Origin of the sequence: Jannaschia rubra, assembly GCF_001403735.1 — a bacterium.
GTDB lineage: Bacteria > Pseudomonadota > Alphaproteobacteria > Rhodobacterales > Rhodobacteraceae > Jannaschia > Jannaschia rubra.
In genome coordinates this window covers 1-54,900 of the sequence record NZ_CXPG01000025.1, presented here as the reverse complement: position 1 = coordinate 54,900, position 54,900 = coordinate 1, and the positions used below count along the sequence as shown (strand labels likewise).

Below are 54,900 nucleotides of genomic sequence, written 5' to 3'. Positions count from 1 at the left end.
CACCCTGCGCGAGGCGCATCACGCGATGGAGCTTCTGCACGAGAGCGGGCTGGTGACGTCGCTGGACCTCGTGGAGCTGAACCCGTTCCTGGACGAACGCGGCCGGACCGCGTCGCTGATGGTGGACCTGACCGCCTCCCTTCTGGGGCGGCGCGTCTTCGACCGGCCCACCCGCCGCAGCTACTCCTGAGAGGTCGCCCATGCCCCCCAAGCCGTCAGACCTGGCCTTCGTCCCCTTCGTCAGCGTCGAGAACATGATGAAGCTGGTCCACCGCATCGGGATCGAACCCATGCTGGAAGGCATCGCCGCCTATATCGAGGAGGATTTCCGCCGCTGGGACCTGTTCGACAAGACGCCCCGCATCGCCAGCCATTCGCGCGAGGGGGTGATCGAGCTGATGCCCACCTCGGACGGGGAGGTTTACGGGTTCAAATACGTCAACGGCCACCCGAAGAACACGGCCGAGGGGTTGCAGACCGTCACCGCCTTCGGCCTGCTCGCCACGGTGGACACGGGCTATCCGGTCCTGCTGTCGGAAATGACGGTGCTGACGGCGCTGCGGACGGCGGCGACCTCGGCCATGGTGGCGCGGCATCTGGCGCCCAAGGGGGCGCGGACCATGGCAATGATCGGCAACGGCGCGCAGTCGGAGTTCCAGGCGCTGGCGATGCGTGTCATATGCGGCATCGACCGGCTGCGGCTCTATGACATCGACCGGGCGGCCACGGACAAGGTGATGCGGAACCTTGCCGGCTACGGGTTCACGCTGGAACCCTGTGCCACGCCGGAGGAGGCGATCGAGGGCGCGCAGATCATCACCACCTGCACCGCCGACAAGCAGTTCGCCACCATCCTGACCGAGAACATGATCGGCACCGGGGTCCACATCAACGCCATCGGCGGCGACTGCCCCGGCAAGACCGAACTGCACCCCGGCATCCTGTCGCGCGCGGACGTCTTCGTCGAATACCCGCCCCAGACGCGGGTGGAGGGCGAGATCCAGCAGATGCCGGCGGATTTTCCCGTCATCGAGATGTGGCAGGTCATCACCGGCGCCGCGCCCGGCCGGACCGGCCCCGACCGGATCACCCTGTTCGACGGCGTGGGCTTCGCCATCGAGGATTTCTCGGCCCTGCGTTATGTGCGCGACCAATTGGACGAGACGGGCCTTTACCAGAACCTCGACATGATCGCCGACCCGGATGATCCCCGCGACCTGTTCGGAATGGTCGCGCGCGCGGGAGGGTAGTGGGTCAGGAACGGATCCGGCGTCGGTGACGACGCCGGTCCATGAAAGTGAAGTCCAGAAGTCGAGCGAGAACATGAGCCTCAAGAACGCGACGATAAAGGCGGGCATCGTTCTGATCCCGTCCTACACGGCGGCCTTTCTGACGGAGCAGATGGTCTATGTCGTGCCGATGCTCGCGGCCACGAGCTTCTTCGCCGGCACCGTCGACCTGAACCAGAAGACGACCCGGCGGAGAGTGGACGAAGACGAGGCCGATGAGGGTGGCGGCGAAGACATCGGCTCCGCGGCGGAAACCAACCAGATATAGGATGGGAACCCGACCGGTCTCGCTTCGCGAGGTGAGGGATCGAACCGATCCGGCGGAGACTTCTCGGCAGCCGCATCCCGGACCCATGATCAGCGCATCCCGGCGAAAACAGGCCGGAAACCTGCGCCCGGCGTGGAGTGTTTCCGCCGGGTGGCGGAGAGCTGCCCTTGGCGCGCGGTCCGGCGCGCAGGGAAAGGGGGCGATCCGGCGGCGGGGCGCGCGAAACGGGCCTCGGGCCGATGGGGGGAGGCGCGGCGGCGCGGTTTGCGATCCCTTGGCCGCGGGCATTGAGAACGCCCTTTTCATGGACCAATCGGAGAGATACGATGAAAACGATCCTGACCACGACCGCCGCCCTTCTCGCCCTGGCCGCCCCCGTCTGGGCGCAGGATGCGATGGATACGGACGGCGACGGCAACGTTTCGATGGAGGAGCTGCAGGCGGCCTATCCCGAAGCGACCGCCGAGAACTTCACTGCCATGGACGCGGATGCCGACGGCATGCTGAGCGCGGCCGAAGTCCAGGCGGCCCAGGAAGCCGGCATCCTGCCTGCCGCGGAGTGATCCGCCCCTGAGCGAACGACGCGGCGTCCGGAGGCTTTCCGGGCGCCGTATTCGTTCGGTCAGTCGCCGAACATCAACTCCACCGGCCAGAGCGAGATCGCGGGCACATAGGTGATGACCATGAGCGCCGCGAAGACCGTCAGCACGAACCACAAAAGCTGCGGGATGATGCGCTCCACCGGAAGGTCCGCGACCTGACAGGCGGCGAAGAGGTTGACGCCGAGCGGCGGCGTGATCATCCCGAGCGCCAGGTTCACCACGATGATGAGGCCGAAATGCACCGGGTCCACGCCGTAGGCCACGGCGATGGGCGTGAGGATGGGGGCGAGGACCAGGATCGCGGCAGAGGTCTCGATGAACATGCCCACGATAAGCAGCATCAGGTTGACCACCAACAGGAACGCGACGCGGCTTTCGAAGACGTCGCGGAACCAGGCCGCAATCTCGTTGGGTAGGCCCGACCGGGTGATGAGGAAGGAAAAGAGCGCGGCGGCCGAGATGATGATCATGATGGCCGAGGTGGAGATCACCGTCTTCGTCAGGATCGCCGGAAGGTCGCGCAGCCGCAGCTCGCGGTAGAAGCCCATGCCGACCACGAGGGCGGCCGCCACGGCCACGGCGCTGGCTTCGGTGGGCGTGAAGATGCCCGAATAGATGCCCCCCAGGATGACGAAGGGCACCAGCAGCGCGGGCAGGGCCGAGAGCGCCGCGCGCCCCACGGAATCGCGCCCGTCGCCGTCGTTCATGCCGATGCCCCGCACCCGGCAGATCACCAGCACCAGCGCCATGAGCGAGGCGGCCACCAGCAGGCCCGGACCGAGCCCCGCGATGAAGAGCTTGCCCACCGAGGTGTCGGTGGACACGCCGTAGAGGATGAGCGGGATCGACGGCGGGATCAGCACGCCGAGTTCGGCCGACGACGCCTGGATCGAGGCGGCGAGGGGGGTGGGGTAGCCGTGGCTCACCATCGCCGGAATGAGGATCGCGCCGATGGCGAAGGTCGTGGCCACCGAGGAGCCCGAGACCGACGCGAACAGCATGCAGGTCACGACGCAGGTGCAGGCAAGCCCGCCCTGCACCCCGCCCACCAGCGACTTGGCCAGCGCCACGAGCCGCCCCGAGATGCCGCCCGCGCCCATCAGGTTGCCCGCCAGGATGAACAGCGGGATCGCCATGAGCGGGAAGCTGTCGATGCCGGTGAACATCCGCTGCGCCACGAGGAGGAGGGGCAGGCGGCCCTGCGCCTCGATCCCGATGACGGAGGCGAGGCCGATGGCCACCGCGATGGGCACGCCCAGCACGAACAGGATGGCCAGCGACAGGCCGAGCGCGGCGTTCATGCGGCTGCCCCGATGCGCCAGCCTTCGGTCGCGCCCCGGATCATGGCGGCGACGATGGCGATGAGGATGAAGACCGAGCCCACGGGCAGCGCGGCATAGACCCAGGCGATCGACACCTCGAGCGCGGCGAGCTTCTGGTTCATGACGCGCCCGGTCATCAGCCAGCCCTGCCAGAGGAGGATCGAGAAGAACACGAGCGACGCCGTGTTCGCGGCGAGGAACAGCCCCAGCCCCAGGCGGCGGGGCAGGGCGTTCATGATAACGTCGACCGAGATCATCGCCCCGTGCCGGAACGCCACGGCCACGCCCAGGAACACCGACCAGACCATCGCCGAGCGGGTGATGACCTCCGACCAGGTGGAGGGGGCGTCGAAGACGAAGCGGGTGACGACCTGGAACAGCGCGAGGCCCGCGGCGATCACCAGAAAGGCGATGGAGAGCCGCAGGGCAAGGCCCGTCGTCAGGTCTTCGAGTTTCAGGAACAGTCGCATCGGGCCTCGGTATCTCGGGGGGTGGGCCGGCGGAGGGGTCGCCGCCGGCCCCGTTCGGGTCACTCGACCGCCTGGATCCGCTCGACCATCTCGGTGCCGTGCTCGTCGGTGTAGACCTTGTAGGCCTCCTGCGCGAGTTCGGCGAAGGGCGCCTTGTCGATGTCGGTGATGACCTCCATCCCGTTCTCGCGCAGGAGCGCCACGCCCTCGTCCTCCAGCCGGTTGACCTCGGCGCGGGTGGCGGCGGCGCTGGCCTTCGCGGCCTCGCGGAACCAGCCCTTCTCCTCGTCGCTCAGCCCGTCGAACAGGATGGGCGAGGCAAGGATCGCCACCGGCGAATAGACGTGCCCGGTGAGCGAGGCGTAGTCCTGCACCTCCCAGAACTTCGAGGCCGAGATCACCGTGATCGGGTTCTCCTGCCCGTCCACGACGCCCTGCTGCAGCGCGGTGAACAGCTCGGGGAAGGCCATGGGCGTGGGCGCGGCGCCCATGTCCTCGAAGGCTTCCATGTGGACGCGGTTTTCCATGGTCCGCAGCTTGAGGCCCTGAAGGTCCTCGGGCGTCTCGACGGGCCGCTGCGAATTGGTGACGTGGCGGAAGCCGTTCTCGGACCAGCCGAGACCCACGAGGTTGTTCTCGTCGATCCGGGCCAGAAGCTCCTGCCCGATCTCGCCGTCGAGCACCTTGCGCGCGTGGTCGTAGTCGCGGAACAGGAACGGCAGGTCGAGGGCGTAAACCTCGGGGACGAAGTTGCCCAGGGGCCCGGTCGAGGTGATGACCACGTCGAGCGAGCCGATCTGCAGCCCCTCGATCATGTCGCGCTCACCGCCCAGCTGGCCCGCCGGGGCCTGCTCTCCCGTCCACTCGCCGCCCGAAAGCTCCTCCAGCGTGTCGATGAAGGCCTGTGCGCCGAGGCCGTAGTGCGACGTCGGCGACAGCGAATGGCCGATGACGATGGACTGCTGCGCCTGGGCCGCGCCGGCTGCCAGCACGGCGGCGGCGGCAAGTCCGGTGATGATGTGGTTCATGGTGTCCTCCCTGTGGTTTCCCGCGGCGACGCCGGGCATCGCCGCTTCATGGAATGTCACAGGGCGGTCCAGTGCGCCAGAGTTTCGGGCGCAGGTCCGCGACCTGCGGGCGCCCGGCAGGGTCAGGGTCGGACCGCGGCCGTTCTTCGCCACCGCCGTCGCGCGCCCGGGACGGTGTGCATCCACATGCGGTCGCCTGATGACGGGGGCGGGGCACCGGCCGGGCGCGGTCCGGTCGGCGGCATCATCTGCCTAGCTGAACAGCATGCCGCCGTTGATGTCGACATTGACGCCCGTCATGAACCCCGCCTCCTCGCCGGCCAGGAAGGCGACCAGATGGGCGATGTCCTCGGGCGTGCCCTGGCGCTTTACCGGCGACGCGGCCTCGACGTTCCGGCGCGCTTCGGGCGCGGTGTGGACGTTGTGGAATTCGGTGTCGATCATGCCGGGGCAGAGCGCGTTGACGCGGATCTTCGGGCCCAGCTCCTTTGCGAGGCCGCGCGTCATGGTGATGACGGCCCCCTTCGACGTGGCATAGGCGACGGCGCCCGGGCCGCCGCCATCGCGGCCGGCCTGGCTCGCGATGTTGACGATGGCGCCCGAGTCCATATGCGGCAGGCATGCCTTGACCATCAGGAAGGTGCTGGTGAGGTTCAGGTCCATCACCGCGCGCCAATGGTCCAGCGACATCTCGGCGATGGTCTTGCGCGCGATCAGGCCGCCGGCGTTGTTCACCAGGATGTCGACGCGGCCGAAGGCCTCCACCGTCTTCTTCACCAGCGCCTCGGCGTCGCCGGGCAGGTTCAGGTCGCCCTGCATCGCGAAGGCCTTGCCGCCCTGTGCCTCGATCGCCCGTACCGTCTCGTCGGCCCCCGACGAGGAGGAGAAGTAGTTGATCGCGACGTTCGCGCCCTCCCCCGCCAGCTTCATCGCGCAGGCGCGGCCGATGTCGCGGCCGCCGCCGGTCACGATGGCTGTCTTGCCCTTGAATCTCATGGACTGTCCTTTCCGTCCTGTCGGTTACACCGCCCGCTGCGATCGGCCGGCGGGATCGGCCGACCTGTCGAGCGTCATGAAGTAGTCGAAGATCTCGGGGACGTTGCCGTCGCCCATGCCGGCGGCGACGGCGGCCTCGAGGTTGTGCGAGGTGCCTTCGGCGATCTCGGCCCGGGTGCCCAGATCCTCGACCATCCTGAGGAAATAGCCGAGGTCCTTGCTGGCGTTGCCGATCGAGAAGCCGAGATCGCTCACGCCATCCACCGCGTAGTTCTTGCAGAACCCCATGAAAGGCGAGTTCGACGGCCCCGCCGACATGATATCGTAGAGCTGCCGGCGGTCGACGCCGGCACGGTCGGCCACGGCGAAGGCCTGGCTCATGGTGCAGACCGTGGTCATGCCCATGAAGTTGTTGATGAGCTTGGTCGTATGACCGGCGCCGAGCGGCCCGAGGTAGAAGACGTTCTCTCCCTGCTGGTCGAGGACCGGCTTGACCTTGTCGAAGGTCTCCCGGTCGCCGGCGGCCATGATGTTGAGAAGCCCGTCCCTGGCGTGGGCCGGGGTGCGGCCGAGCGGCGCGTCGACCATGCCAGCCCCCCGGGCGGCGAGGTCGGCGCCGATCTTGCGCGTCGACGCCGGGACGGAGGTGCCGAAGTCGATCAGCACGGCGCCGTCCCGGATGCCGGCCAGCAGGCCGTCGTCGCCGTAGACGACCTTCTCGACGACCTCGGAGGTGGTGAGGCAGAGCATGACGATGTCGCTGGCCTCCGCCAGTTCCCGAGGGGTGGCGGCCGCCCGCGCGCCGCCCCGGTCGACGACCTTCGCCACCGCATCCTCGTCGAGGTCCATCACGACAAGGTCGAACCCCTTCGTCTGAAGGTTCTCGACCATGTTGCCGCCCATGAGGCCGAGGCCGATGAAACCGATCACGGGTTTGGTCATTCTGTGCACTCCCTTGAATTTGCGTGTGAATCGTCGGATCAGAGGAAATCTTCGCGGTGGGGCGTGAAGATATCCAGCAGCGTCCCGGCTTCGAGGCAGGTCGCGCCGTGCTCGATGTGGGGCTGCTTGTAGAGCGAGTCTCCGGCCGACACGATGTAGGTCTCGTCGCCGACGACGAACTCGAACCTGCCCGAAATCACGTAGGTGATCTGCTCATGGGGGTGGCTGTGGCGCGCCGCCACCGTGCCCGTCTCGAAGTGAACCTCGACGGCCATGAGATTGTCGTTGTGGGCGGCGACCTTCCTTTTCAGCCCGCCCCCGACATCCAGGACCGTGGTCTCCTCGGCGGGAAAATAATTCTTCGTGGTCATCGCATGCTCCGGGTGCGTATCTGGCGTTCGGGACGACGGATCAGCTTTTCGCCAGCTTCTTCATCACGATGCGGAAGCTGTTCTCGTCGGGATCGGTGAAATAGAGGTCGGCGTCGTAGCCCTGGTCGTCGAGGAAGTGGAAGATCCGCTTCGGATCGCTCAGCCGGTAGGGCACCAGGAGGGTCGCCACGCGGTGTCGCGTGGCCTTGGGATACCGCGCGGTCAGGCAGGTGCTGACGGGAAGGCCCTCGTATTCGGCGGGGTCGACGTCCGGATATCCGGTGTGCTGCGTCAGGTCGGGCTTGCCGGCCTCCGACCAGATGACCTGGCCGTAGAAGCCCGCCCTCTCGCCGGTGTAGCGGAAGGATGTCTTGCCGAGATCGAAGGGCGCGTTGGCGTGCAGCAACCAGTCGAGGCTGACCGGCGTGTCGGCATCGACGCTGTCGATGATGACGAAATAGCTGTTGCGCACGAAGTAGACCTCACGCGCCGCAAGCGTCACCTCGGGCGACAGCGAGCGGTAGGCGGGGGTCGCATCGCCCTTGATGTAGATGTGGTCGTCGCGTTCCTCGGCGGCCACGATCCGGCCGGTCGCGGCCATCGCCCTGGTCTTGTCCTTGTCGGCGTACTGGCCCTTGCCGTCGATCAGGATCGCGTTCTTCGATCGGGTCTGGCGGCGCCAGTTGCGGTGCATGGTCGAGTTGAAGGCGACGTAGTGCCCGGACTGGATCGCCAGATCCTCCCCGAAGGCGGCCATGCAGAAGGCGTTCTGGTCGCCGTGGCTGTGGCTGATCGAGCCGAACCGCGAGGACTTGAAGACGAACTGGATGTGCCGGTCGGGATCGTCCATCGCATGCTGCACGCCGACCCAGCCGATACCGCGGAAATGGCGCAGGCCGCCTTCGGGCGGCGTGGCCTCGACGATGGGGAAATCGGTGCGGAACGTCAGCTCGTCGAAGTTGGTGTCCCACCAGCCCCAGTTGTAGAACGCCCCTCCGGTGCCGGGGTTCAGGCGCAGGTTCTCGTCGCAGTACCACTGATAGGCGCCGTTGCCGGTGACGCCGGCGAACTGACGCATGTTCAGCCCGGTCTTGATGCCGGGCAGGTCGCCCTGCGTGCTGTCGTCGCCGAAGGTGGCGCGGCGGGTGTCGGGCGCCTTGCAGAATAGCGGGAAGTCGCCGGTGTTCTGGAAGAACGGACGCTGGTAGAGATCGAGCCCGGTATAGGACTTCAGCCAGTTCGTGGCCTCGATCAGATAGGCCATGCCCATCATCCAGTAGTTGGGCCCCTCCGCCCAGCCGCCGTCGCTGTCGCCCCAGGGCGAGTAGACGGTGAACAGGAACTCGATGCAGTAGTTCAGCCAGTCGCGGGCTTCCCCCTCCGCATCGTCGTCCAGAAGCGCGATGCAGGCAGGGATCAGCGTCAGCGACACCGAGCGGACGGCGTGGCTGTCGTAGGGAAAGAGGTGGATCCTGGCGTTCCGGATGGCGTGATCCGCGATGTCGCGGGTCCGCGCGAGGAGCGCGGCGCGGACCCTGTCGCGCTCCTCCTCGGTGAGCTCGTCCTGGAGCCAGTCATAGCCCCAGGTCAGCGCATTGGTGACGCGGTAGGCCCATTCGTCGGTATAGGCGCGGGAGGTGACGCCCATCGGATCCCAGGATGCGGCCGCGAGCAGCCAGGCCTTGGCGCGGTCCAGCATCGCCCGGTCGCCCGTCACCTTGCCGCCGATGGAGAGGTGCCGGACGGCGTACATCAGCTCCTGCAGGTCGATGTAGGTCTGCCGCCAGACCGGGGCGGTGCGCTTGTGGTCGGGATAGCCGGCCGGCTCCTCCATGACCTCGCGGTCCATCCAGGGCAGCACGGACTCGCGGTAGAACTTCGCCCAGGCATATCGCTCGGGATCGGCCTCGACCTCCTTGCGGAAGATGGCGAGCCGGTCGGGCGTCATCCACAGGCGGGGGTGGTCGTGGGTCGCGCTGGCGAAACGGGCGTCGCGCGCGGGCAGGGGGATCTCGGGCAGGCCCTCGGCCAGGGTGAAGCTGCGGGTCGTGCTCCACTCCGTGACGGGCGTGCCGCGGGCGTCGCAGACCGCGTAGGACCAGTGATGCGTCCCCGCGGGGAACGTCACGTCGGGGGTGAGGAAGTTCACCGGCACGGGCGCGAAGGTCCGGGTCTTCTTCGTCGGAAAGTCGGGGTCGGGCGAGACGCGAAGGATGTATGTCGCCTCGTCCTCGATCACCGGAAGCCAGGTGAACCGCGGCGGGTTCTCGACGGCGTCGGTCCCGTCGGCGGGCGCGTACTGGATGGTCAGGCGCCCGGCCTGGGGTTCGTCGAGCACGGAGAGAGTCTTGGCGAGCATCGCGGGGGCCCTTGTCTATGGTCGGATGTGAGCGGGAAGGGGAGCGCGGCCGCGGCGGGCCGCGCTCGGTGTCTCGGGGATCAGCCGTCGTACTGGCGCCGGTAGGCCGAGTTCATCACCTCGATGACCTCCTCGTAGCCCATGTCGTTCAATGCCTCGACATAGGCGTCCCAGTCTTCCCGGACGTCGCCGGAGCCCAGGATCCAGGCCTGCTGGCGTTCCAGCATGTATGTCCGCAGCGACGGCCAGTACCGGTCGTAGATCGCCTGTTCCTCCTTGTTGAAGGACACGCCGAGGAACTGCTCGACCAGAAGGTCGTGCTGGTCGTAGAGCTCGATGCCCTCGCGCGCGGGCTGGGATGTCCATTGCCATTCGTAGCGGTAGTCCTGCGGATAGCCGCGATAGATCTGCGCGCCCTCCAGATACATCTGGCTGTTGACCGGCGTGTCGGAGGTCAGCACCTCCTCCTTGTAGATCGGTTCGCCGTCGACCATGTCCCAGGATTTGCCCTCGACGCCGAAGTTGGCCAGCAGCGCGCCGTATTCCGAGAAGAAGAAGTCGAAGTACTTGACGGTCTCGACCGGATGCTCGTTGCTGAAGGTGATGGCCCAGCCGTCGGGCTTGATCGGTGTCCGGCGATGCTCCTCCATCCGGACGCCGCCCGCCGAGGCGGGGGGCAGGAACGGGATGAAGTTGAAACCCTCGATGTCATCGCCGAGCGCGTCGTTGTAGCCGGAGGTCGAGGCGAACCAGTCATGGGTCACGCCGCCCAGGTTCTCGCCCAGCAGGAAGTCGCGCGACGACGAGCCGCGGGTGAAGATCTCGGGGTCGATCAGGTCTTCCTTGTACCACTGCGCCACGTTGGCCAGCGCGTCGCGATAGGCCTCCTGCGCGTAGGGGTGCGCCACCTGGCCGTCGTCGGTGACGTAGAAGTCGTGGTAGGTGTCGGATCCGGACGACCGCGCATCCCACAGGGTGACGAGGCGGATCACCTCCTCCCAGTCGCGGGCGAAGAAGGGCACCTCGTCCTTCTGGCCGTTGCCGTTGGGATCCCGGTCGCGGAACGCCACCAGCACCTCATGGAGCTCCTCGACGTTCTGAGGCTGTTCCAGGCCCAGCTTGTCGAGCCAGTCCTGGCGGATGAACCATGCCCGGCCGTATTTGCCGTCGGGCAGGTAGGGGATGTAGTAGACGTTGCCGTCATGAGCCTGCAGCGCGTTCCAGAGTTCGGGCCGCGCGTCGAAGAACGCCTTGATGTTGGGCGCATGCTCCTCGATCAGGTCGCCCAGCGGCACGAAGGCGCCTTCCGGCCCGTACTGGTTGACCGGCTGCTTGATAAGGTTGCCGCCGACGATGTCGGGCAGGTCGCCCGTCGCGATCAGCAGGTTCATCGCCTCGTTGTTGTCGGTGGTGTTGCGGCCCGAGGTCTGGTCGACCAGATGGATGTTGGTCATCTCGCGGACCGCTTCCTCGACCGGGTAGAGCGTGCTGGTGTCGCCCCCCGGCCCGTAGCCCTGGGCGCGCGGCCAGTGCATGTGGATCGTCAGTTCCAGCGGCTCCTCGACGATCGGCAACTCCAGTTCCTGGGCGAAGGCCGGCGCCGTGATGGCCGTCGTCGCCAGAATGGCTAGGGACACTTTCAAAGTTCGCATGGCTACCTCCGTTGATGCGAATTCGCGGGTCATTCCTTCACCCCGCCCAGCAGGATCCCCTTGGAGAAATACTTCTGCAGGAAGGGATAGATGAGCAGGATCGGGATGATCGAGCAGACGATGATCGCCGCGGTGACCGTCTCGACGGAATAGGCCGAGGCGAGGAGCGACGTGGCGAATTCCTCGTCGTCGGAAAGCTCCACGATCACCTTGCGCAGGTAGACCTGCAGCGGGATCTTGTCCTCGTCCTGCAAGAGCACCATCGCCCAGAAGAAGCCGTTCCAGCGCGACACGATGCAGAACAGCGCGACCGTGGCGATCGCCGGCTTCGACAGCGGCACATAGACCTTCCAGAGCACCTGGAACTCGTTGGCGCCGTCCATGCGCGCGGCTTCCTCGAAGCTCCGGGGGATACTCTCGAAGAAGTTGCGCAACAGGATGATGTTGAAGCCGTTGACCGCAAAGCCGATCATGATGCCGAAATAGCTGTCGAGCAGCCCGAGATCCCGCATGTTCAGAAAGAACGGGATCAGGCCGGCGTTGAACCACATGGTGAAGGCGACCACGAGGTTCCAGAAGCGCCGCCCGTAGAGCTGCGGCTTGGACAGCGCGTAGGCGCCGGGGATGATGAACGCGAGGCTCATCAGCGTGCCGCCGATGGTGTAGATGAAGGTGTTCATGTACGACGACCAGAACAGCGGCTCGCTCAGCACCTGCCTGTAGGCCTCCAGCGTGAAGCCCACCGGCGTCAGGATCACGTTTCCGGCGCGGGCCTCGAAGCCGGTGCTCATGGACATCGACGCGATGTAGATGAACGGATAGAGCGTCGAGATCGTGAACAGTGCGATCAGCACCATGTTGACGATGACGAACAGCCGGTCGCCGCGCGAATAGAGGTTCATGTTCGCCATTGCGCGGTCCTCCTCACCACAGCGACGTGCGCGAGTAGCGCCTGGAAATCGTGTTGGCGGTCATCACGAGGACGAAGGCCACGACCGCGTTGAACAGGCCGGCGGCGGCGGCGAAGTCGTATTGCCCGCCCTGCAGGCCCTGACGGTAGATGTAGGTGTTGACCACGTCGGCCGTCTGATAGGTCGCCGGCTGGTAAAGCAGGATGATCATCTCGAACGACACTTCGAGGATGTTCCCGATCCGGATGATCAGCATGATTATGATCGTCGGCATGATCGACGGCACGGTGATCTTCCACACCATCTGCCAGCGACTGGCGCCGTCGACGACCGCGCTCTCGTAGAGCGTGGGCGACACCCCGGCGATGGCGGCAAGGTAGACGATCGACTGGAACCCCGCCTCCTGCCAGATCCCCGTGCCGACGAAGATCGGCCGGAACCATTCCGGCCTGGTCAGGAAATAGATGGAGTCCATGCCGAACCATCCCAGGATGGTGTTGACGATGCCGGCCGACGGCGAGAACGCGGTGATCACGATACCGGCGATGATGACCGACGAGATGAAGTGCGGCAGATAGACGATGGTCTGCGCCGTCTTCCGGAACGTCTGGTTCAGGATCTCGTTGAACATCAGCGCCAGCAGGATCGGCATGGGAAAGCCGAACAGCAGGCTGTAGAAGCTGATGATGACGGTGTTCTTCAGCGCCCGCAGGAACTGGTCGCTGCCGAACAGGGTCTGGAAATGCTCGAACCCGATCCACGGGCTGTCCGCCACGCCGCGGAAGATCGAGTAGTCCTTGAAGGCGATTTGCAGCCCGTACATCGGCTTGTAGAGAAAGACGACCAGCCACACGACCGTCGGGATCAGCATGACGTAAAGCTGCCATTCCTGCCGCAGGTGGCCACCGATCTTCCGGATGCGGCCGGGGCGGCGGTCGCGCTGCGCCTCCCGCGCCTCGATGACCAGCTCCTCGGTCTGGCCGACGGTCGGATCGTATTCGGTGCTCATTGTTCCAGCACCTGTCCGGGAAGCGCCTTCCCGGTTTCGGCATCGAAGACGCGCACCAGGTGCGGCTCGATCGTGAAGCCGGAGATGCCGTCGAGCAGCTTCTGGCCCACGGTGTCCGTCCGGATGACGAACGGCTCGCCCCGCAGCGTGGCGTGGATCAGCGCTTCGGACCCCAGGGTCTCGACCAGGTCGACATCCACGCCGACCCGTCCGGGCGCGTCCTCGTGGGCGACGGTCACGAACTCGGGGCGGATGCCGAGGATGACGTCCCGCCCCACGGCGTTCGTCAGCGACGCCAGCGGTGCCAGCGGCACCTTCTGGCCGCCGAATTCGGCCACGGGCCCCCGGTCGCCGGCGACGATCCGGGCCTTGACCATGTTCATCGGCGGCGAACCGAGGAAGCTCGCCACGAAGGTGTTGGCGGGGTTCAGGAACAGCTCCATCGGCGAGCCGATCTGTTCGATCCGGCCGTCGTGCATGACGACGATCCGGTCGGCGAGCGTCATCGCCTCCACCTGGTCGTGCGTCACGTAGATGCTGGTCGCGCCGAGCCGCTTGTGCAGGCGCTTGATCTCGGCGCGCATCTGGGTGCGGAGCTTGGCGTCGAGGTTCGACAGCGGCTCGTCGAACAGGAACACCTTGGGGCGGCGCACGATGGCGCGGCCCATGGCGACCCGCTGACGCTGGCCGCCGGAGAGGTCGGCGGGGCGTCGTTCCAGATAGTCCGTCAGGCCCAGGATGCCGCCGACCTCCTTCACGGAAGCTGCGATCCGGTCCTTGGGTTCCTTGCGGATGCGCAGGCCGAAGGCGATGTTCTCGGCCACGTTCAGATGCGGGTAGAGCGCATAGTTCTGGAACACCATGGCCACGTCGCGGTCCTTGGGGGCGACGCGGTTCATGTGCCGCCCGTCGATCGTCAGCGCCCCGTCGGAGATTTCCTCCAGCCCGGCGATCATGCGCAGGGTGGTGGACTTGCCGCAGCCGGACGGACCGACGAGGACGACGAACTCCCGCTCCCGCACCTCAAGGTCGATGCCGTGCACCACCTGCACCGCGCCGTATGCCTTCACGATACCTTCAAGACGAACTTCGGTCATCTTCCCTCCCTGCGACGCGCGGACCGTCACGAGCCATCCCCGCTGCGATCGCGATGCGATTCGCTCCAGGTCCTCTCCGGGATACTAGTAATCGATCTGGTAGACTAGTATAAGTTTGTTGAACGTGAGTCGCGTCCCGAAGGTTGGAACGATCGATGAAGAAACCCGCCGTCCCGATGGTCGCCGTCTTGCCGGGCATCGATCCCGCGTTACCGTCGGCATCGCGCGACCGTCGCGTGGCGCGGCCTGTCTCCGTCTCGACGCCCGGCGGTCGGCTGTGTCATGGGCGGACCGTGACGATGCGGACGGCGTTGCAAGGAACGGGTCGAAGGCCGCGATACGGTTGCACGGCGACCGTCAGGGAGGACGAACAATGGATCAGGTGACACAGCTTGGTCAGCGTCGGACGAGCGTTGACGACATCTTCGACTATCTGCAGGACGAGATCCTGTCGCTGCGCCTGCGTCCGGGAGACAAGATCTCGGAAGCCGAGATCGCCGCCCGTTTCGGCGTCTCGCGACAGCCGGTCCGCGATGCGTTCAGCCGCCTCGCCAACCTCGATCTTCTGCTGATCCGCCCGCAGCGGGCCACGGAAGTCAGGCGGTTCTCGGCGCGTGAGGTCAGGAAATCGCGGTTCGTCCGCGCCGCCGTCGAGAGGGAAGTGCTGCGCCGCGCGGCGGACCTTTGCGATGCCGAGGGCGCGGCGATGCTCGACGCGCGGCTGGCCGAACAGGCCCGGATCATCGCGGAGCGCGACTTCGACGCCTTCGTCGCGCTCGACTATGCCTTTCACAAGACCCTTTGCGATATCGCGGAAGCCGACTTCGTGTTCGACGTCATCCAGGCCGAAAAGGCCAAGGTCGACCGGCTGTGCATGCTGAGCCTGGCCAAGGAAGACCGGATGCCCGAACTCGTCAGGGATCACGAGGCGATCGCCGAAGCGGTCAAGGCCCGCGATCCCGATCGCGCCATCGAGATCGGGATGCTTCACCTCGGGCGGCTGGACGAGACGATCGAGCATATCACGACGACGAACGCCAACTACTTCGAACCCGAAGACGACTGAACCGACGACGGAGGCGGCCCCGAAGGTCGCCGTCGCAAGGGCCGCCGCACCGGCGCCGGGCCCGGTTTCCGCACGTCGCCCCATGAGGCCCGCTTCCCGATGTCCGTCCTTCCCGCCGACCCCACGACCTCGCCCGCCCGCGTCGTCTTCGACCTCGCCTGGCCGCTGACGCTGAAGGCGATCATGCTGCACGGCATCGTGGTGATCGATGCCTACCTCGTGTCGGGACTGGGCGAGCAGGCGATCGCGGTGCTGGGGCTGGCCGCGGCCATCGCGGGGCTGCTGCTCGGCGTCCTGCTGGCATTCTCCAACGCCACGCAGATCCGCATCGCGCAGGCCTCCGGCACCGGCGACGCGAGCTTTCTGAAATCGGCGCTGTTCTCGGGCCTCGCGATCAACGTCGCCGCCTGCGCCCTGGGGCTGGTCCTGCTGGCCTTCGCGGCGGGACCGATCATCGACGGCCTTGCCCACGACGCATGGATCGCCGATCAGGCGCGACGCTATCTTCTGGTTTTCGCCGTCGTGATCGCGGCGGAATCGGTCCATCAATGCCTGTCGGCCTATTTCAACGGGACCGGCGAGACCCGTCTGCCACTCTACAGCTATCTGCTAGGGGTGCCGGTCAACATCGGCGTCAGCATTTCCTTCATTCATGGCCTGCTGGGCGCGCCGGAGATGGGCGTGGTCGGCGCGGCCGTCGGCAGCGCCACGGCCGCGCTGCTTCAGGCGGCCTTCCTCGGGCTGTGCCTGTGGCGCAGGACGGCGTTCCACCGTGGCGTTCCGGGCTGGCGGAACGGCACCTTCCGCGCGTCGCTCCGGCGGCACCTGGCCTTCGCCTGGCCCATCGCCGCGACCTTCGTGAGCGCCACGGTAGCGTCAAACGTCTGCATGCTGCTCTACGCCAAACTCGACGTGAACGCCTTCGCGGCGATGACGCTGATCATGCCGTGGGTCCAGGTCGCCGGCACCGTCGGCATGTCCTGGGCGCAGGCCACCGGCATCATCGTGGCGCAGCTTCTGGGCAGCGACAGGCGGGGCGAAACGCTCGAACGCTTTCTAGGTGGCGCGTGGCGCGCGGCCTTCGTCGCGGCAGGGGTGGTGGCCGCGATCTATCTGACGATCATCGCGCTTTCGCCCTGGATCTATTCCGAACTGCACCCGACGACCCGCGCCACCCTGCTCAGCTTCTGGCCGGTCCTGCTGCTTTTGCCGTTCCCCAAGGGGTCGAACGCGATCTGTGGCAACACGCTGCGGGCCGCCGGCGAGACGGTCTATGTGATGCACGTCTTCGTCTGGTCGCAGTGGCTGTTCCGCGTTCCCGTCACCGCGCTGCTGGTGCTTTACCCCGGCGTGCCCGTCGTCTGGGTCTTCTCGCTCCTGCTGATCGAGGAACTGATCAAGTTTCCCGCCTTCCATTCCCGCCTTTTCCGCGGCGACTGGAAATTGGCCTCGGTGGAGACCTAGGCGAAAGGCGCCCGATGCAGAATGGCCCCTTCGGTCGGCGCTTTCCGTGTTTGACGAATCTGGCATACCAGAATACCAGAATGGGAAGCGATCCTGTTGCCCGACCGCCCGGGGGGGGGCGGTGCGACAGCGGTCGGAAAGGGAGTGGTGGGGATGTCGAGACCCGATCCAGGGCGTCCATATCCGGCCGGGTCATCGACCCGGACCATCGCGCACGACGTGGCGGCCGATCCGGCCTGCGGCCCCATGAAGAGGGTCCGCCACCTGTGACGACGATCTCAAAGGGAGGAAACCAGAGATGACATCGACCAGGACACTGACCGCGGCGCTGCTCGCCAGCGTCGCCATGGCCGGCGCGGCCTTCGCGGATTGCGAGGTCAACCTGCGCTCCGCCGACACGCACCCCGAAGGCTACCCTACCGTGGTCGCCGTGGAGCGGATGGGCGAGATGCTGACCGAACGCTCAAGCGGGCGCATCTGCGTGGAGGTCTTTCCCTCGGCGCAGCTCGGCGAGGAGAAGGACACGATCGAGCAGACCCAGTTCGGCGTGATCGACATGAACCGCGTCTCGCTCGGGCCGTTCAACAACATCGTGGAGGAGACGCAGGTCGTCTCGCTGCCCTACATCTTCCGGTCGGTCGAGCATATGCACGACGTCATGGACGGGCCGATCGGGCAGGAGATCCTCGACGCCTTCGAGGCGCACGACCTGGTGGGTCTCGCGTTCTACGATTCCGGTTCGCGCAGCTTCTACAACTCCGAGAAGCCGATCACCTCGATCGAGGATCTGGCGGGCATGAAGTTCCGCGTGATGCAGTCCGACATCTTCGTCGACATGGTCGACGCCCTCGGCGCCAACGCGACGCCGATGCCCTATGGCGAGGTCTATTCCTCCATCCAGACGGGCGTGATCGACGGGGCCGAGAACAACTGGCCCAGCTACGATTCCTCGGGGCATTTCGAGGTGGCGAAATACTACACCCTCGATCAGCACCTGATCGTGCCCGAAGTGCTGGTGATGGCGAAATCCTCCTTCGACGCGCTCTCGCCCGAGGATCAGGAGATGGTCCGCCAGGCCGCCAAGGACAGCGTGCCGGTCATGCGCGAGCTCTGGACCGAGCGGGAGGCGGAGTCGGAGCAGAAGGTCCGCGACGCGGGCGTCGAGATCGTCACCGACATCGACAAGACCCCCTTCATCGAGGCGATGGTCCCGGTCTATGAGAAATACGTGACCTCCGACAAGCTCAAGGACATGGTCGAGCGCATTCAGGCGACCGAGTGATGACACGCGGGGCCCGGCCTGCGGGGCCCCGCATTCTCCGGGGGGCGACGTGAACCGCACTGCACCACGCGGGCCGATGGCCCGGATCGCCCGCGCCACGGGTCTGCTCGCGCGCGGGGCCCTCTGGGTCGCGGGCATCGGGCTGGTGTCGATGACGGCGATGATCGCGTGTCAGGTGTTCTGGCGCTACGTCCTCAACGACAGCATCGTCTGGACGGAACCCGCGTCCGTGATGGTCATGGGCTGGTTCATCTTCCTCGGCGCCGCGGTCGGCATCCGCGAAGGCTATCACCTCAGCTTCGACGTGGTCCTCTATTTCCTGCCGGACCGCGTGGTGAAGGTGCTGCACACGGTGTCGGACCTGGCGGTGGGCGGCTTCGGCCTCGCGATGATCTGGTATGGCGCGTCGCTCGCATACCGGACGTCGGGCAACGTGTTGCCATCGCTGGGCATCTCGGGGGCTTTCGACTTCCTGCCGCTGGTGGCGGGCGGCGCCCTCGTCGCGCTGTTCTCGGCCGAGCGCATCGCGCGTCGGGCGGCCGGGCTTCAGACGGCCCGCTTCGGCGAGGAGGCGACGATCGACTGATGGAACTCTGGGTGCTTTTCGGAACCTTCACGTTCCTTCTGCTGATCGGCACGCCCGTCGCCTTCTGCCTGGGCGTCAGCAGCTTCGCGACCATCGTCTATCTGGGCCTGCCGCCCGTCGTCGTGTTCCAGCGGCTGAACTCGGGCGTGTCGGTCTTCGCGCTCATGGCGATCCCGTTCTTCATCTTCGCGGGCGACCTCATGGTGCGCGGCGACATCGCGCGCCGGCTGGTGGCGCTGGCCGGGGCTTTCGTCGGCCACCTGCGCGGCGGGCTGGGGCAGGTCAACGTGCTGGCGAGCGTCATGTTCGGCGGCGTGTCCGGTTCGGCGGCCGCGGATGCCAGCGCGGTCGGCGGCCTGATGGTGCCGCAGATGGTGGCGCGCGGCTACGACCGGGACTACGCCGTCAACGTCACCGTCGTCTCCTCGATCATAGCGCTCCTGCTGCCGCCGTCGCACAACATGATCATCTATTCCATCGCCGCGGGCGGCCGCATCTCCATCGCCGATCTGTTCACCGCCGGCATCCTGCCCGGCTTCCTGCTGGCCGCGGCGCTGATGGTGACCGCATGGCACGTCGCCCGGCGCCGGGGCTATCCGGTTCAGCCGTTCGAGGGGTTCCGCATCATCGGCACGATGTTCGTATCGGCGGCCCCCGGTCTGGTGCTGGTGGCGATCATCTTCGGGGGCGTGCGCTCGGGCGTGTTCACCGCGTCGGAATCCTCGAACATCGCGGTGGTCTATGCGCTGGTCGTGACGTTCTTCGTCTACCGCAGCCTTGCCTGGGACGACTTCGTCGCGGCCACCTTCGCCGCGGTGCGGACGACGGCCATGGTGCTGTTGGTGATCGGCTGCGCCGCGGCCTTCGGCTGGCTTCTGGCCTACACCAAGGTGCCGGCGTCGATGGTCGCGCTGCTGCAGGGCGTGTCGGACAATCCCATCGTGATCCTGCTGCTGCTCAACGTCGTCCTGCTGATCCTGGGCACGTTCATGGACATGTCGCCGCTCATCGTGATCACCACGCCGATCTTCCTGCCGGTCGCGATGGCCTTCGGGGTCGACCCGGTGCACTTCGGGGTGATCCTGATCCTCAACCTCGGCATCGGGCTCTGCACGCCGCCGGTGGGCGCGGTCCTGTTCGTGGGCTGCGCGGTCGGCCGGATCCCGATCTGGCAGGTCGTGCGCACGATCTGGCCCTTCTACTTCGCCGCGGTGGGCGTGCTGCTGGCGGTGACCTACGTTCCCGCCCTGTCGCTCTGGCTTCCGGCCCTGTTCCGATGAGGTATCCCGCGTCCCTTCCCGATGTCGAATCCGGCACCCCCATCGACGGGTTCACCCCCCGCCGCGACGATTTTCTCTGAACCGCAAGGATATGCCATGACCCGAACCGACACCCGCCATGCCATCGACCCCGAGAGCGCGAAGACCCTCGACACCACGGACCTGCGCCGTCACTTCCACGTGGGCGACCTGTTCGCGCCCGGAGAGATCCGGCTGATCTATACGCATTACGACCGCCTGATCCTGGGGTCGGCGGTGCCCGGCGACGGAACGCTGACGCTGGACCATGTGGCCGAGACGGGGACGCCCGGGTTTCTGGACCGCCGCGAGATGGGCGTGCTCAACATCGGCGACGCGGGCACCGTCACCGTGGACGGCGAGGCGCATGCGCTGGAGCGGGGCGAGGTGCTCTATGTCGGCATGGGCGCCGGGCCGGTCGAGTTCGGCGGAAAGGGGCGGTTCTACGTCCTGTCGGCGCCCGCGCACCGGACCTGCCCGACGAGGCTCGTCAAGCTGAAGGATGCGCGGCGGGTGGAGCTGGGGTCCCGCGAAACGGCGAACGAGCGCGTCATCATCCAGTTCCTGCACCCCGAGGTGGTCGAGACCTGCCAGCTTCTGATGGGCTACACGCAGTTCCAGCCCGGCTCGCTCTGGAACACGATGCCCGCGCATCTGCACGACCGGCGGATGGAGGCCTATCTCTATTTCGACCTGCCTGAGGACGCGCGGGTGTTCCACTTCATGGGCGAGCCCTCGGAGACGCGCCACATCGTCATGGCGAACGAGGAGGCGGTGATCTCGCCCCCCTGGTCGATCCACTGCGGCGCGGGTACGGCACCCTATACCTTCTGCTGGGCGATGGCCGGCGACAACGTCGATTTCGCCGACATGGACATGGTCGCCATGGAAGACCTGCGATGAACCCCTTTTCGCTGGAAGGCCGCACCGCGCTCGTGACGGGCGCGAACACCGGCATCGGGCAGGCCGTCGCGGTGGCCATGGGGCAGGCGGGGGCGCATGTGATCTGCGCCGGGCGATCGTCCTGCGCGGAAACGGCTGGGCGGATCGAGAGCGCGGAGGAGCTGGCGCTCGACTTCGCCGACCCGATGGCGGCGCGGGACGTGTTCGCGGATCGGGCCGTGGACGTGCTGGTCAACAACGCGGGCATCATCCGCCGCGCCGACAGCCTGGAGTTCACGGAGGCCGACTGGGACGCGGTGATCGACGTCAACCTCAAGGCGGTGTTCTTCACCTGCCAGGCCTTCGCGCGCGCCTGTCTGGAACGCGGGGCCGGGGGGCGGATCGTCAACATCGCCTCGCTCCTGTCGTTCCAGGGGGGCGTGCGAGTGCCGTCCTACACGGCGGCGAAACACGGGGTCGCGGGGGTGACGAAGATCCTTGCGAACGAATGGGCGGCGAGGGGCATCGGCGTCAACGCCATCGCGCCGGGGTACATCGAGACGAACAACACCGAAGCCCTGCGCGCCGACGAGGACCGCCACCGCGCCATCCTGGAGCGCATCCCGGCGGGCCGCTGGGGTCGGCCCGAGGACATCGCGCAGACGGCGGTGTTCCTGGCCGCTCCGGCGTCGGAGTACATCCACGGCACGGTGGTCACGGTGGACGGGGGCTGGATGGCGCGCTGAGGTGGGGGCCGTGATCGCTACACGATAGGTCGTATTATGTTCAACATCGGCCCGGCGGCTGGCGGTCCGGTCGCGATCGGGGATAGGCTGTCGCGGGATGCGGGCTGCGGAGGCGAGGCCATGGGTGTCAGCGGGTTCGGGGTGCATACCGCGATGTGGGCGATGGAGTGGACCCGGGATGCGGCGGAGTTCGCCATCCCGGAGGCGGTGAAGCACGACATCGACTTCCTCGAGATCACCATGCTCGACCCGCAGGGCTTCGACAGCGGACACACCCGCGCGCTGCTGGACCGGGCGGAGGTGGATTGCGTCACCTCGCTCGGCCTGCCGCTGGACCGGCTGCCGACGAACGACCCCGACGGCGCGCTCGACGTGCTGAAGCTCGCCATCGACACCTCGGCCGCGATCGGGGCGAAGGCCATCACCGGCGTCATCTACGGCGGCATCGGGCAGCGCACCGGCAAGCGCCCGACCGAAGCGGAATACGACGCGACGGCCCGCGTGGTCGAAAAGGCGGCGGCCCATGCCGCACGGCACGGCATGTTGTACGGGCTGGAGGCGGTGAACCGCTACGAGAACCACCTTCTCAACACCGCCGACCAGGCCGTTCGCCTGTGCGAGCGTGTGGGCGCCCCGAACCTGTTCGTGCATCTCGACACCTACCACATGAACATCGAGGAACGGGGCATCGCCAACGGCATCCTGCGCGCGCGCGCGCATCTGAAATACATCCATCTGTCGGCCTCGGACCGGGGCACGCCGGGCTGCGATACCGTCGCCTGGGACGAGGTCTTCGCCGCACTCGCGGCCATCGGGTTCCGGGGCGGCATGGCGATGGAGAGCTTCATCACCGTTCCCCCGCAGATCGCCGACGCCCTGTCGGTCTGGCGCGACGTCGCCCCATCGCGCGAGGAGGTGCTTAGCGACGGGCTGGGCTTCCTGCGGATGAAGGCGCGGCAGTACGGGCTGATCTGACGCAGCCTCAGGGCATGTCGAGGATGCCGCGCGCGGTCGCGGCGTCGGTGACCAGCGTGTCGACGAACCCCCGCCCCAGCAGCGCGCGCAGGACCGTGACCTTGTGCGCCCCGCCGCCCGCCAGCACCACGTCGGGAATGGCGTACAGGTCGTCCAGGCCGATGCCGATGACGCGCCGGTTGATCGCGTGGTCGATGGGCTCCCCGTGCGCGTCGATCACCGTGCCCAGGATGTCGCCCACGGCGCCCGCGGCGCGCAGGTCCTCCGCGGTGATGTCGCCGGGCAGGGCCGAGCGGATCAGCAGGTTGCGGTCCGAGATGTCGCTGGTGGCCAGCACCAGCACGTCGCAGGACCTGATGCCCTCCAGCACGGTGCGGAAGACGTCGATCTCGAGGATGGCGTCGCGCGACGCGGCGGAGCCGGCGAAGAGCGGCGCGGGGAAATAGCGGCGCCGCGCGCCCAGCAGATCGGCCAGCCGGGCCGTGATCTCGGCGCAGTTGGTCTCGGACCCTTCGACGAGGCCCACCATGGCCGATACCACCTCCACGTCGGGGCGGGCGAGCGGGGCCACATGGCGCATCGCGATGTTGAGCGTGCCCCCCCAGCCCATCCCGACCCGCCGCACCGCGGGGTCGCGCAGGATGTCGGTGAGCAGATGGCCGAGCGCCGCGCCCACCATCGTCTGCGTATCGGTGTCGCCCAGGGGTTCGGGCGTCACATGGGCGCGGCCGAGGCCGAAGCGTTCCGTCAGCCGCGCCTCCAGGTCGAAGCACTGGGAATGGCGGGTGTCGATCGAGATGCGGACGATGCCCAGCCGCTTGGCTTCCGCCAGGGCCTTGTTGATCCGCAACCGGGTCGAGCCCATCTGCGCGGCGATCTTCTCCTGCGTCAGCCCCTCGACGTAGTAGGCCCAGGAGACGCGGGCGAGGAAGCGGTGATCGGCCAGCGGATCGGATTTGCCGGGGCGGTCGCGCACGGCGTTACTTCACCGCGCCCATGGTCAGGCCCCGGACAAGCTGCTTCGACGCGATCAGCGCGAAGATCAGCACGGGAATGACGATCAGCGTCGAGGTCGCCATGATCTTGCCGTAGGGCAGGCTGTAGCCCTCCATGTAGCTGATCGCCATGGCCGGCGCCGTCTTGGCGTCGTTGCGTGTCAGCACGATGGCATAGAGGAGTTCGTTCCACGAGAAGATGAACGAGAAGATCGAGCTGACCGCCACAGCCGGCATCGCCAGCGGCAGGCAGATCGACCGGAAGATGCGCCAGTGCCCCGCCCCTTCCAGGATCGCGGCCTCGTCGAGGTCGTAGGGGATGGAGCGGAACTGATCGGTGCAGAGCCAGATGACGATGGGCAGGTTGAAGGTGAGGTAGATCAGGATCAGGACGAGCTTGGTGTCCAGAAGCCCGATCCACCGCACGATGAGGAAGAACGGCAGCGCCAGCACGATGGGCGACACCATGCGGTTGGTGATGAACCAGAACCACAGGTCGGACTTGCCCCGAAACTCGAACCGTGCGAGCGCATAGGCGGCAGGGCACCCGAGCAGCACGGCGAGCACCGTGGTCGACACCGCCACGATGAGGGAGTTGACCATGGTCCGGCCCACGCCGTCCTCGAACAGCACCTCGGCGTAGTTTCCCAGCGTCGGCGTGAAGATCCATTGCGGCGGCTGCGACAGCGCGACCAGCTGGGTCTTCAGGCTGGTCGTGACCATCCAGTAGAAGGGAAACACGCAGAACAGCAGGATCGCCGTCAGAAGGACGATCTGCGGCAGGATGCTGCGTGCGGAGGTGGAGCCCGTCGCGGCCATGTCACGGCCCCTCCCGATAGAAGATGCGGATGTAGATCTGGCTCAGCACCACCGTGATGGCCAGAAGGACGACGGCCTGCGCCGAGGCGACGCCCTGGTCGAACGAGCGGAAACCCGTCCGCTGGATCAGGAGCGAGATGAACTCCGTCGCGTTCCCCGGCCCGCCGCGCGTCAGGGTGAAGACCATGTCGAACAGCTTGAGCGTGTCGGCCGTCCGCAGGATCATGATCGCGACAAGGCCCGGCACCAGATAGGGCAGCTGGATATGGCGCAGCACGGTCCACCAGCTTTTCGTTTCCAGCCGGGCGGCCTCCTCGATCTCGTCGGGGACGGTGGTCAGCCCCGCCAGCAGGATCAGCGCGCAGAACGGCGTCCATTGCCAGACGTCCCAGAAGATCACCAGCACGAAGGCGTTGTCGGGGTCGCCGATCCAGTCGATGGGCGCGATGCCGACCCACCCCAGCATCTGGTTCACGACGCCGTACTTGATGTTGAACATCACCTGCCCCAGCAGGCCCACCACCGCATAGGTCGTGGCCATCGGCAGCACGAGGCCCAGCCGCGTGATCGTCTTGAGGAACGTGAGCCCCGGCCGGTGCAGCAGCAGCGCGATCATCAGCCCGAGCGCGATCTGGATGGGCAGCGCCGTGACCAGCAGGATGAAGGTCCGGCCCATCGCCGCCCAGAAGGTGTCGTCGGTCAGGACGTGGGCGTAGTTGGCGAACCAGATGAACTCCTGATCCTTGAGGTTGGTCAGGTTGAAATAGTGCAGCGAGGTATAGACCGCATAGACGAGCGGCACGATGCCCACGGCGGCCAGCACGAGGATGGCGGGCCCGATGAACCCCCAGAGCGTGCGCCGCGATACCGCCGATCCTGCCATGATGAAGCCCCTTCGCTGCGAGGCCGGGCGCGCGATGGCACGCGCCCGGCGTTATGTGGCGCCCGACCCTACTGGATCAGGGGCTTGTCGCCGTCGTAGTACCCGGCCTTGTCGAGGATCGCCTCCATCTCGGTGCCGATGCGCTCGGCGCCTTCCTCGACCGTGATCTCGCCCAGCATCATCTGCGTGCCGTACTGCTGCACGACCTCGCTGATTTCGGGCCATTCGGCGAAGCGGGGGCGGAACTCCGGAACGCCTTCCTGCCAGCTTTCCACGAGGGCGGGCACGAAGGGGAAGCTCTCGGCGATGCCCTCCTCCTCATAGACCGACTGCCGGGCAGGCACGCCGCCGAGGTCGAGATACTGGCGCGCGTTCTCCTTGGAGGTGATCCACTGGATGAACAGCCAGGCGGCGGCCTTCTCGTCGTCGTCGGCCTGTTCGGCCACGGCGAGGCTGAAGCCGCCGAGCGCGGGCTTGCGGCCCGCGGGTCCCGCGGGTTCGGGCGCGATGGCGAGGCATTCCCCGATGCGCGAGGTGTCGGGGTCCGCCAGCGTGGAATAGAACGACGACCATTCGGTGATGAAGGCCACGTCCCCCTGCGCCAGCGCGTTCACCGCCTCGGCATGGTCATAGGCGACGATGCCCTCGGGCATGTACTGCATCAGCTCCTGCCGGAAGTTCAGGCCGGCGAGCGATTCCTCCGACGACAGGTTCGACCGGAACTCCGCGTCGAGGAACGACCCGCCGAAGGGCCAGATCATCCGCGCGAAGCTGTCGGCCGACTGGGTCTCGTTGCGCTTGGATTGCAGCGCATAGGCATATTTGCCGTCCTTGGTCAGCGCGGGTCCGTAGTCGTCCATCACCGCCTCCCAGGTCTCGGGCGGGCCGTCGAAGCCCGCTTCCTCCAGCATGCAGGAATTGTAGAACAGAAGGCCCGAATAGTTGTCGAACGGCAGGCCGTAGACGGTGCCGTCCCAGCTTCCGAAGGCGTCGAGCACCAGCGGGAAGAAATCGTCGAGATCGAGATCGGGGTCGATGATGTCGGGGAACTGCTCCTCGATCGCCGCCATCGGCACGATCCAGTCGTTCTGCGCGAAGTTGCCGATCCAGACGAGGTCGATCAGCGCGACGTCCAGGTCGCCCTGGGCCACGAAATCGCGCACCTGTTCGCCGAGGGCGTTCTCATAGGGCAGATCGGTGATGTTGATCTCGATCCCGGTTTCCTCCTCGAAGGCGGGGATCATCTCCTTGGCGGCCTCGTATCCGGGGCGCAGCAGGAAGACCACGTCGACGGTGGTTCCCGCATAGGGCTCGGCGGCCTCGGCCAGCGACCAGCCGGACTGGTCCTGCGCCACGGCCGGCGACACGACGGTGAGCGCGGTCGTCAGGGCGAGCGCGCTTTTCAGACGGATGTTCATGATGTCCTCCCTTGGCGTTGCTGCTGCAACTGCCGAAGATTTTGTATTGACGCGGATACAGATGTAAAGACACTTCGTGAACCACCGCCCCGGACGGAGCCGAGAGGGAGAGAGAGCCTTGGCCGAAGTGACCCTGAGCAACGTCGACAAGTTCTATGGGGCGACGCAGGCCCTGTTCGACATCTCCCTGGACATCCGGGACGGCGAGTTCGCGGTCTTCGTGGGCCCGTCGGGATGCGGGAAATCGACCCTCCTGCGCTGCGTCGCGGGGCTCGAGGGGATCTCCTCGGGCAGCATCCGCATCGGAGACCGCGACGTCACCCATGCCGCGCCGTCGGACCGGGGCGTGTCGATGGTGTTCCAGTCCTATGCGCTCTATCCGCATATGACGGTGCGGCAGAACATGGACTTCGGCATGAAGATCAACGCCTTCGCGCCTGACGACCGCAAGCGTCGCATCGCCGAGGCGGCCGAGATCCTGCAACTCACCCCCCTTCTCGACCGCAAGCCCGGCCAGCTTTCCGGCGGCCAGCGGCAGCGGGTGGCCATCGGCCGGGCCATCGTGAAGGAACCGGAGGTCTTTCTCTTCGACGAGCCGCTGTCGAACCTCGACGCGAAGCTGCGCATCCAGATGCGGGTGGAGCTGGAGGGACTGCACCGGCAGCTCGGCACGACGATGATCTACGTCACCCACGACCAGGTCGAGGCGATGACCATGGCCGACCGCATCGTGGTGCTGAACCAGGGCCGCATCGAACAGGTGGGCTCGCCCATGGACCTGTATCACCGGCCGGGATCGGAGTTCGTGGCGGGCTTCATCGGCGCCCCAGGGATGAACCTTCTGGGGGTGGAGATGGCGGAGGGGATGCTGGGCTACGGCGCGCATCCGCTGGCTCCGGCCGCCACCGCTGCAAAGGTCAGGACGCTGGGCATCCGGCCCGAACACATCCACATCGGCGAAGGCGCCGGCGGCCCCGGCACCCTGCCGGTGGAGGTGAAGGTGCGCGAGCAGCTCGGCAGCGAAAGCTACCTCTATACCGTCTCGCCCCTGGGACATGAGATCGTCGTGCGGACCGACGGCGACACCTCCGTCACCGCGGGCGACCGCATCGTGCTGCGTTTGGCCCCCGACCATCTGCATCTCTTCGGCGAGGACGGGCAGCGCATCGAGACCGCGGGATGACGGCCGTCCCCCTGTCCGACCGCGCCCGCAGCTGCGCACAGGGCATCGTCGAGGCGGCGGGCGCGGTCGATCCGGCCGACCATGAGGCCGCCATCCGCGCCATCGCACGGGCCCGCCGCATCGCCTGCACGGGCGTCGGGCGCGAGGGGCTGATGATGCGGGCGCTGGCCATGCGTCTGTTCCACCTGGGCCGCGACGCGCATGTCGTGGGCGACATGACCGTGCCGCCCCTGGGGCCGGGCGATCTGCTGATGGTCAGCGCCGGGCCGGGCGATTTCGGCACCGTCCGCGCGCTGGTGCAGGTGGCGCGCGACGCGGGCGCGGCGACGCTGGCGCTGACAGCGCAGCCGGGTGGCGCGGTCGCGCGGATGTGCGACACCACCGTCGTCCTGCCCGCCCGCACGATGGCCGAGGCGGAGGCCGTGGACGCCTCCGCCCTGCCCATGGGGTCGGTCTACGAGGGGGCACTGTTTCTCTGGTCGGAACTCCTGGTGCTCGACCTCGCCCGGCACCTCGGTCAGGGCCCCGGCGACATGCGCGCGCGCCATACCAACCTGGAGTGATCCCGTGACCGACTGGCAGAGCCGTTTCTCGCTCGCGGGCCGCACCGCCCTCGTCACCGGCGCCTCGCGCGGGATCGGGTTCGAGATCGCGCGCCTGTTCGCCGAGGCCGGCGCGGATGTGGCCGGGGTGGCCCGGTCGGCCGCCGACCTCGCCCCCCTGCGCGGCGCGGTCGAAGGATCGGGCCGCCGCTTCGCCGCCGTCGCCGCCGACCTGTCGGACCCCGCCGGACCGGCCGCGGCCGCGCGGGCCGCGGAGGACGCGCTCGGCCGCATCGACATCCTCGTGAACTCCGCGGGCATCGCCCTCGTGGCCCCCGCGCTCGACCTCGACGCGCAGGCATGGGACCGGACGATGGCGCTGAACCTGCGCGCGCCGTTCCTTCTGTCGCAGGCGGTGGCACCCGGCATGATCGCGGCGGGGGGCGGCAAGATCGTGATGATCTCCTCCCAGACCGGGGTCGTCGCGATGAAGGACCACGCCGCCTATGCCGCCTCCAAGGGCGGGCTGAACGCGCTGACGAAGTCGCTCTGCGCCGAATGGGCGGGCCACAACATCCAGGTCAACGCCATCTGCCCCACCGTCGTCATGACGCCCATGGGGCGCGCGGTCTGGTCCGACCCGGCCCGCGCGGACCCCCTGCTGGCGGCCACGCCGCTCGGACGGTTCGGCGAACCGGTGGAGGTCGCGGACGCAGCGCTCTATCTTGCCTCCTCCGCCTCGGGGCTGGTCAATGGGGCCACGCTGATGCTCGACGGCGGTTTCACCAGCGTCTGAGACGCGACACGCAATCCGACGCCCCGAAAGGAGCAGCCCATGGAATCCCTCGTCCTCGAACGGCAGCACGAACTGTCCCTGCGCGATTTTCCCATCGAGGGGGAGGAGACGCTGGGCCCCCGCGACGTCCGCATCAAGCTGCACACCGTTGGCATCTGCGGGTCGGACGTGCACTACTACACCCACGGGCGCATCGGGCCCTTCGTCGTGAACGCGCCGATGATCCTCGGGCACGAGGCGTCGGGCACCGTGACCGAGATCGGGGCCGAGGTGACGACGCTCGCCGTGGGCGACCGCGTCTGCATGGAACCCGGCGTGCCCGACCCCAATTCCCGCGCCACGCGGATGGGGATGTACAACGTCGACCCCGCGGTGCGCTTCTGGGCCACGCCGCCCGTCCACGGCATCCTGCGCCCGTCCTGCGTGCACCCGGAGGCCTTCACCTTCCGCCTGCCCGACAACGTGTCCTTCGCCGAGGCCGCGATGGTCGAGCCGCTGGCCGTGGGCGTCCACGCCGCGACCAAGGCGCGCATCCGGCCGGGCGACCGGGCGCTGGTACTGGGCGCGGGGCCGATCGGGCTGGTGACGGCCCTCTCGGCGCTGGCGGGCGGCTGCGCCGAGGTCTTCGTGGCCGATCTCGACGCCGCCAAGCTCGAGATCGCGGCAGGGCTCAGCCCCGCGATCCGCACTATCGACGTGAGCCGCGACGATCCGGCCGGGACGGTGCTCAAGGCCACCGACGGCTGGGGCTGCGAAGTGGTGTTCGAGGCGACGGGGTCCGCCAAGGCCGCGGCGGGCGTCTTCGCCCCGCTCTGCCCCGGAGGCGTCGTCGTGATGATCGGCGGTCAGCCGGAGCCCATTTCCTATGACGCGGGCGCGGCCATGGTGCGCGAGGCGCGGGTCGAGAACATCTTCCGCTACGCCCACGTCTTCCCGCGCTGCGTCGCGATGCTCGCCTCGGGCGCGATCGACGTGAAGCCGCTCATCACCCGGACGTTCGACTTTTCCGAAAGCGTCCGCGCCTTCGAGGTGGCGGCCTCGGCACCGAAGGGCGACGTCAAGATGCAGATCGAACTGCCGCAATGACCGGGGCGGCGATCCGGGCGGTGATCTTCGACCTCGACGGCTGCCTCGTGGACAGCGAACCGCTGGTTCTGGGCGCCATCGCGGCCGAGATGCGCGCGCTCGGCATCGCCGACGCGACGGCGGAGGAGATCCGCGCGTCCTTCCTCGGCCGCTCCATGGACCGCATCCGCGCCCATGTTGCCGCCCGTCTGGGGCGCCCCTGCCCCGCCGAATTCGGGCAGCGGGTGGAGGAGCGGCTGGCCCGGAGCTATCCGACCGACCTCCGCCTCTCGGACGGCGCGCCGGCCCTTCTCGACCGGCTCGACGCGCTCGGGATGCGCTACGGCATCGCCACCGGCGGCTCCGTCCGGCGGCTGGAGATGACGCTGGAGGCGGTGGACCTGACCGCGCGGTTCGCGGGCACCGGCGTCAGCGCCGACGAGGTGGCGGAGGGCAAGCCCGCCCCCGATGTCTTCCTGCGCGCCGCCGAACGGCTGGGCGTGGCGCCCCGCCAGTGCCTCGTGATCGAGGATTCGCCCCATGGCATCGAGGGCGCGCGCCGCGCCGGGATGCCGGCCCTGGGCTATGTCGGCGGCAGCCACCTGCAGGGCATCCGCGACGACCATGCGGAGGTGCTGCGGCGCGCGGGGGCCGCCGAGGTGCATCGCGGGCTCGACACCATCGGCGTCTGGATCGACGCCCAACACATGCAGGGAGCTTCACGATGACCCAGGCGTTGCAGGGAAAGGTGGCCGCCGTGACCGGCGCGGCCTCAGGCATCGGGCTCGAATGCGCGCGGATCCTGCACGCGGCGGGTGCCAGCGTCGTGCTGATCGACCGGGACGAGGCGCGCCTGACCGCCGCCTGCCGCGAGATGGGCGACCGCGCGGCGCCCGTGGTCCTGGATCTGCTGGACCCGGCGCAGGCGTCCGACATCGACGCGCGCATCACGGCGGCGGCAGGGCCGGTGGACATCCTGCACGCCAACGCCGGCGCCTATGTGGGCGGCCCCGTGGCCGAGGGCGACCCGGACGTCTGGGACCGGGTGCTGACGCTGAACGTCAACGCGGCCTTCCGCTGCGTCCGCTCCGTCCTGCCCGGCATGATCGACCGCGGGACGGGCGACATCGTCTTCACTTCCTCCATCTCGGGCGTGGTTCCCGTGACGTGGGAGCCGATCTACGTGGCCTCCAAACACGCGGTGCAGGGGTTCTTGCACACCACGCGGCGTCAGGTCTCGGGCCACGGCATCCGCATGGGCGCGGTCCTGCCCGGCCCCGTGGTCACCGCGCTCATCGACGACTGGCCTGCAGCCAAGAAGCAGGAGGCGCTCGCCAACGGCTCGCTGATGGAGGCGCGAGAAGTGGCGGAATGCGTCCTTTTCATGCTGACCCGGCCGCGCAACGTCGTGGTGCGCGATCTTGTCATCCTTCCCAACACCGTCGATCTGTAAGGGCTTGCAATGGAACCGGACGACAGGATCGCGGACCATCTGATCGGGGTCGACGTGGGCACCGGCAGCGCCCGGGCGGGCGTCTTCGACGCCAAGGGCCAGCTGACCGGCACCGACGCCGCCCCCATCGACTTGCACCGCGCCCCGGACGGCCGGATCGAGCAGTCGAGCACCGACATCTGGGCCGCCGTCTGCCACGCCGTGCAGGGCGCGGTCGCGGCTTCCGGCGTGGGGTCGGAGCGGATCGGCGGCATGGGCTTCGACGCGACCTGCTCGCTCGTGGTGCTGGGGCCGGACGGCGCGCCCCTGGCGGTGGGCGACGCGGACCGGCCCGACCGCGACGTCATCGTCTGGATGGACCATCGCGCACTCGACCAGACGCGGCGGATCAACGCGGGGCGGCACCGGGTGCTCGACTACGTCGGCGGGCGCATGTCGCCCGAGATGCAGACGCCCAAGCTCCTCTGGCTGGCCGAGAACCGGCCCGACACCTTCGCGGCCGCGTGGCAGTTCTTCGACATGACCGACTGGCTGGGCTGGCGTGCCACCGGAAGCCTTGCGCGGTCGAGCTGCACCGTCACCTGCAAGTGGACCTATCTCGCGCATGAGGACCGCTGGGACGAAAGCTATTTCCACGCCATCGGGCTGGGCGCTTTGGCCCGTGAAGGCTTCGCCCGCATCGGGACCGAGATCGTGGCGCCCGGCACGGCGCTGGCGCGGGGCCTGACCGATGCCGCCGCCGCCGACCTCGGGCTGCGGCCCGGCACGCCCGTCGGCGCGGGGCTGATCGACGCCCATGCGGGCGGCGTCGGCACGGTGGGCGCACGGGGTGGAGGCGGGGCGGAGGCGAACCTTGCCTATGTCTTCGGCACCTCCTCCTGCACCATGACGACGACGGCGGAGCCGGTCTTCGTGCCCGGTGTCTGGGGGCCGTACCTGTCGGCCATGGTGCCGGGCAAATGGCTCAACGAAGGCGGGCAGTCGGCGGCCGGCGCGGCCATCGACCGTCTGCTGACCTTCCACCCCCATGCGCCCGATGCGACGGCCGAGGCGCGCGCGGCGGGCCTGTCCCTGCCCGCCTGGCTGGCCGGGCAATGCGCCGGGCGGGGCGGCGCGGCGGAGGCCCTGACGCTCGCCACAGGCCGCCACATCGTGCCCGAGGTGCTGGGAAACCGCGCGCCCCACGCCGACCCCGACACCCGGGCGGTGATCGCCGGCATCGGGATGCGCGACGGGCTGGACGACCTGCTGGCGCAGTATGTCGCGGGGCTCTGCGGCATCGGCTACGGGCTGCGCCAGATCCTCGGCGCGCAGGCGGATCGCGGCATCGACGTCGCCCGCGTCGTCCTCAGCGGGGGCGCCGGGCGGCATCCGCTGGTGCGGCAGCTGCTGGCCGATGCCGCGAATGTCGAGGTGGCGACGGCGGGAACGGAGGAGCCGGTGCTGCTCGGCTCCGCCATCCTGGGCGCGGTGGGCGGCGGGCTGTTCCCCGACATTTCCGCCGCGATGCAGGCGATGACGACCTTCGGGCGGGTGCATCCACCCACCGGCGGCGAGACCGCCCGGCGCCACGCGCGGCGGTTCGACATCTTCACCCGCCTGCAATCCGTTGCCCGCGAGGCGCATGGCGTCTGACCGCCGGGCCTTGCCGCGCGCGCCCCGATGCCCTATCTGACCAGATAGCTGGTCAGCAAAGGGGAGGCCGCCATGTGGGCCCTGCAGGATGCCAAGGCGCGGTTCAGCGCCGTCGTGGAGGCCGCGCTCGCCGGCAAGCCGCAGCGCGTGACGCGGCGCGGCAAGCCCGTGGTCGTCGTGGTCGATGCCGCCGAATGGGATCAGACGATGGAGCGCGCCCGCGCCGCGGGCCTGCGCGCGCATCTCGCCGCCCTGCCCCAGGGTGCCGACGACGACCCGTTCCCCCGCGCGACCGCCCTGCCCCGCGATCTCTAGGTGTATCTGATCGACACCGACGTGCTGTCGCTGCTGCGGCGTCCCGCGCGCGTGCCTGCCGTGGCGCGATGGCTCGACGGCGTGGCCGACGACCAGCTTTGGCTGAGCGCGGTGACGATGGGCGAGATCGCTCGCGGGATCGAGTTGCAACGCCCCCGCGACCCCCGCTTCGCCGCCGACCTGGAGGCCTGGCACGACACGCTGCAACGCGACTACGCCGCGCGCGTCCTGCCCTTCGGCCTGGCGGAGGCGGAGATCTGGGGCCGCCTGTCGGCGCGCATCGGCAACGGCTCGGCCGACCTGATGATCGCGGCGACGGCGCTCGCCCGCGACCTGACCGTGGTGACGCGCAACATCCGCCACCACGCACCCACGGGCGTCCGCACCCTCGACCCCGCGGCCCACGACCCATAGCCACCCGGCGATGATGGCTGCGGCGCAGGTCGCTGCGTGGTCGGCAAGCCCGACCTCGTTGCCATCGGCGTCAGGGTCGGGTCCATCCCGAGGTCGGGGCCGTCGCGAACGGAGGCTGTGACCGCGATGTCACCATGGTCCAAGACGAGCGGCATACCACCAAGCTGCGGCGCACCGTATCCGCTCATATCGGCGAAGGTGCTGGAGACTGCGAAGAGGCCAATTGCCATGAAGATGTCCTTGAGCTTCTTCTCCTTGCTCGACAGCTTCATCCACATCTCCGACGGGTCGCCCTCAGCCGCGATCTCCTCGTCGGTATCGGAAGCCCGGATCAGCTGAACGAACCCCTTTTCGCCGGTTCTGTCATCCCTCTCAGGTTCACTTCGACCTTTCGGACGGGCGCGCGAAAGTCTGTCGACGCTCGCGACCGGGAAGATTGACGAAGGTTCGGGCCTCGCTGAACCGGACCGTCATGCACGGCGCCTGGCCTCAGCCCTGTCGCGCGACGCCGCGCAGGATGCCCGAGGTCGTGAAGCCGCCGTCCACCGCCAGCACCTGCCCCGTGACATAGCCCGACCGCGCGTCGTCGAGAAGGAACAGCGCCGCCTGCGCGATTTCCTCCGGCGTGCCGTAGCGGGCCTGGGGGATGGTCTCGGCCCAGGAGCGGCGCATGGCTTCGGTGTGCATGTCGCTGACCAGCGGCGTCTCGACCGGGCCGGGGGCCACGGCGTTGGACCGCACGCCGAAGGGGGCCAGTTCCACGGCCATCACCTTGGTCATGGTCACGATCCCGCCCTTGGATGCCCCGTAGGCCGTGCGCCCGACGTTGCCCACCATGCCCGACACCGAGGCGATGTTGACGATGGCGCCCCGCCCGCGGTCGACCATGCGCGCGGCGACGGTGCGGGCGGCGATGAAGGTTCCGATCAGGTTGACCTCCAGCACGCGGCGGAAGTCGTCGACCTCGGTATCCAGCGCCTGCGCGTCGAGGCCGATCCCGGCGGAGTTCACCAGTCCGGACAGCGGGCCCAGCCGGTCCTCGCACAGCGCGACGGCGGCCGCGACGCCCGCCTCGTCGGTGACGGAACAGGCGAGGGTCTCGACCCGGTCCGGCGCGTCCAGCCCGTCGCGCGCGGCCTTCAGGTTGCCCTCGTCCCGGTCGAGCAGGGCGACCGACCACCCTTCGGCCAGCGCGGCGCGGGCGATGGCGAGGCCGATGCCCGAAGCCCCGCCCGTGATCAGAACGCATCGCGTGTCGGTCATCGTTTCGCCTCCCTACCAGGCAGGATCACCAGTTCCGCCGTGACCGAGACCGCCGCGCAACCGGGGTCGACCGGGCCGTCGAAGCGGTTGCCCTCCGCATCCACCACGCCGAGGTCGAGCGTCACCTCCTCCCCGTCGATCCGCCCCTGCCGGACGAGGAACTCGCTGATGGGCGAGCGCATCCGGGCACCGTCGGCGAAGACCGCGCCGTTCAGGCTGCCCAGTCCCACGATGTCCGCGCCGGCGATGCCCAGGCCCGCGCAGATGGCACGGCAGGTGCCCGCCAGGCTTTCGTTCGGGCGCAGGGTCACGGCCACGGCATCGGGCCGGTCCGACGGGGTGCCCGTGGCGGCGAACAGGTCGAAGCGCGTCTCGGGGTCCGCGCGCCGCTCGAACCGCGCGTCGTGGAAGCCCATGGCGCGCAGCGTCGCGGGGCGGGCGGCGCGGCTCTCGCCCGCCAGCAGGTGCCCGAGGGCGGTGCCGCCGTCCGACAGCCGCCAAAGCGCGTGGCAATGGGTGTCGGCCGCCCCGTCGCGCCGGCCCACGGACATGTAGCCCTGCACCGTCCGGGCCGGGCCATCGGGCGCTTGCGTCCCGCTGTACCACGCCAGCCGGTCGGGCGTGGGCGAGGGCGCGGGCAGGACGTAGCGCAGCGGATCGCAGATCAGCCCGTCCATCCGCACCCAGCCCGAGACGAAACCTTGCGCGGCAAAGGCGTCGAGGATCGCCCGTTCCACGCAATCACCGGGGGCCAGCGTCACGTCGAACAGGGCCGCGCGCGTGGGCACGGCCGCGTGACGCTCGGGCGCCGCGGGGCCGGGGTGGATCAGGGGAGGGTTGGCGCTCATGCCGTCTCGGACGACAGGAGGCCGCGCTCCCGCAGGGTCTCGCGGATGATCTTCTTGGTGATCTTGCCGTATCCCGACTTGGGCATCGCGTCGAGGAACAGGATCCGCGCGGGCACCTTGTAGCCGCTCATCCGGCCCTTCAGGAACGCGCGGATCGCCTCCGCATCGGGCGCCTGCCCCGGTTCGGCCACGCAGACGGCAAGGCCCACCTCGCCCCATTTCGCGTCCGGCACGCCCAGCACCGCCGCTTCGGCCACGCCGGGATAGTCGAGCAGCTTCTCCTCGATCTCGCGCGGATAGACGTTGGACCCGCCCGAGATGAACATGTCCGACTCGCGCCCGGTGATGTAGACGAAGCCCTCGCCGTCCATGTGCCCCAGGTCGCCGGTGCGGAACCATCCGTCGCGGAACGCCTTGGCGTTGGCCTCCGGGTTGTCGTGGTAGCCCGCGAAGACCGCAGGCCCCGCCACGCAGATCTCGCCCGTGGTGCCCGCCGGAACCTCCGCGCCCGTCCCGTCCTGGATCTGCACGTGCATCCCCGTCCGCTCATACCCGCAGGAGCCGACGCGCATCCGGTCGTCGTCGACGTCGTGCTCCGACGGCGGCAGGACGGTGATGTTGCCCGTCACCTCGCCCAGTCCGAAATACTGCACCAGCACCGGCCCCAGCTTGTCGAGCGCGCGGCGTTGGTCGGCGCGGTACATCGGCGCGCCCGCATAGATGACATGGCGCAGCGAGGAGTGGTCGTGGCGGTCGACCGAGGGGTGTTCGACCAGCATCTTCACGATGGTGGGCACGGTGAACATGTTGGTGACGCGGTGTTCCGCCACCAGCCGCCAGACCACGTCGGGGTCGAAGGCGGCGTCGGGCAGCAGGATCGTGGGCACCCCCGCGGCAAGCTGCACGAGCTGATGGATGCCCGCCCCATGCGACAGGGGCGCGACACACAGCGAGCGGTCGGCGGGCGTCATGCCGGGCATCAGGTCGTGCAGATGGTTGAGCAGCACGAAGGTGAGCTGCCCATGCGTCAGCACCGCCGCCTTGGGCCGCCCCGTGGTGCCCGAGGTGAAGAAGAACCAGCAGGGGTCGTCGCGGCCCACGTCGGCGGGCGGGACATGGGTGCCCATGTGGCGGTCGACCAGCGCATCGAAGCCATCCGCGCCGCCGCCGATGGTCAGATGGCGCGCAACGCTGTCGCAGGCGGCGGCATGGCCCGCGAACTCCGCGTCGCAGATCATCAGCGACGCGCCGGAGGAGCGGGCAAGCCAGGCCACCTCCTCCGGGCTCTGGCGGAAGTTGGCGGGCACCCAGACCGCGCCGAGGCGGAAGGCGGCGATCATGCTCTCGAACATCTGGTGCGAGTTGCGGGCCTGGATCAGGATGCGGTCGCCTTTCCCGACCCCCATCTCCCGCAGCCCCGCGGCCAGCGCCGAGACCCGCGCGTCCATCTGGCCCCAGGTCCACACCCGGTCGCCGCGGATGATCGCGGGCGCACCGCCCAGCCGGCGGGCATTGCGCGTCAGGAAATGGGCGAGGTTCGCCACCCGCACCGTTTGCGGCGCGATCCCGCCTTTCGGGTCGGGCGTCCCCGCCCCCCGGTTCACTGCACGCGCTCCAGGATCGAGCAGTAGTTGGCCACCGACGCGCCGCCCATGTTGAACACGCCGCCGATCTCGGCGCGCGCGGCCTGCATCCCCTCGGGCGCCTCGCCGGCGAGTTGCATCGCCGCCATGACGTGCATCGACACGCCCGTCGCGCCGATGGGGTGGCCCTTGGATTTCAGCCCCCCCGACAGGTTCACCGGCAAGCGGCCGTCGCGCGTGGTGGTGCCGTCTCGGATGACGTCGGCGCCGCGCCCGCGGGGGGCCAGCCCCATGGCCTCGTATTCGATCAGCTCCGCGATGGTGAAGCAGTCGTGGGTTTCGACGAAGTGCAGGTCGTCGAGCGTCAGCCCCGCCGCGTCCAGCGACCCGGCCCAGGCCCGCCGCGCCCCGTCGAAGGCCGCCGGATCGCGCTTGGACAGCGCCAGCACGTCGTTGGCCTGCGTCCGCGCGCGGAACCCCACGCCGCGCGCGAGGCCCTTCGCCGCCCGCTCCGACGCCACCACGATGGCCGCCGCCCCGTCGGACACCAGCGAACAGTCGGTCCGTCGCAGCGGCGGCGCGACATAGGGGTTGCGGTCGCTGACGGTGTTGCACTGCTCGAAGGTGAAGGCCTTCTGCATGTGCGCGTAAGGGTTGTGGACACCGTTCGCGTGGTTCTTGGCGGCGATCATCGCCAGCGCGTCGGACTGGTCGCCGTGCTTCTGGAAGTAGCCCTGCGCGATCTGGCCGAACAGCCCCGCGAAGCCCCCTTCCACCTCCGCCTCCTCCGAGCGGTAGCTGGCGCCGAGCAGGATGTCGCCCACCTCGACCGTGGGCAGGGCGGTCATCTTCTCGACACCGACCACCAGCGCCACGTCGCCGCGCCCCGCCTCGATGAAGTCGATGGCGGCATAGAGCGCGGCCGACCCCGTGGCGCAGGCGTTCTCCAGCCGCGTGGCGGGCACGCGGGCCAGCTCCGGCATGGCCATCCCCGCGAGCGCGCCCACGAAATCCTGCTTGGAGAAGCCGTTGTTCATGCAGCCCACGAAGATCGCGTCGACGTCCCCCGCCGGGACCCCCGCGTGGTCGAGCGCGGGGCCCATGACCTCGGCCATCAAGGCCTCGGTGTCCGGCGCGGCCGATTTTCCGAAACGGCTGTGGGCCCAGCCGACCATCCGTGCGTTCGTCATCTCTCTCTCCCGTTCGTGGTCTCTGGTGTCAGGCCGCCGCCCGGCAGGACGGCGGAGCGGGCGAACATCTCCCGAAGGCGCGCCTCGATGCCGGGCACCTCGGCCAGCAGAAGGCCCGCCAGACGTTCGCAGTGCAAGGGGGTCATGCGGTCGTCGATGGCCGCGATGCTGAGCGCGCCCGCGACCGTGCCGTCGGGCATGTGCAGCGCCACCCCCACGGCCCAGCTGTTCTTGAGGACCAGTCCGGGGTTGAGCGCCCAGCCCCGCGTCCGCGTCTCGGCCAGCAGGCGGTCGAGCGTGGCGGGGGTGGCGGCCGGATACCGCTCCGCGATCAGGTCGCGGTTGAGGGCGCGCATCCGCGCCGCCTCCTCCTCCGGCAGGGCCGCCAGCATGGCGAGCGATCCGCCCCCGATGCCGAGGGGGTGGCGAAAGCCGACCTGCAACGCCTGCACCCGGATGGGAAAATCGCCCTCGGCCTTCTGCAGGCAGACGGCGAAGGCATCGCGCCGGACCGACAGGAAGGCCGTGTCCCCGCTGCCGTCGGCCAGCCGCTGCACCGCGTCCTGCGCCACGTCCAGCAGGCTGAAGCGCCGCGCGGCGAGAATGCCCAGAACATAAGCCTCCTCGCCCAGCATGTAGCGGCGCGAGGCGCTGTCCTGCTCGATCAGCCGGGCGCGCATCAGCGCCAGCAGAAGCCGCCGCGCGGTGGGGCGGCTGAGGCCGGTGGACGCCACGATCTCCGAAAGGCCGATCCCGGTCTCGGGGCTGCGCCCGATCAGGGGCAGCAGCGCCAGCGCGCGATCCACGCTCTGCGCGCCGCCCGCGGGGCCGGTCTGCGGCCCCATCCGGGCCAGGATCGTCGCGGAATCGTCCATGTCCGTCCATAATGTGGAGTGTTGCGAATACTATCGCCCCATCCCCCCGATGCGTCAACACGCGGGGCGCATGGGCCGTCGGACCGCCGACTGCGAAAAATCCGTGACAGGCGTTTCAAACATGTCCATGTTGTGGATGCATGGGCCCACCGGAGGGGTGGCCGCCCCTGAGATCCACGGGAGGACCGAGATGCCGAACCTGAAATCCGTTCTGATTGGCCTGGGCGCGGCGATCGCGCTGACGGGGCCCGCGGGGGCCGAGACGCTGCGCCTGACGCACAACACCTCGGACGCGACGACCTGGCACAAGGGATCTGAGCGCTTCGCCGACCTGCTGGAGGAGGCGACCGAGGGCGAGATGGAGGTCCGCGTCTTCCCGAACGCCGAACTTGCCGGCGGCGACCAGATGAAGCAGTCCGAGATGGTCGGCCGCGGCGCCATCGACTTCGTCGTCACCTCGGCCATCAACGTCACGCCGCTGGTGCCGGAAATGGCGGTTTTCTCGCTGCCCTACCTTTACGCCGACTACGCCGAGGTCGACGCCACCACCGACGGCGCGCCGGGCGAGCGGATGGCCGAGATCATGGCCGACAAGGGCATCGTCGTGCTGGCCTGGGGCGAGAACGGCTTTCGTGAGGTCACCAACAGCGTGCGGCCCATCACCTCGCCCGAGGATCTCAAGGGCCTCAAGATGCGCGTCGCGGGGCCGATGTACATCGACGTGATGAACGCGCTCGGCGCGAACCCCCAGCAGATGCAGTGGACCGAGACCTTCTCGGCGCTGCAACAGGGCGTCGTGGACGGGCAGGAGAACCCCATCGGCGCCGTGATCGTGCCCCAGCGGGTCTATGAGGTGCAGAAGTACATCACCCCCTGGCACTACTCCTACGACCCGATCTTCCTCGGCGTGAGCCAGGCCAAGTGGGACGGCTGGGACGAGGAGACGCGCGCCAAGGTGCAGGCGGCCGCGACCGAGGCCATGGCCTTCCAGAAGGAGGAGACGCGCCGCGCCACCGACGAGGGGCTGGCCCGCCTGCGCGAGGAGGGGATGGAGGTCTACGAGCCCACGCCCGAGGAAATCCAGGCCTTCCGCGACGCCACGAAGGACCCGTTCGACCTCTGGGCCGGCAAGGTCGGGCCCGAGATCGTGACGCTGTTCCAGGACACCATCGACGGCGCGGGCAACTGATCCCGCGCTCCGGTCGCGCGGTGCGCGCGGCCGGACCCTGCCCGACAGCCCGAGGCCCGACACCATGCTCAAACACCTCGACCGGTTCGAAGCCTACGTCTGCGCGGCGATCTTCCTTGCCATGACGGCGCTCGGCTTTGCCAACGTGGCGGTGCGCTACCTCACCAGCTATTCCTTCGCCGCCACGCAGGAGCTTCTGCTGGCGGGCTTCCTGCTACTCACGGTCTTCGGGGGCGCCGCCGCCGCGCGGCATGGCGAGCATCTGGCCGTCACCTTCTTCGCCGACCTGCTGCCCGCCCGCGCCGGCTGGGTCGTCCGCGCGCTTTCCGGCGCGCTGAGCGTCCTGCTGCTGGCGCTGGCCGCGTGGTACTGCTGGGGCCTCGTGTCGCATCAGTACCGCAGCGGCGTCACCTCGTCGGGCCTCCAGATCCCGGCGTGGTACTACTCGGCGGGCCTGCCGCTCGGGTTCCTGCTGATCGCGTTGCGGATGGCGCAGCGCACGCTCTCCGACCTGCGCGGCGACGGGCCCGAGGGCACGCCCCATGGGTGACATGGGCGCGGGCACGCAGATGCTTGTGCTGTTCGGCGTGCTTCTGGTGATCCGGGTGCCGGTGGCCTTCGCGCTCGGCCTGTCGGCGCTTTACGCCATGTGGGTCATGGGCTTCGGCCTCGACCTCGTGGGCGACCTGATCGCCAGCGGCATCGCCAAGTTCTCGCTGCTGGCTGTCCCGTTCTTCATCCTGGCCGGCATCCTGATGGGCACGGCGGGCATGGCAGATCGCATGATCCGCTTCTTCCGCGTGGCCGTGGGGGGCTTGCCCGGCGGCATGGGCGTCGTGGGTGTGGTCGTGGCGCTGTTCTGGGGGGCCGTGTCCGGGTCGGGCCCGGCCTCGGTCGCCGCCATCGGGCCGATGATCGTGCGCGGCATGGCCGACGACGGCTATCCCCGCCCCTTCGCCGCGGCGCTGGTCTGCACCGGGGCCGCGCTCTCCATCGTCATCCCGCCGTCCATCGGTCTGGTGATCTATGGCGTGATCGCGGAAATCTCCATCGGCAGCCTGTTCATCGCGGCCATCCTGCCGGGCCTCTTGATGGGGGCGATGATGCTGCTCGCCCTGCCCTTCGTGGCCCGCGACCGCGCCGCGCGCAAATCCTCCGCGCTCCATGCGATGGCGCCCATGCCCTATGCCGATCAGACGCGGGGCCGGCAGCTCTGGCTCAGCTTCCGCGACGCGGGCTGGGGGCTGCTCACGCCCGTGGTGATCCTGGGCGGCATCTACCTCGGCGTCTTCACCCCGACCGAAGCCGCCGTGGTGGCCGTCGTCTATGCCATCTTCGTGGGCACCGCGATCTATCGCACGCTGACCCCGCGCCTACTGTTCGACGCGCTGACCGACGCCGCACGATCCTCGGCCGTGGTGATGATGGTCGTGACCTTCGCGAGCCTGTTCGGCTGGGTCGTGACGGTGGACGATCTGGTCGGCACCTATTCCGAGGGGCTGCTGTCGGTGTCGGACGCGCCCTGGGTCATCCTTCTGGTGATGGCCGTCATCCTGCTCATCGCGGGGATGTTCATGGATGCCATCACCATCATGTTCATCTCGCTGCCGATCTTTTTGCCCGTGGTGCGCGAGTTGCAGTGGGATCCGATCTGGTTCGGCGTCTTCCTGATGATCACGCTGGCCATCGGCCTGTTCACGCCGCCCGTCGGCATCAACCTGTTCGTCGCGGCCAACATCACCGGCCTGTCGCTGGAACGCATCGCCGCGGCCGCGGTGCCGTTCCTTCTGACCAGCGCGCTCGGCCTGATGGCCGTGGCGCTCTGGCCCGAGGTGACGCAATACCTGCTGATCTGGATGCGCTGAGGGCGCGCGCTAGCGGGTGTCCGTCACGCGGCGCAGGAAGGCTCGGGTGCGGGGGTCTTCGGGCGCGTCGAAAAAGCGGTCCGGCGGCGCCTCCTCGACGACCCGGCCTTCGTCCATGAAGACGATGCGGTCCGCGATCTCGCGCGCGAACTGCATCTCGTGGGTCACGACCAGCATGGTCTGGCGCGTCTCGGCCAGCTTGCGCATCAGGTCCAGCACCTCGCCCACCCATTCGGGGTCGAGCGCCGACGTCGGCTCGTCGAACAGCAGAAGCTCCGCGTCGAGCGCCATCGCCCGGCCGATGCCCACCCGCTGCTGCTGGCCGCCGGACAGGGCCGAGGGGTAGCTGTCGCCCCGGTCGGCCAGCCCGATCTCGGCCAGGATGCGGTCGGCCGTGGCGTTGGCCTTCTCCGCCGTCTGGCCCTTCACCGTGACCAGCGCCTCGGTGATGTTCTGCCGCGCGGTCCTGTTGGCGAAGAGCGCATAGTTCTGGAACACGAACCCCGTCCGCCGGCGCAGCGCCAGGATCTCGGGCCGGGTCGCGCGGGCGGCATCGACGGAGAGGTCGCCGATCCGCACCGTGCCGCTGTCGGGACGGTCGAGGAAGTTGAGACACCGCAGCAGCGTCGATTTCCCGGTGCCCGACGGCCCGATCACCACGACCCGTTCGCCGGGCGCGATGTCGAGCGTGATGTCCCGAAGGACCGGCGTTCCACCGAAGCTCTTGTTCAGGCCCGCGACCGAGATCATCGCGCATGCGCCCGGTTCAGCAGGATCTCCAGCCGGCGTTGCCCGAAGGACAGCGCCTCGACCAGGATCCAGTAGATCGCCGCGACCACGAGGAACGCCTCGAAGTAAAGGAAGCTCCCCGCCGCCTCCTTCTGTGCCGCGCCCATGAGTTCGGTCACCCCCAGCGTGAAGGCGAGCGAGGTGCTTTTGACCATGTCGATGAAATAGTTGACCAACGTCGGCGCGGCGACCCGCGCGGCCTGCGGCAGGATGATCCGCCGCATCATCTGGCCGCGCGTCATGCCCACCGCCTCGGCCGCCTCCCACTGGCTGCGGTCGACGCCCAGGATCGCGGCGCGGATGCTCTCGGCCATGTAGGCCGAGAAATGCAGCGTCAGCCCCATGATCGTGGCCGTCACCCCGTTGATCCCGGCGAGGAAGCCCAGGACCTGCGGCAGCCCGAAATAGAACAGGAACAGCTGCACCAGAAGCGGGGTGCCGCGGAAGAAGCTGATGAACAGCCGCACGAACCAGTCGAGCACCGGCACCCGCACCACCCGCTCCACCGCGAGGAGCGCGGCGAGGATCAGCGCGAAGGCCATGCCCGTCACCGCCATGAACAGCGTCAGCGGCACATATGACAGGAGAACGGGCAGAAGCCCGAGCATGTAGTCGAGGTTCAGCCCCTCCACCGTCTATTCCGGGACGGTGATGTCGGTGCCGAACCACTTCTGCGAGATCTCCGCCAGCGTCCCGTCGTCGCGCAGCGTGGTGATCGCCGCATCGACCCGGTCGCGCAGGGCGCGGCCTTCCTCGTCGTCGCGGAACGGCAGGGCGTTGCGGATCTCGCTGAAGGGCGCGCCGGCCAGCGCCAGCGGCAGCGGGCTTTCCTGAATCAGCTGGGCCGAGGACACGCGGTCCATCACGAAGGCATCCACGCGGCCCAGGGCCGTGTCCTGCGCGATGTTGCTGTCGTAGGTGCGGATGTCGATCTCGGCGGCGTTGGGCAGCCCTTCCAGCAGTTCCTCGAAGTTCGAGCCGAGGTTGACCGCGACGGTCTTGCCGCTCAGGTCCTCGACGCCGGTGATCGTATCCTCGTTCCCTTCCTTCACGACCACCTGCGCCCCGTCGAAGACGTAGGGTTGCGAGAAGACGAAGGCCGCCTCGCGCTCCGGCGTGATGGTGATCTGGTTGGCGATCGTGTCGATCCGCCCGGATTCGAGCGCGCCGACGAGGCCCGAGAAGGCCATGGTGACGAACTCCGGCGTGTCGCCGGTCTCGGCGGCGATGGCCTCGATGAAATCGACCTCGAAGCCCTGAAGCTCGTCGGACCGCACGAAGGTGAAGGGGAAATACCCCCCCGACATGCCCACGGTCCAGGTTTCGGCGCGCAGCGGCGCGGACGTCGCGGCAAGGGCCACGATCAGCGCGAGGAGGACGGGGGACTTCTTCATGCGATGCTCCAGTGCTTCGATGGTCGTGTGAACGGCCGGGTCACGCCTGCCAACGCGAAACCGGCCGTAAGGTTCACCGGGGCGCACTGCGGCCTTGCGTCCCTCGGCCGTCTGCTGTCACGTCGGCATCAGGGGACGACACACCGAGGGAGGATACCGCATGTTCATGAGATCCATCGCCGCCACCATGGCGGCCACGCTGGCCGCAGGCGCCGCATCGGCCGAAACCACGATCCGCATCGCCCATGCCACGCCCGAAAGCTCGCCCATCCATCAGGCGCTGGAGTTCTTCAAGGCGGAGCTGGAAGCCCGCTCCAACGGCGGGATGCAGGTCGAGATCTTCCCCGGCGGCCAGATCGGATCGGTCCAGCAGGCGACCGAGCTCGTCCAGTCCGGCAACATCGACATGACCACGGGCGCCTCGGTCCTGCTGTCGTCCATGGTGCCGGAGCTTTCGGTGCTCGACCAGTTCCTCCTGTTCGAGAACGAGGAGCAGGCCCATGCCGTGCTCGACGGCCCCGCGGGGCAGGAGCTTCTGTCGAAGATGGAGGACAAGGGCCTGAAGGGCATGGGCTTCATGGAGCTCGGCTTCCGCCACTTCTCCAACAGCCGCGCGCCGCTCGACAGCGTCGAGGCCTTCCGGGGGCTGCGGATGCGCTCGGCCGACAACCCCATCCAGATCACCGCATGGCGGTCCGTGGGCGCCGTGCCCGTCGCGCTCTCCTGGGGCGAGATCTACCCCTCGCTCCAGCAGAACCTGATCGACGGTCAGGAAAGCGCGCCGTCCTCCATCGTGATCGAACGCTTCTACGAGGTGCAGGACTACGTCTCGCTGACCGGGCACATCTACTGGCCCGAGATGTGGGTCGCGGGCCTCGACTTCTACAACGGCCTGACCGACGAGCAGCGCGCCCTGCTCGACGAGGTCGCCGCCGAGACCGTCACCCGTCAGCGGGAGCTTGCGGCCAAGGCCAACGCCGACGCCCTGGCGGAGCTGGAATCGAAGGGCCTCCAGGTCAACGAACTCCCGCAGGAGGCCCGCGCCGCCCTGGGCGAGACGATGAACGCCGCGATCCGCGACGACATCCGCGCCGCCGTGGGACCGGAGTTCTACGACAGCTTCATGACCGAACTCGACTGACGCGCGGGGCCCCGGCCGGACATGCGGCCGGGGCCGCCGGAAGGGGGAAGGCGACGATGGGCAAGGCATTCCGCGCGGTCGAGAAATATTTCGAGCCCGCCATCATCGTGGCGATGCTGGGCGCGATCATCGTGCTTGTCTTCGCCGACGTGGTGGCGCGCTTCGCCATGTCCACCTCCATCGCGCCCGCCAACGAGATGGCGCGCCTCGCCTTCGTCTACATGATCTACTTCGGCGTCAGCTACGCCATCCGCGAACGCCGCCACATGCGGGTGACGCTGCTTCTCGACATGGCGCCGCCCGCGCTGCGCCGGGTGCTGCTCGCGCTGGCCGAAACGGTGTTCCTCGGCTATTCGGCCTTCGTCTGCTGGCTGGGTGTGGTCATCACCGCCAATGCCGTCGACCGGGGCCAGATCCTGACGGCGACGGAATGGCCCACCGCGGTCCTCTATGCCGCGATCATCCTCAGCGGCGGGCTCAGCGCGCTGCGGCTCCTCCATTCGCTCTGGCGCATCGTCGTCCTGGGCGACACGCGCCTTGCCGCGCAGATGGACGTCTGACGTGACGGTCGCCATCCTCTTCGGGTCGTTCTTCCTGCTGCTGGCCATCGGGGTGCCCATCGGCATCGCGCTCGGCACCGCGTCGCTGCTGGCGATCGCCTGGATTCCCTTCCTCAACTTCGACCTCTATGCCCTGGGGCTGGTCAGCGGCATCGATTCCTTCACCCTGATCGCGGTCGTCCTGTTCACCCTCGCCGGCAGCATCATGGCCCAGGGCGGCATCTCCCGCCGTCTCATCGCCGTGGCCGAGAGCTTCTTCGGCGGCGCACCCGGCGATCTAGGCACCGTGACCATCATGGCCTGCCTGTTCTTCGCCGCCATCTCGGGCACCGGCTCGGCCACGGTGGCGGCCATCGGCCTCGCCATGATCCCGGCATTGACGGCGCGGGGCTACGACCGGGCCTATTCCTGCGCCATGGTGGCGAGCGCCGGGTCGCTCGGCGTGATGATCCCGCCCAGCGTGGTGATGATCGTCTACGCGGTGTCGGCGCAGGTGTCCGTGACCGCGCTGTTCCTCGCCGGCGTCATCCCCGGCATCGCGATCGCGCTGGCGCTCATCGCCTACAACGCCTGGACGCGGCGCGGCGCGCCCGCCGTCCGGTCCACCGGCCCCCGCCGCAGCCGCCTCGCCATCCTGAACGAGGCGAAGGCCGCGCTCCTCATGCCCGTGGTCGTGCTGGGCGGCATCTACGGCGGCATCGTCACGCCCACCGAATCCTCGGCCGTGGCCGTGGTCTATGCGCTGGCGGTCAGCGTCTTCGTCTACCGCGAGCTGCCGCTGCGCGACGTGCCGAAGATGATGCTCGAATCGGCGCTCCTCGTGTCGGCGGTGCTGGTCATCATCGGCGCCTCGGTCGCCTTCGGCCGTATCATCGCGCTGGAGCAGCTGCCGCAGGCCCTCGCCGCCGCCGTCACCGACCTCACGCAGAACCGCTACATCGTGCTGATCGCGGCCATCGTGCTCCTGCTGATCGTGGGCACCTTCCTCGAAACGCTGGCCGCCATCGTCATCCTGACGCCGGTGCTGCTGCCCATCGTCACGGTACTTGGCATCGACCCGGTGCATTTCGGCATCGTGATGATCGTCAGCCTCGCCATCGGCTTCGTCACCCCGCCGCTGGGCGCCAACCTCTTCATGGCGGCGCAGGTGGGCGGCATCCCCTTCGACGCCATCGTGCGGCGCATCTTCCCCTGGATCGTGACGATGATCGTGGCGCTCCTCCTGATCGCGGCCTGGCCCGCGCTCTCGCTGATCCTGCCGCGGCTGTTCCTCGGCTACGCGGGCTGACGCGCCCTGCCCCGCCCAAGCCCCTTGGCGGGGCGCGACGGGGGTGTCACGCTGGTCGCGTGCGGAATCGGAGGATGACATGACGGACGCTCCAATCGCGGTCGTGGGCCTGGGGTCCATGGGCTATGGCATCGCGAACTCGGCGCTGGCGGCGGGCCTTCCGGTCCACGGCCACGACGTGAACCCCGATCAGGCCAAGCGCTTCCTGGCCGACGGCGGCATCCCGGGCCCCCTCGCCCGCATCGCGCCCGACCTCGCGGCGGCGGTGATCGTGGTGCTGAACGCGGCGCAGACCGAAAGCGTGCTGTTCGGCGAGGCGGCGCTGGTGCCGCACATGGCGCGGGGCAGCGTGGTCGTCGCCTGCGCCACCGTCTCCCCCGCCTTCGCCCGGTCGATGGAGGTGCGGTGCCGCGAACACGGCGTCCTCTACCTCGACGCGCCGATCTCGGGCGGGGCGGTCAAGGCGGCGCAGGGCGCGCTCTCGGTCATGGCGTCGGGCGTGCCGGAGGCCTTCGCCCGCGCGAAACCCGTCCTCGACGCCATAGCGGAGCGGGTGTTCCGCCTGGGCGACGCGGCCGGTGCTGGCTCGGCGATGAAGGCCGTCAACCAGCTTCTCGCCGGCGTCCACATTGCCGCCATGGCCGAGGCGATGACCTTCGGCATGACCCAGGGCGTCACGCCGGAGGCCTTCATGGAGGTGATCCCCCAGTGCGCCGGAACCTCATGGATGCTGGAGAACCGGGGGCCGCATGTGGTCGCGGGCGACTACACCCCCCGGTCCAGCGTCAACATCTGGCCCAAGGACCTAGGCATCGTCCTCGACATCGCGCGGGGGGCGGGCTTCGGCGCGCCGCTGGCCGCCGCGGCGATGCAGCAGTTCCTCGCCGCAGCCGGGTCGGGCATGGGCGCGCTGGACGATGCGGCCGTCGCGCGGGTCTACGCGCGCAACGCGGGGCTGACGCTGCCGGGCGACGACTGACGCGTCACTCGCCCGCGGTGCATTCCGTCGCGGCGCCCTCGTCGAACTGGTCGGTGAAGGTCGCCGTGTCGCCCTTGATCCACCATTCGCGCCCGCCCGAGACATAGCGCGACCCCGACCCCGACACGACGCCCGCGAAGACCAGGACCTCCTCGTCCAGCGTCACCAACGCCAGCGCATTGGCGCCCGCGTTGACGTATTGCACCGGCACGTCGCGCCCGTTCTCGCAGGCATAGCGCGCCGCGATGACCTCCGCCCCCGGCCCGAGGGGCAGCGTCACCGCCACCTCCTGCGCCGCGGCGGGCAGCGCCAGCAGCGTCGCGGCCACGATGATTCCACGCTCCGTCATAGCGGTCTCCTGATCCAGCGGGATATGACGCCCACTATCCCCTCGCGGAACAGCAGCACGCCGATGACGAAGATCACGCCCTGGATGATCGTCACCCAGGCCCCGAAGGTCGCCAGATAGTTCTGCATCGTCACGATGATGGCCGCGCCGGCCAATGGGCCGAACACCGTGCCCATCCCGCCCAGCAGCGTCATCAGCACCACCTCGCCCGACATGCCCCAGTGCACGTCCGTCAGCGAGGCGAGCTGGAACACCTGGCTTTTCATCGCCCCCGCCATCCCGGCGAAGGTGGCCGACAGCACGAAGACCGTCAGCTTGTAGCGATTGACGTCATAGCCCAGCGAGATCGCCCGCGGCTCGTTCTCGCGGATGGCCTTGAGGACCTGGCCGAAGGGCGAATGGACCACGCGGTAGAGGAACAGGATCCCCCCGAAGGTCACCGCCAGCACGAAGAAATAGAGCGCCATGTTGTTCTGGAGCGAGATCAGCCCGAACAGATCGCCCCGCGGCACCGACTGGATGCCGTCCTCGCCCCCGGTGAAGGGCAGTTGCAGCGCCAGGAAATAGACCATCTGCGCGAAGGCGAGCGTCACCATGGCGAAATAGATCCCCTGCCGCCGGATCGCCAGCGACCCGATCAGCAGGCCCAGGACGGCCGCCGCCGCCGTGCCCGCCAGCACCGAAAGCTCCGGCGTCAGCCCCCAGACCTTCGCGGCATGGGCCGCGACATAGCTCGCCCCCCCGAAATAGGCCGCGTGCCCGAAGGACAGCAGCCCCCCGAAGCCCAAAAGCAGGTTGAAGGCCGCGGCGAAGAGCGCAAAGCACATCACCTTCATGGCGAAGACGGGATAGACGAAAAACGGCAGGGCGATCAGGAAGGCCAGCAGCACAAGGAAGATGACCTTGTGGAGCCGCGGCATGCCGGTGGTTTGCTGCATCATCACGCGGCCTTTCCGAACAGCCCTTCGGGCTTGATGAGAAGGACGATGGCCATGATGACGAAGATCACCACCGCCGATCCCTCGGGATAGAACACTCGGGTCAGCCCCTCGACCAGGCCCAGGACATAGCCGGTCAGGATGGCGCCCATGATCGACCCCATGCCGCCGATCACCACAACCGCGAAGACCACGATGATGAGGTCGGCGCCCATGTTGGGGTTGACCGAATAGATGGGCGCGGCCAGCACGCCGGCGAAGCCCGCCAGCGCCACGCCGAAGCCATAGGTCAGCATGATCATCAGCGGCACGTTGATGCCGAAGGCGCCGACCAGCACCGGGTTTTCCGTGGCCGCGCGCAGATAGGCGCCCAGCCGCGTCTTCTCGATCATGAACCAGGTGCCGAAGCAGACCACGGCCGAGGCGGCGACGACCCAGGCGCGGTAGTTGGGCAGGAACATGAACCCCAGGTTCTGCCCCCCCGACAGCGCCTCCGGGATCTGATACGGCAGGCCCGAGATGCCGTAATAGTTGCGGAACAGCCCCTGGATGATGAGCGCCAGCCCGAAGGTCAGCAGAAGACCGTAGAGGTGGTCGAGTTTATACAACCGCGACAGCATCGTCCGCTCCAGCACGATGCCGAAGACGCCCACGATCAGCGGCGACAGGATCAGCGCCCACCAGTAGCCCACGCCCAGATAGCTGAGCAGCATCCAGGCCACGAAGGCCCCCATCATGTAGAGCGCGCCATGGGCGAAATTGATGATGTTGAGCAGGCCGAAGATCACGGCCAGCCCCAGCGACAGGACCGCATAGAACGACCCGTTGATCAGCCCCAGCAGAAGCTGACCCATCAGCACCTGCGGCGATATTCCCAGAAGATCGAACATTGTCGGGGCCCCGTCCCAGTGTGTCGGATCGGGGGCCGCGCGGCGGCGGCCCCCTCCGGTCGCTTACTTGGTGAAGTCGCACTCATCCAGCATCGGCAGGAAGGCTTCCTCGCCGCCGATGGTCGAGATGTGGGTATAGAGGTCCCACTCGCCCGTCGACTGATCCGGCGACTTGACCTCGAAGAGGTGCATGTCGTGGATGGCCCGGCCGTCGCCGCGCACCGTGACCGCGCCGAACAGCGGGTCGTCGATCTCCATGGTCTTCATCTGGGCCGCGATCGCCTCGCCGTCCTCGGCGCTTCCCACGGCCTCGACCGCCTGGAGATAGGCCATCGTCCCCGAATAGACCCCGGCCTGAACCATGGTGGGCTTGGCGCCGTGGATCTCCTCGAAGCGGGCCGACCACTCGCGGGTCGTGTCGTCGAAGTCCCAGTAGAAGGCTTCGGTCAGCGACAGGCCCTGCGCCGTCTCGGCCCCGAGCGCATGGACGTCGGTCACGAAGAACAGCAGCGCCGCCAGCTTCTGCCCCGCCTGGGTGATGCCGAACTCCGAGGCCTGCTTGATGGCGTTGACGGTGTCGCCGCCGGCGTTGGCCAGCCCGATCACGTCGGCACCCGACCCCTGCGCCTGCAGCAGGAAGGACGAGAAGTCCATCGCCGGGAAGGGCACGTCGACCTGGCCCACGACCTCGCCGCCGTTCTCCTGCACGACCGTGGTGGTGTTCTCCTCCAGCGAATGGCCGAAGGCATAGTCGGCGGTCAGGAAGAACCACTTCTCGCCGCCCGCCTTGGTCATCGCGCCGCCGGTTCCGTTGGCCAGCGCCGCGGTGTCATAGGTCCAGTGGATCGTGGTCGGCCGGCACTGCCCCTGCGTCAGCTCGGTCGAGCCCGCGCCCGAGTTGATCATCACGCCGTTCTTCTGCGCGGTGATGTCGGCCACGGCCAGCGCCACCGACGACGTCGGCACGTCCAGGATCGCGTTCACGCCCTCCTCGTCGTACCACTGGCGCGCGATGTTCGATCCGACGTCGGGCTTGTTCTGGTGGTCGGCCGAGATGATCTCGACGTTCATGCCCTTGTCGGCGGCGCCGAAATCCTCGATCGCCATGCGCGCGGCCACGACGGACCCCTCGCCCGACAGGTCGGCATAGACGCCCGACCGGTCGTTGAGGACGCCCAGCTTGACGTCCATGTCCTGCGCCATGGCCGCGCCCGCCGTCAGCGCGCCGAGCGCGGTGCCCAGTGCCAATGTCCTGATCATTCCGTGATCCTCCCTTTGGTGGCGCGTTTGCGCCGTTGTCCCCGGTCGTTCAGACGCCCAGGTATCCGTGAAGCTTGTCCATGTTCGCATCGAGCTCGGCGTTCGGGATGACGTCGATCACCCTGCCCTGCTCGACCACATGATGCCGGTCCGCGACCGAGGCGGCGAAGCGGAAGTTCTGCTCCACCAGCACGATGGTGAACCCTTCGGACTTCAGCGCGCCGATGGTGTGCCCGATCTGCTGCACGATGACGGGGGCCAGCCCCTCCGTCGGCTCGTCGAGCAGCAGAAGCCGCGATCCGGTCCGCAGGATGCGCGCGATGGCCAGCATCTGCTGCTCGCCCCCCGACAGCTTGGTGCCCTGGCTGCGGCGGCGTTCGCGCAGGTTCGGGAACAGGTCGTAGATCCGCTCGACGCTCAGTCCCCCGTCCTTGATGCGCGGCGGCAGCATCAGGTTCTCCTCGACGCTCAGCGACGAGAAGATGCCCCGCTCCTCCGGGCAGATGGCGATGCCCTGCCGCGCGATCTGGCGCGGCTGCATCCCGATGGTCTCCACCCCCTCGAAGGTGACGGACCCCGCGCGCCGCGGCAGGATGCCCATGATCCCCAGCAGGGTCGACGTCTTGCCCGCCCCGTTGCGGCCGAGCAGCGTCACCACCTCGCCCTCGTGCACGTCGAAGTCGATGCCGTGCAGGACGTGGCTTTCGCCGTACCATCCCTCCAGCCCGCGCACGCGCAGCAAGGGCTCGGTCCTCGCAGCCTCAGTCATGGCCCGCTCCGATATAGGCGTCGATGACGGCGGGCGCCTTGGACACGGTGGCGTAATCGCCCTCTGCCAGGATCTCGCCGCGCGCCAGCACCGTGATCCGGTCCGACAGGTCCGCCACCACCGACAGGTTGTGCTCCACCATCAGGATGGTGCGGTTCTTCGCCACCCGGCGGATCAGCGCGGTGATCCGCTCCACGTCCGCCTGCGCCATGCCCGCCATCGGCTCGTCCAGCAAAAGCATGTCCGGCTCCAGCGCCAGCGTCGCCGCGATCTCCAGCGCGCGCTTGCGGCCATAGGACAATTCGCCCGCCCGGTGGTCGATGAACTCGGTCAGGCCCACCTCCTCGACATGGGCGCGCGCCTCGTCGTCGAACCGCGTCAGGATCTTCTCGGACCGCCAGAAGTCATAGCTTTCCCCGCGCTTGCGCTGCAACGCGACGCGCACGTTCTGAAGCACGCTCAGGTCGGGAAAGACGGCCGAGATCTGGAACGACCGCACCAACCCCAGCCGCGCGATGCCCGCGGGCTTCATCCGGGTGATGTCGCGCCCGCGATAGGTGATGGTGCCGGACGTGGGCTGCAGGAACTTCGTCAGCAGGTTGAAGCAGGTCGTCTTGCCCGCCCCATTGGGCCCGATCAGCGCGTGGATCGACCCTTCCTCGACGGCGAGGTCGACGTTGTTGACGGCGACGAAGCCCTTGAATTCCTTGGTAAGGCCCTTGGCCTCAAGCACGATGCCCATAGATCCGTCGTCGCTTGCGCGCCTCTTGTCATTGGCCCGCGGCATCCACCGCGAAACATTCTTGCGGTAGCTTTGCCGCACTTGCGACGTTCTGTCCACCCGCTTCCGGGCGATTGTATGCAGTTGTCGACCGAACCCCTTCGGCCATGGCACGATGGGCCATTCCGGCTGACGCAAGGGAAGCGAAGGCCATGACATTCCGGATCGGCGTGGCCTGCTTTGATCACGTCCGCACGGGCAAGGCCCGCGCCATGGAGGTCGGATTGGCGTGATGGCGTCGGGGTGTCCGGTTGCTGTTGATCGTGCCCCGCTTCTAGAGGGTCAAGGCGCGACGCGGTTCGCGATCGACCAACTTGATCCCGTCACACGCAACGCACTCTGATAATCGAGTTGCCCCGTCTCCTCGAACTCAATGGTTTCGCCGGGTTCAGCCAACTTCGATGCGACCGAGCTTGCAAGGACGTCGGCGTCCTTCCCTACAAGTTGGTAGGTCACAGAAATATCGCGGTTCTCGTCGGTCAGGTTTTTGACCTTGTACCGCCATTCATAGCTCACCTCGGAGGGGGGTGCGTTCCAAAGATCCCAGAATGATTTGACCTCTACGACGCGCGTCAGGATGCTTATACCTTTGAAACCATCGGAAACATATTCCAGAGGAGGGTCATCTTTCTCATCGTCGCCCCAGTCGATGTTCATCCACGATCCATCGTGATCGGCATGAAACTTCAACGGAATGCCACGGTATAGTTCCGGATGGATGTTCAGGTATCCGAGAAAAAGCACAAGAAACGGGACGACGCCAAACCCTATCCCGTACCATCTCGTATGCCGTCTTCTGCTTGAAAAAAAAAAAAA

58 protein-coding genes (1 of these 58 only partly in view) are annotated in these 54,900 nt (G+C 68.2%); 28 read left to right on the top strand and 30 right to left on the bottom strand.

All coding sequences use genetic code 11. The features are described 5' to 3' along the window. The 4 genes from rocF to JAN5088_RS17425 all read left to right on the top strand — a co-directional run. Window positions 1-190, top strand: the 3' end of a protein-coding gene (rocF, locus tag JAN5088_RS17440; RefSeq protein ID WP_055684122.1) for an arginase. 737 nt of this gene lie to the left of the window's left edge; only the last 190 of its 927 coding nucleotides appear in the window; the start codon falls outside the window, past its left edge; its stop codon occupies window positions 188-190. A 10-nt stretch (window positions 191-200) separates the two neighbouring features. Continuing rightward, window positions 201-1,250: an ornithine cyclodeaminase gene (gene ocd / locus JAN5088_RS17435; protein ID WP_055684121.1), complete on the top strand. Its 1,050-nt coding sequence runs from the start codon at window positions 201-203 to the stop codon at window positions 1,248-1,250. Between the two features lie 25 nt (window positions 1,251-1,275). Beyond that, window positions 1,276-1,557 (top strand): hypothetical protein, encoded by a 282-nt coding sequence (locus JAN5088_RS17430; protein WP_055684120.1) that lies wholly within the window; start codon window positions 1,276-1,278, stop codon window positions 1,555-1,557. Between the two features lie 326 nt (window positions 1,558-1,883). Continuing rightward, entirely contained in the window at window positions 1,884-2,120 is a 237-nt protein-coding gene (locus tag JAN5088_RS17425) for an EF-hand domain-containing protein (RefSeq protein WP_055684119.1), read from the top strand. 59 nt (window positions 2,121-2,179) lie between these two features. Here the strand turns inward: JAN5088_RS17425 and JAN5088_RS17420 are convergent, their stop codons facing one another. The 11 genes from JAN5088_RS17420 to JAN5088_RS17370 all read right to left on the bottom strand — a co-directional run bounded on the left by JAN5088_RS17420 (window position 2,180) and on the right by JAN5088_RS17370 (window position 14,316). Beyond that, window positions 2,180-3,460 (bottom strand): TRAP transporter large permease, encoded by a 1,281-nt coding sequence (locus JAN5088_RS17420; protein WP_055684118.1) that lies wholly within the window; start codon window positions 3,458-3,460, stop codon window positions 2,180-2,182. After that, window positions 3,457-3,951, bottom strand: coding sequence for a TRAP transporter small permease (locus JAN5088_RS17415; RefSeq protein WP_055684117.1), 495 nt, complete (start codon window positions 3,949-3,951; stop codon window positions 3,457-3,459). The genes JAN5088_RS17420 and JAN5088_RS17415 overlap by 4 nt, the downstream gene beginning before the upstream one ends. A 59-nt stretch (window positions 3,952-4,010) precedes the next feature. Next, the gene (locus JAN5088_RS17410; RefSeq protein WP_055684145.1) at window positions 4,011-4,979 is read right to left on the bottom strand and encodes a TRAP transporter substrate-binding protein; all 969 of its coding nucleotides are present in this window, start codon (window positions 4,977-4,979) and stop codon (window positions 4,011-4,013) included. 252 nt (window positions 4,980-5,231) lie between these two features. After that, window positions 5,232-5,975, bottom strand: coding sequence for an SDR family NAD(P)-dependent oxidoreductase (locus tag JAN5088_RS17405; RefSeq protein WP_055684116.1), 744 nt, complete (start codon window positions 5,973-5,975; stop codon window positions 5,232-5,234). Between the two features lie 24 nt (window positions 5,976-5,999). Then, window positions 6,000-6,917, bottom strand: a complete 918-nt coding sequence (locus JAN5088_RS17400; protein ID WP_055684115.1) for an NAD(P)-dependent oxidoreductase — start codon at window positions 6,915-6,917, stop codon at window positions 6,000-6,002. A gap of 38 nt (window positions 6,918-6,955) precedes the next feature. Continuing rightward, window positions 6,956-7,288 (bottom strand): cupin domain-containing protein, encoded by a 333-nt coding sequence (locus tag JAN5088_RS17395; protein WP_055684114.1) that lies wholly within the window; start codon window positions 7,286-7,288, stop codon window positions 6,956-6,958. Window positions 7,289-7,328: 40 nt separating this feature from the next. After that, the gene (locus tag JAN5088_RS17390) at window positions 7,329-9,647 is read right to left on the bottom strand and encodes a heparinase II/III domain-containing protein (RefSeq protein ID WP_055684113.1); all 2,319 of its coding nucleotides are present in this window, start codon (window positions 9,645-9,647) and stop codon (window positions 7,329-7,331) included. A gap of 80 nt (window positions 9,648-9,727) precedes the next feature. Next, a complete protein-coding gene (locus JAN5088_RS17385; protein WP_055684112.1) occupies window positions 9,728-11,299 on the bottom strand; it encodes a type 2 periplasmic-binding domain-containing protein in 1,572 nt (523 codons plus the stop codon). A gap of 29 nt (window positions 11,300-11,328) precedes the next feature. Next, window positions 11,329-12,210 carry a carbohydrate ABC transporter permease gene (locus JAN5088_RS17380; RefSeq protein WP_055684111.1) on the bottom strand — a complete coding sequence of 294 codons (882 nt, stop codon included), beginning with the start codon at window positions 12,208-12,210 and terminating at the stop codon, window positions 11,329-11,331. A 13-nt stretch (window positions 12,211-12,223) separates the two neighbouring features. Then, window positions 12,224-13,219: an ABC transporter permease gene (locus JAN5088_RS17375; RefSeq protein ID WP_082430097.1), complete on the bottom strand. Its 996-nt coding sequence runs from the start codon at window positions 13,217-13,219 to the stop codon at window positions 12,224-12,226. After that, a complete protein-coding gene (locus JAN5088_RS17370) occupies window positions 13,216-14,316 on the bottom strand; it encodes an ABC transporter ATP-binding protein (RefSeq protein ID WP_055684110.1) in 1,101 nt (366 codons plus the stop codon). Before JAN5088_RS17370 ends, JAN5088_RS17375 begins: the two co-directional genes overlap by 4 nt. Window positions 14,317-14,689: 373 nt before the next feature. On the opposite strand from JAN5088_RS17370, the gene JAN5088_RS17365 reads away from it, so the two are divergent. The 8 genes from JAN5088_RS17365 to JAN5088_RS17330 all read left to right on the top strand — a co-directional run bounded on the left by JAN5088_RS17365 (window position 14,690) and on the right by JAN5088_RS17330 (window position 22,615). Beyond that, window positions 14,690-15,382 (top strand): GntR family transcriptional regulator, encoded by a 693-nt coding sequence (locus JAN5088_RS17365; protein ID WP_055684109.1) that lies wholly within the window; start codon window positions 14,690-14,692, stop codon window positions 15,380-15,382. A gap of 99 nt (window positions 15,383-15,481) precedes the next feature. Continuing rightward, window positions 15,482-16,846, top strand: coding sequence for an MATE family efflux transporter (locus tag JAN5088_RS17360; RefSeq protein WP_055684108.1), 1,365 nt, complete (start codon window positions 15,482-15,484; stop codon window positions 16,844-16,846). A gap of 298 nt (window positions 16,847-17,144) precedes the next feature. Continuing rightward, complete coding sequence (locus JAN5088_RS17355; RefSeq protein WP_055684107.1) at window positions 17,145-18,128, top strand: TRAP transporter substrate-binding protein; 984 nt, start codon at window positions 17,145-17,147, stop codon at window positions 18,126-18,128. A 49-nt stretch (window positions 18,129-18,177) separates the two neighbouring features. Then, window positions 18,178-18,714 (top strand): TRAP transporter small permease, encoded by a 537-nt coding sequence (locus JAN5088_RS17350; RefSeq protein ID WP_233489842.1) that lies wholly within the window; start codon window positions 18,178-18,180, stop codon window positions 18,712-18,714. Further along, the gene (locus JAN5088_RS17345) at window positions 18,714-19,994 is read left to right on the top strand and encodes a TRAP transporter large permease (RefSeq protein WP_055684105.1); all 1,281 of its coding nucleotides are present in this window, start codon (window positions 18,714-18,716) and stop codon (window positions 19,992-19,994) included. The genes JAN5088_RS17350 and JAN5088_RS17345 overlap by 1 nt, the downstream gene beginning before the upstream one ends. A gap of 96 nt (window positions 19,995-20,090) precedes the next feature. Continuing rightward, window positions 20,091-20,915, top strand: coding sequence for a 5-dehydro-4-deoxy-D-glucuronate isomerase (gene kduI / locus JAN5088_RS17340; RefSeq protein ID WP_055684104.1), 825 nt, complete (start codon window positions 20,091-20,093; stop codon window positions 20,913-20,915). Further along, window positions 20,912-21,640 (top strand): 2-dehydro-3-deoxy-D-gluconate 5-dehydrogenase KduD, encoded by a 729-nt coding sequence (kduD, locus tag JAN5088_RS17335; protein WP_055684103.1) that lies wholly within the window; start codon window positions 20,912-20,914, stop codon window positions 21,638-21,640. Before kduI ends, kduD begins: the two co-directional genes overlap by 4 nt. 120 nt (window positions 21,641-21,760) lie before the next feature. After that, window positions 21,761-22,615 (top strand): sugar phosphate isomerase/epimerase family protein, encoded by an 855-nt coding sequence (locus JAN5088_RS17330; RefSeq protein WP_055684143.1) that lies wholly within the window; start codon window positions 21,761-21,763, stop codon window positions 22,613-22,615. Window positions 22,616-22,622: 7 nt separating this feature from the next. Here JAN5088_RS17330 and JAN5088_RS17325 read toward each other — a convergent pair whose 3' ends face one another. The 4 genes from JAN5088_RS17325 to JAN5088_RS17310 form a co-directional block, all read right to left on the bottom strand. Further along, on the bottom strand, window positions 22,623-23,591 hold the full coding sequence (locus JAN5088_RS17325; protein ID WP_055684102.1) for a sugar-binding transcriptional regulator: 969 nt from the start codon (window positions 23,589-23,591) through the stop codon (window positions 22,623-22,625). Window positions 23,592-23,595: 4 nt separating this feature from the next. After that, the gene (locus tag JAN5088_RS17320) at window positions 23,596-24,429 is read right to left on the bottom strand and encodes a carbohydrate ABC transporter permease (RefSeq protein ID WP_055684101.1); all 834 of its coding nucleotides are present in this window, start codon (window positions 24,427-24,429) and stop codon (window positions 23,596-23,598) included. 1 nt (window position 24,430) lies between these two features. After that, window positions 24,431-25,312, bottom strand: coding sequence for a carbohydrate ABC transporter permease (locus tag JAN5088_RS17315; protein WP_055684100.1), 882 nt, complete (start codon window positions 25,310-25,312; stop codon window positions 24,431-24,433). A 68-nt stretch (window positions 25,313-25,380) separates the two neighbouring features. After that, a complete protein-coding gene (locus tag JAN5088_RS17310; protein ID WP_055684099.1) occupies window positions 25,381-26,730 on the bottom strand; it encodes an ABC transporter substrate-binding protein in 1,350 nt (449 codons plus the stop codon). Between the two features lie 118 nt (window positions 26,731-26,848). Here JAN5088_RS17310 and JAN5088_RS17305 point away from each other — a divergent pair, with 118 nt between their 5' ends. From JAN5088_RS17305 to JAN5088_RS17265, 9 genes are all read left to right on the top strand, one after another. Then, window positions 26,849-27,913: an ABC transporter ATP-binding protein gene (locus JAN5088_RS17305; protein WP_055684098.1), complete on the top strand. Its 1,065-nt coding sequence runs from the start codon at window positions 26,849-26,851 to the stop codon at window positions 27,911-27,913. Next, window positions 27,910-28,476, top strand: coding sequence for an SIS domain-containing protein (locus tag JAN5088_RS17300; protein WP_082430096.1), 567 nt, complete (start codon window positions 27,910-27,912; stop codon window positions 28,474-28,476). The genes JAN5088_RS17305 and JAN5088_RS17300 overlap by 4 nt, the downstream gene beginning before the upstream one ends. A gap of 4 nt (window positions 28,477-28,480) precedes the next feature. Beyond that, window positions 28,481-29,251: an SDR family NAD(P)-dependent oxidoreductase gene (locus tag JAN5088_RS17295; RefSeq protein ID WP_055684097.1), complete on the top strand. Its 771-nt coding sequence runs from the start codon at window positions 28,481-28,483 to the stop codon at window positions 29,249-29,251. A gap of 39 nt (window positions 29,252-29,290) precedes the next feature. Continuing rightward, window positions 29,291-30,337 (top strand): NAD(P)-dependent alcohol dehydrogenase, encoded by a 1,047-nt coding sequence (locus JAN5088_RS17290; protein ID WP_055684096.1) that lies wholly within the window; start codon window positions 29,291-29,293, stop codon window positions 30,335-30,337. Beyond that, window positions 30,334-31,044, top strand: a complete 711-nt coding sequence (locus JAN5088_RS17285; RefSeq protein ID WP_055684095.1) for an HAD family hydrolase — start codon at window positions 30,334-30,336, stop codon at window positions 31,042-31,044. Before JAN5088_RS17290 ends, JAN5088_RS17285 begins: the two co-directional genes overlap by 4 nt. After that, on the top strand, window positions 31,041-31,769 hold the full coding sequence (locus JAN5088_RS17280; RefSeq protein WP_055684094.1) for an SDR family oxidoreductase: 729 nt from the start codon (window positions 31,041-31,043) through the stop codon (window positions 31,767-31,769). The genes JAN5088_RS17285 and JAN5088_RS17280 overlap by 4 nt, the downstream gene beginning before the upstream one ends. Window positions 31,770-31,778: 9 nt before the next feature. After that, window positions 31,779-33,404 carry an FGGY-family carbohydrate kinase gene (locus JAN5088_RS17275; protein ID WP_055684093.1) on the top strand — a complete coding sequence of 542 codons (1,626 nt, stop codon included), beginning with the start codon at window positions 31,779-31,781 and terminating at the stop codon, window positions 33,402-33,404. 72 nt (window positions 33,405-33,476) lie between these two features. Further along, on the top strand, window positions 33,477-33,719 hold the full coding sequence (locus tag JAN5088_RS17270; protein WP_055684092.1) for a type II toxin-antitoxin system Phd/YefM family antitoxin: 243 nt from the start codon (window positions 33,477-33,479) through the stop codon (window positions 33,717-33,719). Further along, window positions 33,720-34,133, top strand: a complete 414-nt coding sequence (locus tag JAN5088_RS17265) for a type II toxin-antitoxin system VapC family toxin (RefSeq protein ID WP_055684091.1) — start codon at window positions 33,720-33,722, stop codon at window positions 34,131-34,133. It begins immediately after the preceding gene. Window positions 34,134-34,622: 489 nt separating this feature from the next. Here the strand turns inward: JAN5088_RS17265 and JAN5088_RS17255 are convergent, their stop codons facing one another. From JAN5088_RS17255 to JAN5088_RS17235, 5 genes are read right to left on the bottom strand one after another with little or no spacing between them, the layout of a single operon-like run. Next, complete coding sequence (locus JAN5088_RS17255; RefSeq protein ID WP_055684089.1) at window positions 34,623-35,396, bottom strand: SDR family NAD(P)-dependent oxidoreductase; 774 nt, start codon at window positions 35,394-35,396, stop codon at window positions 34,623-34,625. Beyond that, window positions 35,393-36,244 carry a PPC domain-containing DNA-binding protein gene (locus JAN5088_RS17250; protein WP_055684088.1) on the bottom strand — a complete coding sequence of 284 codons (852 nt, stop codon included), beginning with the start codon at window positions 36,242-36,244 and terminating at the stop codon, window positions 35,393-35,395. Before JAN5088_RS17250 ends, JAN5088_RS17255 begins: the two co-directional genes overlap by 4 nt. After that, entirely contained in the window at window positions 36,241-37,848 is a 1,608-nt protein-coding gene (locus JAN5088_RS17245; RefSeq protein WP_055684087.1) for an acyl-CoA synthetase, read from the bottom strand. The genes JAN5088_RS17250 and JAN5088_RS17245 overlap by 4 nt, the downstream gene beginning before the upstream one ends. Further along, window positions 37,845-39,017, bottom strand: a complete 1,173-nt coding sequence (locus JAN5088_RS17240) for an acetyl-CoA acetyltransferase (protein ID WP_055684086.1) — start codon at window positions 39,015-39,017, stop codon at window positions 37,845-37,847. Before JAN5088_RS17240 ends, JAN5088_RS17245 begins: the two co-directional genes overlap by 4 nt. Beyond that, window positions 39,014-39,892 (bottom strand): IclR family transcriptional regulator, encoded by an 879-nt coding sequence (locus tag JAN5088_RS17235; protein ID WP_055684085.1) that lies wholly within the window; start codon window positions 39,890-39,892, stop codon window positions 39,014-39,016. Before JAN5088_RS17235 ends, JAN5088_RS17240 begins: the two co-directional genes overlap by 4 nt. Window positions 39,893-40,082: 190 nt before the next feature. Here JAN5088_RS17235 and JAN5088_RS17230 point away from each other — a divergent pair, with 190 nt between their 5' ends. The 3 genes from JAN5088_RS17230 to JAN5088_RS17220 all read left to right on the top strand — a co-directional run bounded on the left by JAN5088_RS17230 (window position 40,083) and on the right by JAN5088_RS17220 (window position 42,946). Then, entirely contained in the window at window positions 40,083-41,081 is a 999-nt protein-coding gene (locus JAN5088_RS17230; RefSeq protein ID WP_055684084.1) for a DctP family TRAP transporter solute-binding subunit, read from the top strand. Between the two features lie 64 nt (window positions 41,082-41,145). Continuing rightward, window positions 41,146-41,631, top strand: coding sequence for a TRAP transporter small permease (locus JAN5088_RS17225; protein ID WP_055684083.1), 486 nt, complete (start codon window positions 41,146-41,148; stop codon window positions 41,629-41,631). Next, window positions 41,624-42,946, top strand: coding sequence for a TRAP transporter large permease (locus tag JAN5088_RS17220; protein WP_055684082.1), 1,323 nt, complete (start codon window positions 41,624-41,626; stop codon window positions 42,944-42,946). The genes JAN5088_RS17225 and JAN5088_RS17220 overlap by 8 nt, the downstream gene beginning before the upstream one ends. 9 nt (window positions 42,947-42,955) lie before the next feature. Here JAN5088_RS17220 and JAN5088_RS17215 read toward each other — a convergent pair whose 3' ends face one another. From JAN5088_RS17215 to JAN5088_RS17205, 3 genes are read right to left on the bottom strand one after another with little or no spacing between them, the layout of a single operon-like run. Continuing rightward, window positions 42,956-43,696, bottom strand: a complete 741-nt coding sequence (locus tag JAN5088_RS17215; RefSeq protein ID WP_055684081.1) for an amino acid ABC transporter ATP-binding protein — start codon at window positions 43,694-43,696, stop codon at window positions 42,956-42,958. Then, window positions 43,693-44,367: an amino acid ABC transporter permease gene (locus tag JAN5088_RS17210; protein WP_055684080.1), complete on the bottom strand. Its 675-nt coding sequence runs from the start codon at window positions 44,365-44,367 to the stop codon at window positions 43,693-43,695. Before JAN5088_RS17210 ends, JAN5088_RS17215 begins: the two co-directional genes overlap by 4 nt. A 3-nt stretch (window positions 44,368-44,370) precedes the next feature. Further along, window positions 44,371-45,129, bottom strand: coding sequence for an amino acid ABC transporter substrate-binding protein (locus JAN5088_RS17205; protein WP_055684079.1), 759 nt, complete (start codon window positions 45,127-45,129; stop codon window positions 44,371-44,373). A 160-nt stretch (window positions 45,130-45,289) separates the two neighbouring features. On the opposite strand from JAN5088_RS17205, the gene JAN5088_RS17200 reads away from it, so the two are divergent. The 4 genes from JAN5088_RS17200 to ltnD all read left to right on the top strand — a co-directional run bounded on the left by JAN5088_RS17200 (window position 45,290) and on the right by ltnD (window position 49,097). Beyond that, window positions 45,290-46,270, top strand: coding sequence for a TRAP transporter substrate-binding protein (locus tag JAN5088_RS17200; RefSeq protein ID WP_055684078.1), 981 nt, complete (start codon window positions 45,290-45,292; stop codon window positions 46,268-46,270). Window positions 46,271-46,326: 56 nt separating this feature from the next. Next, complete coding sequence (locus JAN5088_RS17195) at window positions 46,327-46,830, top strand: TRAP transporter small permease (RefSeq protein ID WP_055684077.1); 504 nt, start codon at window positions 46,327-46,329, stop codon at window positions 46,828-46,830. A 1-nt stretch (window position 46,831) separates the two neighbouring features. Beyond that, window positions 46,832-48,118 carry a TRAP transporter large permease gene (locus tag JAN5088_RS17190; RefSeq protein ID WP_055684076.1) on the top strand — a complete coding sequence of 429 codons (1,287 nt, stop codon included), beginning with the start codon at window positions 46,832-46,834 and terminating at the stop codon, window positions 48,116-48,118. A gap of 79 nt (window positions 48,119-48,197) precedes the next feature. Then, window positions 48,198-49,097: an L-threonate dehydrogenase gene (gene ltnD / locus JAN5088_RS17185; RefSeq protein WP_082430095.1), complete on the top strand. Its 900-nt coding sequence runs from the start codon at window positions 48,198-48,200 to the stop codon at window positions 49,095-49,097. Between the two features lie 4 nt (window positions 49,098-49,101). On the opposite strand, the gene JAN5088_RS17180 is transcribed toward ltnD, so the two are convergent. The 7 genes from JAN5088_RS17180 to JAN5088_RS19825 form a co-directional block, all read right to left on the bottom strand. Further along, window positions 49,102-49,446, bottom strand: coding sequence for an MliC family protein (locus tag JAN5088_RS17180; RefSeq protein WP_055684074.1), 345 nt, complete (start codon window positions 49,444-49,446; stop codon window positions 49,102-49,104). Then, on the bottom strand, window positions 49,443-50,387 hold the full coding sequence (locus JAN5088_RS17175) for a branched-chain amino acid ABC transporter permease (RefSeq protein WP_055684073.1): 945 nt from the start codon (window positions 50,385-50,387) through the stop codon (window positions 49,443-49,445). Before JAN5088_RS17175 ends, JAN5088_RS17180 begins: the two co-directional genes overlap by 4 nt. Further along, complete coding sequence (locus JAN5088_RS17170) at window positions 50,387-51,274, bottom strand: branched-chain amino acid ABC transporter permease (RefSeq protein WP_055684072.1); 888 nt, start codon at window positions 51,272-51,274, stop codon at window positions 50,387-50,389. Before JAN5088_RS17170 ends, JAN5088_RS17175 begins: the two co-directional genes overlap by 1 nt. Before the next feature lie 63 nt (window positions 51,275-51,337). Continuing rightward, window positions 51,338-52,534, bottom strand: a complete 1,197-nt coding sequence (locus JAN5088_RS17165; protein WP_055684071.1) for an ABC transporter substrate-binding protein — start codon at window positions 52,532-52,534, stop codon at window positions 51,338-51,340. Window positions 52,535-52,583: 49 nt separating this feature from the next. After that, entirely contained in the window at window positions 52,584-53,303 is a 720-nt protein-coding gene (locus JAN5088_RS17160) for an ABC transporter ATP-binding protein (protein ID WP_177220084.1), read from the bottom strand. Beyond that, window positions 53,296-54,045: an ABC transporter ATP-binding protein gene (locus tag JAN5088_RS17155; RefSeq protein ID WP_055684069.1), complete on the bottom strand. Its 750-nt coding sequence runs from the start codon at window positions 54,043-54,045 to the stop codon at window positions 53,296-53,298. Before JAN5088_RS17155 ends, JAN5088_RS17160 begins: the two co-directional genes overlap by 8 nt. Window positions 54,046-54,366: 321 nt before the next feature. Further along, on the bottom strand, window positions 54,367-54,900 hold a 534-nt coding region (locus JAN5088_RS19825), incomplete at its 5' end, for a DUF4139 domain-containing protein (protein WP_233489840.1).

Excerpts from the sequence above, each read along its gene's own strand:
- JAN5088_RS17220 (WP_055684082.1), top strand. The coding sequence starts at position 41,624 with ATGGGTGACATGGGCGCGGGCACGCAGATGCTTGTGCTGTTCGGCGTG.
- JAN5088_RS17240 (WP_055684086.1), bottom strand. The coding sequence starts at position 39,017 with ATGACGAACGCACGGATGGTCGGCTGGGCCCACAGCCGTTTCGGAAAA.
- JAN5088_RS17345 (WP_055684105.1), top strand. The coding sequence starts at position 18,714 with ATGGAACTCTGGGTGCTTTTCGGAACCTTCACGTTCCTTCTGCTGATC.
- JAN5088_RS17425 (WP_055684119.1), top strand. The coding sequence starts at position 1,884 with ATGAAAACGATCCTGACCACGACCGCCGCCCTTCTCGCCCTGGCCGCC.
- JAN5088_RS17420 (WP_055684118.1), bottom strand. The coding sequence starts at position 3,460 with ATGAACGCCGCGCTCGGCCTGTCGCTGGCCATCCTGTTCGTGCTGGGC.
- JAN5088_RS17290 (WP_055684096.1), top strand. The coding sequence starts at position 29,291 with ATGGAATCCCTCGTCCTCGAACGGCAGCACGAACTGTCCCTGCGCGAT.
- JAN5088_RS17235 (WP_055684085.1), bottom strand. The coding sequence starts at position 39,892 with ATGGACGATTCCGCGACGATCCTGGCCCGGATGGGGCCGCAGACCGGC.
- JAN5088_RS17400 (WP_055684115.1), bottom strand. The coding sequence starts at position 6,917 with ATGACCAAACCCGTGATCGGTTTCATCGGCCTCGGCCTCATGGGCGGC.
- JAN5088_RS17165 (WP_055684071.1), bottom strand. The coding sequence starts at position 52,534 with ATGATCAGGACATTGGCACTGGGCACCGCGCTCGGCGCGCTGACGGCG.
- JAN5088_RS17410 (WP_055684145.1), bottom strand. The coding sequence starts at position 4,979 with ATGAACCACATCATCACCGGACTTGCCGCCGCCGCCGTGCTGGCAGCC.
- JAN5088_RS17175 (WP_055684073.1), bottom strand. The coding sequence starts at position 50,387 with ATGATGCAGCAAACCACCGGCATGCCGCGGCTCCACAAGGTCATCTTC.
- JAN5088_RS17315 (WP_055684100.1), bottom strand. The coding sequence starts at position 25,312 with ATGGCAGGATCGGCGGTATCGCGGCGCACGCTCTGGGGGTTCATCGGG.
- JAN5088_RS17250 (WP_055684088.1), bottom strand. The coding sequence starts at position 36,244 with ATGAGCGCCAACCCTCCCCTGATCCACCCCGGCCCCGCGGCGCCCGAG.
- kduD (WP_055684103.1), top strand. The coding sequence starts at position 20,912 with ATGAACCCCTTTTCGCTGGAAGGCCGCACCGCGCTCGTGACGGGCGCG.
- JAN5088_RS17205 (WP_055684079.1), bottom strand. The coding sequence starts at position 45,129 with ATGAAGAAGTCCCCCGTCCTCCTCGCGCTGATCGTGGCCCTTGCCGCG.
- JAN5088_RS17285 (WP_055684095.1), top strand. The coding sequence starts at position 30,334 with ATGACCGGGGCGGCGATCCGGGCGGTGATCTTCGACCTCGACGGCTGC.
- JAN5088_RS17360 (WP_055684108.1), top strand. The coding sequence starts at position 15,482 with ATGTCCGTCCTTCCCGCCGACCCCACGACCTCGCCCGCCCGCGTCGTC.
- JAN5088_RS17170 (WP_055684072.1), bottom strand. The coding sequence starts at position 51,274 with ATGTTCGATCTTCTGGGAATATCGCCGCAGGTGCTGATGGGTCAGCTT.
- JAN5088_RS17215 (WP_055684081.1), bottom strand. The coding sequence starts at position 43,696 with ATGATCTCGGTCGCGGGCCTGAACAAGAGCTTCGGTGGAACGCCGGTC.
- JAN5088_RS17200 (WP_055684078.1), top strand. The coding sequence starts at position 45,290 with ATGTTCATGAGATCCATCGCCGCCACCATGGCGGCCACGCTGGCCGCA.
- kduI (WP_055684104.1), top strand. The coding sequence starts at position 20,091 with ATGACCCGAACCGACACCCGCCATGCCATCGACCCCGAGAGCGCGAAG.
- JAN5088_RS17380 (WP_055684111.1), bottom strand. The coding sequence starts at position 12,210 with ATGGCGAACATGAACCTCTATTCGCGCGGCGACCGGCTGTTCGTCATC.
- JAN5088_RS17415 (WP_055684117.1), bottom strand. The coding sequence starts at position 3,951 with ATGCGACTGTTCCTGAAACTCGAAGACCTGACGACGGGCCTTGCCCTG.
- JAN5088_RS17270 (WP_055684092.1), top strand. The coding sequence starts at position 33,477 with ATGTGGGCCCTGCAGGATGCCAAGGCGCGGTTCAGCGCCGTCGTGGAG.
- ltnD (WP_082430095.1), top strand. The coding sequence starts at position 48,198 with ATGACGGACGCTCCAATCGCGGTCGTGGGCCTGGGGTCCATGGGCTAT.
- JAN5088_RS17280 (WP_055684094.1), top strand. The coding sequence starts at position 31,041 with ATGACCCAGGCGTTGCAGGGAAAGGTGGCCGCCGTGACCGGCGCGGCC.
- JAN5088_RS17385 (WP_055684112.1), bottom strand. The coding sequence starts at position 11,299 with ATGCGAACTTTGAAAGTGTCCCTAGCCATTCTGGCGACGACGGCCATC.
- JAN5088_RS17160 (WP_177220084.1), bottom strand. The coding sequence starts at position 53,303 with ATGACTGAGGCTGCGAGGACCGAGCCCTTGCTGCGCGTGCGCGGGCTG.
- JAN5088_RS17255 (WP_055684089.1), bottom strand. The coding sequence starts at position 35,396 with ATGACCGACACGCGATGCGTTCTGATCACGGGCGGGGCTTCGGGCATC.
- ocd (WP_055684121.1), top strand. The coding sequence starts at position 201 with ATGCCCCCCAAGCCGTCAGACCTGGCCTTCGTCCCCTTCGTCAGCGTC.
- JAN5088_RS17275 (WP_055684093.1), top strand. The coding sequence starts at position 31,779 with ATGGAACCGGACGACAGGATCGCGGACCATCTGATCGGGGTCGACGTG.
- JAN5088_RS17300 (WP_082430096.1), top strand. The coding sequence starts at position 27,910 with ATGACGGCCGTCCCCCTGTCCGACCGCGCCCGCAGCTGCGCACAGGGC.
- JAN5088_RS17395 (WP_055684114.1), bottom strand. The coding sequence starts at position 7,288 with ATGACCACGAAGAATTATTTTCCCGCCGAGGAGACCACGGTCCTGGAT.
- JAN5088_RS17155 (WP_055684069.1), bottom strand. The coding sequence starts at position 54,045 with ATGGGCATCGTGCTTGAGGCCAAGGGCCTTACCAAGGAATTCAAGGGC.
- JAN5088_RS17375 (WP_082430097.1), bottom strand. The coding sequence starts at position 13,219 with ATGAGCACCGAATACGATCCGACCGTCGGCCAGACCGAGGAGCTGGTC.
- JAN5088_RS17405 (WP_055684116.1), bottom strand. The coding sequence starts at position 5,975 with ATGAGATTCAAGGGCAAGACAGCCATCGTGACCGGCGGCGGCCGCGAC.
- JAN5088_RS17370 (WP_055684110.1), bottom strand. The coding sequence starts at position 14,316 with ATGACCGAAGTTCGTCTTGAAGGTATCGTGAAGGCATACGGCGCGGTG.
- JAN5088_RS17320 (WP_055684101.1), bottom strand. The coding sequence starts at position 24,429 with ATGGCCGCGACGGGCTCCACCTCCGCACGCAGCATCCTGCCGCAGATC.
- JAN5088_RS17195 (WP_055684077.1), top strand. The coding sequence starts at position 46,327 with ATGGGCAAGGCATTCCGCGCGGTCGAGAAATATTTCGAGCCCGCCATC.
- JAN5088_RS17355 (WP_055684107.1), top strand. The coding sequence starts at position 17,145 with ATGACATCGACCAGGACACTGACCGCGGCGCTGCTCGCCAGCGTCGCC.
- JAN5088_RS17225 (WP_055684083.1), top strand. The coding sequence starts at position 41,146 with ATGCTCAAACACCTCGACCGGTTCGAAGCCTACGTCTGCGCGGCGATC.
- JAN5088_RS17180 (WP_055684074.1), bottom strand. The coding sequence starts at position 49,446 with ATGACGGAGCGTGGAATCATCGTGGCCGCGACGCTGCTGGCGCTGCCC.
- JAN5088_RS17365 (WP_055684109.1), top strand. The coding sequence starts at position 14,690 with ATGGATCAGGTGACACAGCTTGGTCAGCGTCGGACGAGCGTTGACGAC.
- JAN5088_RS17310 (WP_055684099.1), bottom strand. The coding sequence starts at position 26,730 with ATGAACATCCGTCTGAAAAGCGCGCTCGCCCTGACGACCGCGCTCACC.
- JAN5088_RS17230 (WP_055684084.1), top strand. The coding sequence starts at position 40,083 with ATGCCGAACCTGAAATCCGTTCTGATTGGCCTGGGCGCGGCGATCGCG.
- JAN5088_RS17390 (WP_055684113.1), bottom strand. The coding sequence starts at position 9,647 with ATGCTCGCCAAGACTCTCTCCGTGCTCGACGAACCCCAGGCCGGGCGC.
- JAN5088_RS17330 (WP_055684143.1), top strand. The coding sequence starts at position 21,761 with ATGGGTGTCAGCGGGTTCGGGGTGCATACCGCGATGTGGGCGATGGAG.